At 69.5% G+C, this 57,671-nt stretch carries 35 protein-coding genes, 1 tRNA gene and 5 pseudogenes (2 of these 41 cut by a window edge); 21 read left to right on the forward strand and 20 right to left on the reverse strand.

The annotated features are described in order from the left end of the window. The 4 genes in view from AB0E24_RS36015 to AB0E24_RS36030 are tightly spaced (at most 31 nt apart) and all read left to right on the forward strand, a layout consistent with a single transcriptional unit that may run on beyond the window. Window positions 1–1,487, forward strand: partial view of a hypothetical protein gene (locus AB0E24_RS36015; protein WP_232637239.1) — the 3' portion only. It extends 238 nt beyond the left edge of the window; 1,487 of the gene's 1,725 nt are visible here — the last part of the coding sequence; its start codon lies off the left edge, out of view; it ends in the stop codon at window positions 1,485–1,487. Window positions 1,488–1,518: 31 nt separating this feature from the next. Then, entirely contained in the window at window positions 1,519–2,199 is a 681-nt protein-coding gene (locus AB0E24_RS36020) for a vWA domain-containing protein (protein ID WP_069869086.1), read from the forward strand. Continuing rightward, complete coding sequence (locus tag AB0E24_RS36025) at window positions 2,199–3,542, forward strand: protein phosphatase 2C domain-containing protein (protein ID WP_251772828.1); 1,344 nt, start codon at window positions 2,199–2,201, stop codon at window positions 3,540–3,542. The genes AB0E24_RS36020 and AB0E24_RS36025 overlap by 1 nt, the downstream gene beginning before the upstream one ends. Beyond that, complete coding sequence (locus AB0E24_RS36030; RefSeq protein WP_359383554.1) at window positions 3,539–5,206, forward strand: hypothetical protein; 1,668 nt, start codon at window positions 3,539–3,541, stop codon at window positions 5,204–5,206. Before AB0E24_RS36025 ends, AB0E24_RS36030 begins: the two co-directional genes overlap by 4 nt. Before the next feature lie 189 nt (window positions 5,207–5,395). On the opposite strand, the gene AB0E24_RS36035 is transcribed toward AB0E24_RS36030, so the two are convergent. Further along, window positions 5,396–6,121, reverse strand: a complete 726-nt coding sequence (locus tag AB0E24_RS36035; protein ID WP_347234853.1) for a Crp/Fnr family transcriptional regulator — start codon at window positions 6,119–6,121, stop codon at window positions 5,396–5,398. Between the two features lie 27 nt (window positions 6,122–6,148). Then, window positions 6,149–6,667 (reverse strand): Pycsar system effector family protein, encoded by a 519-nt coding sequence (locus tag AB0E24_RS36040; protein WP_359383558.1) that lies wholly within the window; start codon window positions 6,665–6,667, stop codon window positions 6,149–6,151. Between the two features lie 393 nt (window positions 6,668–7,060). On the opposite strand from AB0E24_RS36040, the gene AB0E24_RS36045 reads away from it, so the two are divergent. The 5 genes and pseudogenes from AB0E24_RS36045 (at window position 7,061) to AB0E24_RS36065 (ending at window position 11,016) form a co-directional block, all read left to right on the forward strand. Continuing rightward, window positions 7,061–7,402: a transposase gene (locus AB0E24_RS36045; RefSeq protein WP_159452411.1), complete on the forward strand. Its 342-nt coding sequence runs from the start codon at window positions 7,061–7,063 to the stop codon at window positions 7,400–7,402. After that, window positions 7,375–8,637, forward strand: coding sequence for a transposase (locus AB0E24_RS36050; protein ID WP_359383562.1), 1,263 nt, complete (start codon window positions 7,375–7,377; stop codon window positions 8,635–8,637). The genes AB0E24_RS36045 and AB0E24_RS36050 overlap by 28 nt, the downstream gene beginning before the upstream one ends. Next, a pseudogene (locus AB0E24_RS36055) lies at window positions 8,615–9,489 on the forward strand (helix-turn-helix domain-containing protein). Before AB0E24_RS36050 ends, AB0E24_RS36055 begins: the two are co-directional and overlap by 23 nt. Before the next feature lie 826 nt (window positions 9,490–10,315). Continuing rightward, window positions 10,316–10,591 carry a hypothetical protein gene (locus tag AB0E24_RS36060; protein ID WP_359383565.1) on the forward strand — a complete coding sequence of 92 codons (276 nt, stop codon included), beginning with the start codon at window positions 10,316–10,318 and terminating at the stop codon, window positions 10,589–10,591. Continuing rightward, a complete protein-coding gene (locus AB0E24_RS36065; protein ID WP_359383568.1) occupies window positions 10,588–11,016 on the forward strand; it encodes a PIN domain-containing protein in 429 nt (142 codons plus the stop codon). Before AB0E24_RS36060 ends, AB0E24_RS36065 begins: the two co-directional genes overlap by 4 nt. An 18-nt stretch (window positions 11,017–11,034) precedes the next feature. On the opposite strand, the gene AB0E24_RS36070 is transcribed toward AB0E24_RS36065, so the two are convergent. Together AB0E24_RS36070 and AB0E24_RS36075 are read right to left on the reverse strand one after the other, a co-directional pair. Continuing rightward, window positions 11,035–11,157 (reverse strand): hypothetical protein, encoded by a 123-nt coding sequence (locus AB0E24_RS36070; protein WP_359383662.1) that lies wholly within the window; start codon window positions 11,155–11,157, stop codon window positions 11,035–11,037. Window positions 11,158–11,329: 172 nt separating this feature from the next. Next, window positions 11,330–11,548, reverse strand: a pseudogene (locus AB0E24_RS36075) (integrase); the annotation flags it as partial. Between the two features lie 62 nt (window positions 11,549–11,610). On the opposite strand from AB0E24_RS36075, the gene AB0E24_RS36080 reads away from it, so the two are divergent. After that, window positions 11,611–12,696, forward strand: a complete 1,086-nt coding sequence (locus AB0E24_RS36080) for an integrase core domain-containing protein (protein ID WP_359383572.1) — start codon at window positions 11,611–11,613, stop codon at window positions 12,694–12,696. A gap of 240 nt (window positions 12,697–12,936) precedes the next feature. Then, window positions 12,937–14,021, forward strand: a pseudogene (locus AB0E24_RS36085) (integrase core domain-containing protein). A gap of 303 nt (window positions 14,022–14,324) precedes the next feature. Here AB0E24_RS36085 and pglZ read toward each other — a convergent pair. Genes pglZ through pglW form a run of 4 tightly spaced genes read right to left on the reverse strand, consistent with a single transcriptional unit; the run spans window position 14,325 to window position 29,121 of the window. Beyond that, entirely contained in the window at window positions 14,325–17,129 is a 2,805-nt protein-coding gene (gene pglZ, locus AB0E24_RS36090; protein WP_359383575.1) for a BREX-2 system phosphatase PglZ, read from the reverse strand. After that, on the reverse strand, window positions 17,129–20,968 hold the full coding sequence (gene pglY, locus AB0E24_RS36095) for a BREX-2 system ATPase PglY (protein WP_359383579.1): 3,840 nt from the start codon (window positions 20,966–20,968) through the stop codon (window positions 17,129–17,131). Before pglY ends, pglZ begins: the two co-directional genes overlap by 1 nt. A 15-nt stretch (window positions 20,969–20,983) precedes the next feature. Beyond that, a complete protein-coding gene (gene pglX, locus AB0E24_RS36100; protein WP_359383582.1) occupies window positions 20,984–24,607 on the reverse strand; it encodes a BREX-2 system adenine-specific DNA-methyltransferase PglX in 3,624 nt (1,207 codons plus the stop codon). After that, on the reverse strand, window positions 24,604–29,121 hold the full coding sequence (gene pglW, locus AB0E24_RS36105; protein WP_359383585.1) for a BREX system serine/threonine kinase PglW: 4,518 nt from the start codon (window positions 29,119–29,121) through the stop codon (window positions 24,604–24,606). The genes pglX and pglW overlap by 4 nt, the downstream gene beginning before the upstream one ends. A 262-nt stretch (window positions 29,122–29,383) precedes the next feature. On the opposite strand from pglW, the gene brxD reads away from it, so the two are divergent. Both brxD and AB0E24_RS36115 read left to right on the forward strand, forming a co-directional pair. Further along, window positions 29,384–30,706, forward strand: coding sequence for a BREX system ATP-binding protein BrxD (gene brxD / locus AB0E24_RS36110; protein ID WP_359383588.1), 1,323 nt, complete (start codon window positions 29,384–29,386; stop codon window positions 30,704–30,706). Further along, the gene (locus AB0E24_RS36115; RefSeq protein ID WP_359383591.1) at window positions 30,706–32,844 is read left to right on the forward strand and encodes a DEAD/DEAH box helicase; all 2,139 of its coding nucleotides are present in this window, start codon (window positions 30,706–30,708) and stop codon (window positions 32,842–32,844) included. The genes brxD and AB0E24_RS36115 overlap by 1 nt, the downstream gene beginning before the upstream one ends. 241 nt (window positions 32,845–33,085) lie before the next feature. Here the strand turns inward: AB0E24_RS36115 and AB0E24_RS36120 are convergent, their stop codons facing one another. The 4 genes from AB0E24_RS36120 to AB0E24_RS36135 form a co-directional block, all read right to left on the reverse strand. Next, on the reverse strand, window positions 33,086–33,559 hold the full coding sequence (locus AB0E24_RS36120; protein ID WP_359383594.1) for a hypothetical protein: 474 nt from the start codon (window positions 33,557–33,559) through the stop codon (window positions 33,086–33,088). 173 nt (window positions 33,560–33,732) lie between these two features. After that, a complete protein-coding gene (locus AB0E24_RS36125; RefSeq protein ID WP_359383597.1) occupies window positions 33,733–34,524 on the reverse strand; it encodes a SpdA protein in 792 nt (263 codons plus the stop codon). Next, window positions 34,517–35,479 carry a tyrosine-type recombinase/integrase gene (locus tag AB0E24_RS36130; RefSeq protein WP_359383600.1) on the reverse strand — a complete coding sequence of 321 codons (963 nt, stop codon included), beginning with the start codon at window positions 35,477–35,479 and terminating at the stop codon, window positions 34,517–34,519. The genes AB0E24_RS36125 and AB0E24_RS36130 overlap by 8 nt, the downstream gene beginning before the upstream one ends. 118 nt (window positions 35,480–35,597) lie before the next feature. Then, a tRNA-Pro gene (locus AB0E24_RS36135) sits at window positions 35,598–35,671 on the reverse strand. A gap of 224 nt (window positions 35,672–35,895) precedes the next feature. Between AB0E24_RS36135 and AB0E24_RS36140 the strand changes: the two genes are divergently transcribed. Both AB0E24_RS36140 and AB0E24_RS36145 read left to right on the forward strand, forming a co-directional pair. Further along, the gene (locus tag AB0E24_RS36140) at window positions 35,896–36,597 is read left to right on the forward strand and encodes a thiamine pyrophosphate-binding protein (RefSeq protein WP_069869059.1); all 702 of its coding nucleotides are present in this window, start codon (window positions 35,896–35,898) and stop codon (window positions 36,595–36,597) included. Between the two features lie 30 nt (window positions 36,598–36,627). Next, a complete protein-coding gene (locus tag AB0E24_RS36145) occupies window positions 36,628–37,623 on the forward strand; it encodes a transketolase family protein (protein WP_359383604.1) in 996 nt (331 codons plus the stop codon). 162 nt (window positions 37,624–37,785) lie between these two features. On the opposite strand, the gene AB0E24_RS36150 is transcribed toward AB0E24_RS36145, so the two are convergent. Further along, window positions 37,786–38,739 carry an alpha/beta fold hydrolase gene (locus AB0E24_RS36150; protein WP_232637247.1) on the reverse strand — a complete coding sequence of 318 codons (954 nt, stop codon included), beginning with the start codon at window positions 38,737–38,739 and terminating at the stop codon, window positions 37,786–37,788. Between the two features lie 377 nt (window positions 38,740–39,116). Here AB0E24_RS36150 and AB0E24_RS36155 point away from each other — a divergent pair, with 377 nt between their 5' ends. Next, window positions 39,117–42,443, forward strand: a complete 3,327-nt coding sequence (locus AB0E24_RS36155) for an amidohydrolase family protein (protein WP_435865362.1) — start codon at window positions 39,117–39,119, stop codon at window positions 42,441–42,443. Window positions 42,444–42,775: 332 nt separating this feature from the next. Here AB0E24_RS36155 and AB0E24_RS36160 read toward each other — a convergent pair whose 3' ends face one another. The 3 genes and pseudogenes from AB0E24_RS36160 to AB0E24_RS36170 all read right to left on the reverse strand — a co-directional run. Then, the gene (locus AB0E24_RS36160) at window positions 42,776–43,453 is read right to left on the reverse strand and encodes a DUF5701 family protein (protein WP_359383611.1); all 678 of its coding nucleotides are present in this window, start codon (window positions 43,451–43,453) and stop codon (window positions 42,776–42,778) included. A gap of 83 nt (window positions 43,454–43,536) precedes the next feature. Then, window positions 43,537–44,448: pseudogene (locus tag AB0E24_RS36165) on the reverse strand (Vgb family protein); the annotation flags it as partial. 171 nt (window positions 44,449–44,619) lie between these two features. Further along, a pseudogene (locus AB0E24_RS36170) lies at window positions 44,620–45,255 on the reverse strand (alpha/beta hydrolase); the annotation flags it as partial. Window positions 45,256–45,523: 268 nt separating this feature from the next. Here AB0E24_RS36170 and AB0E24_RS36175 point away from each other — a divergent pair. Beyond that, the gene (locus AB0E24_RS36175; RefSeq protein WP_069869056.1) at window positions 45,524–46,183 is read left to right on the forward strand and encodes a TetR/AcrR family transcriptional regulator; all 660 of its coding nucleotides are present in this window, start codon (window positions 45,524–45,526) and stop codon (window positions 46,181–46,183) included. Between the two features lie 42 nt (window positions 46,184–46,225). On the opposite strand, the gene AB0E24_RS36180 is transcribed toward AB0E24_RS36175, so the two are convergent. The 4 genes from AB0E24_RS36180 to AB0E24_RS36195 form a co-directional block, all read right to left on the reverse strand. Further along, window positions 46,226–46,963 carry a helical backbone metal receptor gene (locus AB0E24_RS36180; RefSeq protein ID WP_359383615.1) on the reverse strand — a complete coding sequence of 246 codons (738 nt, stop codon included), beginning with the start codon at window positions 46,961–46,963 and terminating at the stop codon, window positions 46,226–46,228. 226 nt (window positions 46,964–47,189) lie between these two features. Continuing rightward, the gene (locus tag AB0E24_RS36185) at window positions 47,190–48,785 is read right to left on the reverse strand and encodes a TROVE domain-containing protein (protein WP_359383618.1); all 1,596 of its coding nucleotides are present in this window, start codon (window positions 48,783–48,785) and stop codon (window positions 47,190–47,192) included. A gap of 436 nt (window positions 48,786–49,221) precedes the next feature. Beyond that, window positions 49,222–51,843, reverse strand: coding sequence for an ABC transporter permease/substrate binding protein (locus AB0E24_RS36190; RefSeq protein WP_069869054.1), 2,622 nt, complete (start codon window positions 51,841–51,843; stop codon window positions 49,222–49,224). Beyond that, window positions 51,836–52,984: a quaternary amine ABC transporter ATP-binding protein gene (locus tag AB0E24_RS36195; protein ID WP_069869053.1), complete on the reverse strand. Its 1,149-nt coding sequence runs from the start codon at window positions 52,982–52,984 to the stop codon at window positions 51,836–51,838. The genes AB0E24_RS36190 and AB0E24_RS36195 overlap by 8 nt, the downstream gene beginning before the upstream one ends. Before the next feature lie 234 nt (window positions 52,985–53,218). Here AB0E24_RS36195 and AB0E24_RS36200 point away from each other — a divergent pair, with 234 nt between their 5' ends. The 4 genes from AB0E24_RS36200 to AB0E24_RS36215 all read left to right on the forward strand — a co-directional run. Continuing rightward, window positions 53,219–54,130 (forward strand): 5'-3' exonuclease, encoded by a 912-nt coding sequence (locus tag AB0E24_RS36200; RefSeq protein WP_079257010.1) that lies wholly within the window; start codon window positions 53,219–53,221, stop codon window positions 54,128–54,130. Between the two features lie 47 nt (window positions 54,131–54,177). Then, on the forward strand, window positions 54,178–55,059 hold the full coding sequence (locus AB0E24_RS36205) for a siderophore-interacting protein (protein ID WP_079257011.1): 882 nt from the start codon (window positions 54,178–54,180) through the stop codon (window positions 55,057–55,059). Between the two features lie 515 nt (window positions 55,060–55,574). Continuing rightward, window positions 55,575–56,357 (forward strand): IPT/TIG domain-containing protein, encoded by a 783-nt coding sequence (locus tag AB0E24_RS36210; protein ID WP_069869050.1) that lies wholly within the window; start codon window positions 55,575–55,577, stop codon window positions 56,355–56,357. A gap of 158 nt (window positions 56,358–56,515) precedes the next feature. Then, window positions 56,516–57,671, forward strand: partial view of an IPT/TIG domain-containing protein gene (locus tag AB0E24_RS36215; RefSeq protein WP_359383626.1) — the 5' portion only. It continues 356 nt past the right edge of the window; the window shows 1,156 of its 1,512 coding nt (coding positions 1–1,156); the start codon lies at window positions 56,516–56,518; its stop codon lies off the right edge, out of view.

Below are 57,671 nucleotides of genomic sequence, written 5' to 3' on the forward strand. Positions count from 1 at the left end.
ACGGCGGACACCGGTTCCAGGCCACGATCGACATCGGCTTCCGGGTGCACGACCCGGTGATGGTGGTGTCCAGGAACGTACGGGACGCGTTGACGGTCGTCTACGGATACCTCACCGACCGCATCCGGCTGCAGGCCGCGCGGTTCGCCATCACCGAGGCTATGGCGGCGCAGCTGGCCGTCAACCAGGAGCTGGACCGGGAGATCCGGCTCCCCGAGGGCATCACCATCTACTACTGCAAGGTCCAGATGGAGCCCGACCAGGCCGCGGCCCGGTACATCCAGGAACTGGAGGAGGCGCGGCGCCGGGCCAGGCTCGGTGTGCACGTTCACGAGGCCAGACGCTCGGAGACCTACTCCGACGAGGGCATCGAAGACATCAGGGCGGCCGGCCGCCGGCGTCGGCAGTCAGAGGAGCGGGCCGCGCTGGGGAACACACGGCTCGACTTCGACAACCTGATCCGCGAGCACCTGGTCCGCCACCCCGAGGAGACCACGCACGCCCTCGAACTGCTGGCGCGGGTGCGTGAGACCGAGGCCACCCAGCATGAGATTCGGGACCAGCGGCACGCCGAGATGGTCAAGTACCTCATCGAGCGGGGTGTCGTACGGGAGGTCGACCTGCCCGGCCTGCGCCAGGGTGTGCTCGGTCCGAGCGCGCCCGGCACCGGAGTCGCGGGTGTACTGGAGCGGCCTGACGCCGGACAGTCGGCCTCCTTCGCCTCCGGTGCGACACCCGGCGGCCCCAACCACTCGGCGTCCGCGCCCGCGGCGGCGCAGGGCGGGCCCGTGCAGTGGGGCGGCAGCACTCCGGCGGCCGCCGTCGCGCCGCCGAGCGGACTGATACCGGTGTACGTCGTCCTGGACACCTCGCAGGCCGCGGCCGGCTGCGTCACCGACCTGGGCAACGCGCTGCGCTCGGTGCAGACGCTGCTGGCCAACAGCCCCGACGTGGCCGCCGCCATCCGGCTCTCGGTGATCACCTACGCCGACGGCGCCGACGTGGTGCTGCCGCTCACCGAGGTCTCCTGGCGCACCGGCGTCCCGGGGCTGAGCACATCGCCGGGCTGCCGTTACCGGCCGGTGCTGCGGCGGCTGCTGGACCTGGTGCCGCTGGAAACGGAACGACTGAAGGAGCAGGTGCCCCGGGTACTGCGGCCCGTCGTGTTCTTCCTGGCCGTCGGCCAGGCCGAGGACGACACCGAATGGCCGGCGGCACACGCCGATCTGATGGCGCACAAGTACTTTCCGCACGTCGTGGCGTGCGGCATCGGAGCGGACCGGGAGCGGGTCGTGCAGCGCCTCGCCTCCCGCCCCGAACTGGGCGTCGTCGCCGTCGAGGGCGCGGATCTCGCGCAGTCGGCGGTGCGGTTCTCCGTCCTGTTGCAGCAGACGCTGCTGCATCTGGGCCGGAGCGCGATCGCGGGCGGTATGGAGTTGAAACTCGACTGCCCGCAGGGCCTTCGGCCCGCCACGCAGGAGCAATAGAGCGGCTGAACAGCAAAGGGGGAGAACTGGGATGGCCGAGACGCTTGGGCAGTTGCTGCCGGTGTACGTCCTCGCCGACGAATCGGGCTCCATGTCGAGCTACGTCGGCGACCTCAATGAAGGAATGAAGTCGTTGCACGTCGCGCTCCTGGGGGAGCCGATGGCCGCCGCCAAGGTGCGTTTCTCCGTGTTGGGCTTCTCCAACAGCGTCGTGGAACACCTGGTGCTGGCCGATCTGAGGAGCGAGAACGAACTGCCACAGCTGTCGGCCGGCGGCGGCACGAACTACGACGCGGCGTTCGCCGCGCTGCTGGAGCGCATCCCGCAGGACGTACAGACGCTCAAGTCCCAGGGGTACAAGGTGCTGCGCCCCGCGGTGTTCTTCCTCAGCGACGGCCAGCCGACCTGCGGCGAGGAGTGGCGCCAGACGCACAGCCGGCTGACCGACCGCAAGGTGACCGGCGCGGCGCCCAACGTCATCGCCTTCGGGATTGGCGGGGCGCGGGCCGAGACGATCCTGGCCGTGGCGACCGAGCAGAAGTTCGCGTTCATATCGATCCCCGGTGCCCAGCTCGGCGACGCGATCGCCAAGTTCTTCACCGCGCTCACCAAGAGCGTGGTCGAGTCGGCCAACGCCCTGGCCGCCGGCCGGCAGGCCGAGCTGGCGGTGGAGAAGCCGGAGGGCTTCCGCCTCGCGATCGACGAGGTCTGATGGTGGACAAGTGGTTGCCCTTCCAGTGGAACAAGAGACGGGAAGACGAGCAGCGGGACACGCCCGAGTCGCCGGACGCCGGCACGGCCGGGGCCGCCGACCAGCGGCTCCCCGACCCGCGCCAGGCCGAGGCCAGGCACACCTCCGCGCCGCGTGAGGGTGGTACGGCACCGCCCCCCGGGCACGTCTCCGAGTACGTGGTGCCCGAGTACCGGGTCGAGCCTTACGTTGTACGTGAATACAACGGGCCGGTCTTGGAGCCCCCGCCTTCCCCCGACCCCGGACAGCGATCGGCTCCGCCCCGGCGGCAGGGCGGCGACCAGGTCCACGGCATGGAACTGCAGGGTGCGCAGGATCCGCGCGTCGCTCCGCCGCAGCACGGCTCGACACCGCGGCACGCGGCACCGGGGAGGCCCGAGCCCGGGGCCGACCGGTCCGCACCGGACTCCCGGCGCGGCACGAACCGGTACCGGCGGGTCGTGCTGGGGAAGCCCGCTGCCCACGTGGAGCCCAAGCCGCCGCCCGGCGATCCCTATCGGCCGGACACCCTCTTCGACGGGTGGTCGACCCCAGAGCTGACCGTGCGGCTGGCCTCCGTACGAGGGGACCAGCACCGTTTCGACGGGCGGCCGCGGCAGGACGACGTGGTCGTCGCCTGGCACGAACCGTCGGCCACGGTCGTCTTCGCCGTGGCCGACGGTGTCTCGGCAGCCGCGCAGTCGCACGTGGGCGCCGCGCTGGTCTGCCGCACGGCGGTCAACGACTTGCTGGTGCAGCTGGGTGAGGACAGGCCGGGCCCCGACTGGACCCGGGTGCTGCAGGCGGCCCGGTATCAGCTGCTCATGCGGGTGGCCCGCGGCCGGGAACCGGACGAGGGCGACCTGGCGGAGGCGAACCGCACCCTGGCGACGACCTTGGTGGCGGGCACGGTCGCACCGGTCGAGGGCGGCGGGATGCACGTCACGCTGGCGCGCGCCGGGGACTCCTCGGCGTGGTGCCTGCACCAGGGACGGTTCAACCCGCTGCTGAGAGACAAGAACAGCGGCCCCGGCGAGATCACCAGCAACGCGGTGGTCGCGCTGCCGCGCCTGTCGACCCGTTCCCGCCCGCTGTCGTACACCCTGCCCGCCGACGGCGTCCTGCTGGTCGGCACCGACGGTTTCGGTGATCCGCTCGGCGACGGCTCCGGCATGGTGGGCGAGCTGTTCGCGGAGCTGGCGGTGCGCCCGCCCGAGCCGCGGGTTCTCGCCCATCTGCTGGACTTCTCCCGGGAGACCTTCGACGACGACCGCACGCTGCTCGCCGTCTGGCCCCGGCACCGGCTCTCCGGCGGGGCACCGTGACCGGGTCCGGGGCGGCGCGGATCGCCCGTTCGGATCTGGTGCTGGGCACGGCGTTGGGGGGCGGTGGGCAGGGCAAGGTCTGGGCGGTCGAGAAGCGGCTGGTCAACAGGAAATGGCCGGTGGCGTACAAGGAGTACAAGCCGGACTCCCAGGGGCAGTTGCGGATCGACGCGCTGGAGCGGATGGTCGCCTTCCTGCCCGAGCAGCCGCTCGCGGTCGGGCAGTGGCTGGCCGAGCACGCCGCCTGGCCCGCGGCGCTGGTGACCGAGGGGTCGCAGGTCCGCGGCTTTCTGATGCGGCAGATCCCGGACGAGTTCTTCATCACCTTGCCATCGGGCGACAGGAAGGCGGCGGGTTTCGAGTTCCTGCTCAACTCGCTATCCTACGTGAACATGATGGTGGGGAACGTGACGCCTCGCCAGGTCTTCGGTCTGTTGCTCTCCTTCGCCGACACCCTGGAACGGCTGCACGGCCTCGGTGTGGTGGCCGGCGACCTCTCCCCGAAGAACCTGCTGTTCTCGCTGTCCGGGCCGCGGCCCAGCTGCTTCCTCATCGACTGCGACGCCATGGGACTGGGCGGCGACTGGGTGCTCAAGCCCGTGCAGACGCCCGGCTGGCAGCTGCCCGACGGCGAGGCGCCGGAGACACCGGAAGGTGACCGTTACAAGTTCGCGCTGCTCGCGGTGCGGCTCTTCCTGCACGAGCAGCACGGCAAGGACGCCGCCGCGCTGCGGCGGATGGACGGTGCCGTGGCCGACCTGGCCGAGCATGGCCTGAGCCGGACGCCCACCGACCGGCCCGCCCTCAGTGACTGGCTCGACCCCCTGCGGCGCGCCTTCGACAGCGCCCCCGAGACCTGGCCGACCGCCGGGCAGGCCGGGCCGCAGACGGCGGGCGCGCCGACGGCCGGTCCGGGCCTGTTCGGTACGGCCACCGGCAGCACGCGTCCCGGGGGTTCGCGTCCCGCCGGCCCGCGAGGGACCACGGTTGGCGGCCAGGTTCCCCCGCAGACCTCCGGCCCGTTCCCCTCCGGCCCCTTCAGCCCTCCCCGCAACACACCCCAGCGCGCGCCCTCGTCGGGACGGGCGGGTGCCGTCGCGTTCTGGATCATGCTGGCGATCATCGCGCTGATCCTCTGGCAGATCGCGACGCACAGTGGCTCCGGGAGCAGCGGTGGCAGCAGCGACAGCACGGGCCAGCCCGGGATCGGGTCCACGGACACGCGCGCGGAGCAGGCGAAGGCGCTGCACACGCTCTTGGCGCAGAACGCCGACCGGCGCCGCGGGGTCTCCGACGCCGTGCAGTCGATGATGAACTGCAGCGACCTCCAGGAGAACCGGCAGGTCTTCGAGAACACGGCCGACGCACGGGCCGGCCTCGTCGAGAAACTGGACGCGCTTACCCTCGACCAGCTGGCCGACGACCTGGCGCAGGGCCTGCACAAGGCCTGGCAGAGCTCGGAGGAGGCCGACCGGGCCTACGTACGGGTGGTCGACGACGTGTCGGGCGACTGCTCGACCTCCGCCGTGACCGGATCGAGCGCCTGGCAGGACGCGGTTTCGGCGAGCGCCGACGCCACGGCGGCGAAGAAGGACTTTGTCGCCGTATGGAATCCCGCCGCGCGGGAGTTCGGGCTGGAGACGTTCGCCTGGTCCGATCTGTGAACCACTGCCCGGCCCCACTCACGAGCCCCCCGAACCGGTCCGCGGATCCCGGCCGGCCCTTTCACCCACGCACCCTGGGCCGGACCGTACCGGCCGCCTGCATCGGGGCGGTCGGGGCGGTGCCGTCCGCGGGCCGCGGTGCCGCGAACTCCGGTCGGTCGCGCCACCTGTTGCCCCGGGCCTGCGCCGTCACCTCCCGGCCGGCCCGCCCTCTCGCACCCGCTTCAACGCATCCGCGTTGTGGACGGTCACATGAGTGCGTCCGGTCGCCACCCACCCCTCGGCCCGCCATTGCTCCAGGACCCGGCTGACGGTTCTGCGGGAACCGAGTACCAGGCCGGCGAAATCGTCCTGGGACAGTGGCAGATCGATGTCCACGACCCCGTCGGAGTTGCGCCGACCGTGGCTGGCAGCGAGGTCGAGCAGCAGGCCGGCCAGGCGAGCGGCGAGCGGATCGGCACCGGCCGAGGTGCGCTGCCGGTCGGCGTCCCGCAGACGCGCGGAGAGCACCTGGCGGACGGCGCCGGTGATGACGGGATGGTCGTGAGCCGCCGCCCGGAACGCCTCGGCGGGTATCACCAGGGCCTGGACCGGTATGAGGGCGGTGAGCGTCGCCGATCTGGGCCCGCCGTCCAGCGCGGCCTGTTCGCCGAGCAGGTCGCCTGGGCCGCGCAGGGCCAGTACCGCCTGGTAGCCGGCGGCGGCAACCGTGGTCACCTTGACACAGCCGTGGCCTAGGACGAGGAGATGGTCGCCGAACTCGTCCTGCCGTAGCAGGTGTTCTCGGGGGGTGAACTCGGTCACCTTGCCTGACTCGCGCAGTGTCTGCCGGGCCGTGGCGTCCACCAGGTTCCAGAACGGAGTCCGGCTGGGCCCGTGTCCGAGCGGGCCGTCCTCTCGGAAATCCGCGGTCATCCCAACCTCTCCCACTTCACCCCGCCGTCAACCGGTGAGGCCCGCGACCGCTATCAGTGCGCAGCCGCCCACCGCGGTGAGCAGTGACTGCCGTACGAGCCCCTGTTTGATCCACACGATGCGGCTCAGGTCGACCAGCTGGCGGGTCAGCGCGGGTAGCGAGACGTGTCGGCCCAGGCGGTCGGCGAGCTCGTCCGGGCTCCAGTGCCGTAGGTGGCCGTAGAAGATGAAGTCGTCGACGTGGTCCGAGCGCATGCGGCCCGCACGGTTGTGGCGGGGCAGAACGGCGAGGATCGCAAGCACGGCGGAGAGCGCGAGCAGTGCCATGCCCGTCCACAGGGCCGTCTTCGGCAGGGCGCCCGAGACGCTGCCGAGCCGGTGTCCGGAGCCGGACAGCGCGGCCACGCCCGCGAGTGCCGCGGACTCCATCGCCAGGGCGACGGAGGCCTTGGCGTCCACGGTGCGGGTCCACTCGGCGAGTACGGAGTGCACTTGCCAGGCGGTCTTGGTCGCTTCCTCGCGGGTCACGGACTCACCCTCGGACACGGGGCGCACTTCTCCTCGTGGTTGGCGGACGTGTGCGCCGGGCCGACGCAGGAGAACGTTACCCATCCGTCTACTTCCGACTCCAGTCCAAAGGTGGTGAAAGTTCCGTCTGGACCACGCTGTGGGCCTGCGGGCGTAGGCGGTGAAGGTTCGTGACGTTTGTACTCGTGGTGCTCTTCGCGGCCGAATCCGCTACAGCACCCGCGTATCGGTCGAAGGCGAGCACTGCGTGGGGGGGGAGGAGCCCAGGTTGTTCGGGCTCCTCCCGTGAGGTGACCGGAACGTTGCCTGAGGGACTCTGTTGGTCGATGTGACGGTTCGCCTGAAATGACCTTCGGGTGCGTTGGACGCTGCTCGTTGTCGGGTCTGTTTCGTGGGGCCGAGGGGGAGATCATGTCGATGCGTTCGTTGCCTGCGCCCGCGGTGCCTGAGTCCACGGCCAGGGTTGCCCGTGCCGCGTTCCCGCGCGGGTGTCTGGCCATGCGGATCAGGGACGAGTTCGGGCCGGTATTTGAAAGCGAGCAGTTCGTGGCGGCGTTCGCGCATCGGGGCGGTCCGTCCGTGTCTCCGGGGATGCTGGCGCTGGTCAGCGTGATGCAGTACGCAGAGCGGCTGACCGACCGGCAGGCCGCTGATGCGGTGCGTGGCCGGATCGACTGGAAATACGCCCTCGGCCTCCAACTCGCTGACCTGGCTTCGATTTCTCAGTGCTCAGCGAGTTCCGCGACCGGCTGATCGCCCACGGCCTGGAACAGCAGATCCTGGACGCCATCCTCGCGCAGTGCAACAAACGGGGACTCCTGCGGGCCGGCGGCCGGGCCCGCACCGACTCCACCTACGTCATCGCCTGCATCCGTGACCTGAACCGGCTGGAGTTCGTCACCGAGACCATGCGCTGTGCCCTGGAGGCCCTGGCGGTGGCCGCCCCCGCCTGGCTGGCCGGCACCGACGCGGTCAACGCGGACTGGCTCGCGCGCTACCGGCAGCGCGCCGACTCCTACCGGCTGCCCAAGGGCGAGGCCGAGCGCACCGCGTTCGCAGAGAACGTCGGGGGCGACGGCTACGAACTCCTCGACACTCTCGACGATCCCACGGCCCCCGCCCATCTCGCCGGCCTTGAGGCGGTCGTGCTTCTGCGCACCGTGTGGGCCCAGGAGTACCAGCGTGACGCCCGCGGGGTGCGCTGGCGCGGAAACAAGCAACGCCCGCCGGGAGCGGCACGCATCGTCCCGCCACACGATCCGGAGGCGCGCTGCGGGGTCAAGCGGGGATCCGCCTGGGACGGCTACAAAACGCATCTCACCGAGAGCTGCGACGACGGCCTCCCCCACCTGATCACGCACGTGGTCACCACACCGGCCACGACGGACGACCACCAGCTCACCAATGCCGTCCACCAGGCCTTGACCGAGCGCGGCCTGAAGCCGGCCGAACACTACGTGGACAGCGGCTACACCAGCGCGAAAATCATCCTCCAGGCCCGTGCACAGGGCATCGAGGTCATCGGGCCGGTGAAGCAAGCCGGCGGCCGACCAGCCCTGCACCGCAGCGGCTACGCCGCCACCGACTTCCGCATCGACTGGCAGGCCCGGCAGGCAACCTTGTGCTTGCCGAGAATTCATCCTCCCTGGTCGGAGGCCTGCACCGGACCTCACAGCCGTCGGCCGCGGTCGCTCGAGCCGGCGCTCTCGCGCAGCTGTCGTCAGCGCGCCATGATGATCGATCGTGCTGCTACGACTGGCCTACCTTGGTGTGACGAATGCGTTCGCGGTGCTGCGTCTGCTGTCGATGAGCGACCAGGACAAAGATGCAGAGATTCTCGCCCTGCGCCATCAGATCGCGGTCCTGGAACGCCAACTCGGCAAGAGAAGGGTCCGGTTCAGCTCAAGCGACCGGGCGTTCCTGGCGGCGCTGTTGCACCGGCTGCCGTTACCCACCCTGCGGCGTGTGCGACTGCTCGTGCGTCCTGACACGGTGCTGCGCTGGCATCGCGACCTCGCCAGGCGCCGTCATGCAGCCTTATCACGGCCCAAGCGACCCGGCCGACCTCGTACGGTGCGCTCTATCCGGATTCTGGTGCTGCGTCTGGCGAGGGAGAATCCGCAGTGGGGGTACAGGCGTCTGCACGGTGAGCTGCTCGCGCTGGGTGTGAAGGTGGCCGCATCGACCGTCTGGAAGATCCTGAAGGATGCCGGCCTCGATCCGGCGCCCGACCGGAGCTCCAGCACGCGGGCCGACTTCCTGCGCTCGCAAGCCGACGCCTTCCTGGCCTGCGACTTCTTTGAGACGGTCGCCTTGTCCGGCGCGCGGATGTACATACTCGTGGTGATCGAACACAGTAGTCGCCGCATCCGGATCCTGGGCGCCACCGCACACCCGACCACCTCCTGGGTAACACAAGCGGCGAAGAACCTGGTCATGGACCTCGAAGACGCCGACTGCCGGGCACGATTCATGATCCGAGACAGGGACGGAAGTTCCCCACCCTGTTCGATGGCGTCCTCGCGGACGCGGGGATCACAGTCGTTCTCAGCGGCATCCAGATGCCGAGAATGAACTCGCTCATCGAACGGTGGGTACAGACCTGCAGACGTGAGCTCCTGGACCGGACCTTGATCTGGAACCAGCGCCACCTCCTGCGCGCCCTGCACAAGTACGGGCAGTTCTACAACGCCCACCGACCCCACCAGGGCATCGCCAACGCCCGACCGCTGCACCCACTGCCCACACCGATCAACGATCCGGACAAGTTGAGCCGCCTGGACATACGCCGCCACGACCACCTCGGCGGCATCCTCCACGAATACCAACATGCAGCATGACCTGCACGGATGAAGTATTCAGCAGGGACAACCACCACGTCGCATGTTGGTGACATATTCTCGTTCGCTTGGCACACTTTTTCTTCCGACCAGGCCCCCGCAATCAGTCTCGCTACGGCGCTCCAGAGCCGGGTACGGCGCTCGCGTCCTGGGAGTGCCCTATCTGCCGGCAGATGCCAAGGGGCTTTACCGCCCCTTGGCGCAGGTCGCCCGAGGCGACCAGGGTGCCCGCACACGGCCTGCCTGCGGAAACCACCCAGGAGAGATCACCGACAGCCTCCACTCCCCAGTCGCATGGGGAGCGCGACTCCGTGCTCCCACCTCGAAAGGGGGTCGGGAGCCGACAAGGGTCCTTATGCCTCTCGATGCACAGAGCATCAGAATCGATGGGGTGACCTCGCGGGCCCGCAGCTGACGACGGCACACAGTGGTGCGGTACGGCACCGCACGTCTACCGGATCGGGTGACAGACAAACCGGGCGGCGTTGACACGTCTGCGAGTTGGGAGCACGAGGGCTCCCAGAGGGCTCCCCATTGCTCCCAGCCCGGAAACGGTTAAGGCCGCTCCCGCTACCCGCGGAAACGGCCTCCGACCTGCGAAAACGCTAGTCGGGACGACAGGATTTGAACCTGCGACCCCTTGACCCCCAGCAATGCCGCCGATCACCGCATCGAGGCTGCTCAGAAGCCCTGCAACGCCGATCACTAGCCGTACTGCGCTATTCAGCGCAGTACCAGACTGTTCAACCACACCAGAGTGTGGGTGCGTGTAGCGGCGAAGTCATCTATATCATTGGGGGGCGCAGCGACCAACTGGGAGGATGCCATGAGCACAGCGCATGATCATCCCGTGGGACCTTCTTCCTCCGAGTCAGCCCATCCACTTCGTACCATCCGTGACATCAGAGAGGCTCTCCCCGCCGACCAGGTCGCCCACTTCGACGCCGAACTGGCCGTGACTGATCTTGACGACCTCCCCGCCATGCTCACCCGCTGGGCCACGACCGCACACGACGGCTTCGTAGACTTCCTCCAGCAGGCCCCCTTCGAAGATCTTGAGTTCGGCACTCGATCGTACGACGAGGCTCAGGGACCCGAATGATCTACCTGCTCGACACCAACGTCGTCGCTGAGCTCACCACCCGTCCCAAGCCAGATCCCCACGTCATCGCATGGTTCCACTCCACGCCCAGCCCGAACCTCTACCTCAGCGTGGTCACTGTGGCCGAGATCGAAGCCGGCGTCGCCGCCACCTCCGATCCACTCCGCCAAGCCCGCTACCGCCAAGCCCTGACCACGCTACGGAGCGAGTATCGCCACCGCATCGCCGCAATCGGCGAACCAGAGGCGACCGCCTACCTCACCCTCCACAAGACCCTGAAGACCACCGGCCAACCCATCGACCCACCCGACGCCCTCATCGCCGCCACAGCCCTGGCCAACCGCTGGACCCTCGCAAGCCGCAACACCAAACACCTGACCCGTACCGGCGTCGAACTGGTTAATCCCTGGCACTATCAGGGATAGGCAGAGGTCTATCAGGAATCAGGTCACCGCGAGTACATACATCCGCGTGCCGGACAGGGTCCGCTCGTGCCGGGGGTTGGTGAGCACCTCGCGCGGGTGCCCGGACTCCACGACCAACGCAGCAGCGTCGCTGAGAGCCACAGAATGCAGCGACGCTTTTCTGAACGGCACACCTCGACCCCGCAGGAAGACACGCACACCTCTGTCCGTAAATCCGGGGACGGAGTCGCCCAGGTTTAACCCTGTGGGTGGAAAGTATGTCCACGCTGGTCAGGCGGCATGTCGGTACTCGTGGAGGGTTCCGCGGAGTCGGTCGCGTCAGCGTACGTGCCCGGCACCTAGCGCCCTCCAGGTCCATGACCAGATTGCGCGCCGCCTGGGCAACCCATGCCGCAGTCGGGTGCGCGGTCGCGCCCAGGACCCTAATGCGACGGCTGGCCTGCTCGATCACCGTCAGCACATATAGCCTCGCGCCGGTGAGGGTGACGGTCTCGAAGAAGTCGCACGCCAGCAGGGCATCGTGTGGGGCTCGGTTATTCATCGCTGCTGGTCAAACGCCCCACCCGGCGTGCAGAGAGCTGCGACCATGGTGAGATGATCGTGTCGCTTCTATACCACGTGACTCGACGCCTTCTCGCCGTCCCGACGGTGCTTCTACGGCGGGACACCTCGAATGAGGCCGAACTTCTCGTCCTGCGCCATGAAAACGCCCTGCTACGACGCCAACTACAAGGGCGAGTACGGTACGGACCCGCGGACCGCCTGTGGTTCGCCTCTCTGTCCTCGCTAATCCCCCGCCGCCGCTGGGCAAAGGTCTTCCCCATCACGCCCGGCACGCTATTGGCTTGGCACCGCAAACTCGTTGCCCACCGCTGGGACTACTCGCGACAACGCCGCGGTCCCGGACGGCCGCCCACGCAGGCCGCCGTCAAGGACCTCGTACTGGGCCTTGCCCGCGAGAACAGCCAATGGGGCCACCGCCGGATTCAAGGTGAACTGGCCCGGCTCGGACACCCGATCGCCGCCTCGACCGTCTGGCAGATCCTCCACACCGCAGGAATCGACCCTGCACCACGCCGCACCGGCCCAACCTGGCGCGAGTTCCTCTCAGCGCAGGCCACCAGCTTGATCGCCTGCGACTTCCTCCACATCGACACCATCAGCCTGCAACGCCTGTACGCCCTGATCTTCCTCGAGCACCACACCCGGCGCCTGCACATCGGCGGCGTCACCGCACACCCGACCGCGGCCTGGACCACCCAGCAAGCCCGCAACCTCGCCACCGACCTCGGCATACGCATGGACTCACTGCGCTTCCTCATCCGAGACCGCGACAGCAAGTACACCGACGCCTTCGACGCCGTATTCCAAGCCGAGGACATCGAGATCATCAAGACGCCGGTCCGCGCGCCGAAAGCCAACGCCCACTGCGAACGAGTGATCGGCACCCTCCGCCGAGAAGCCCTCGACCACATACTCATCCTCGACGAAGCTCACGCCCGCCATGTCCTGGCCGAATACCAGAGGCACTACAACACACACCGCCCCCACCGAGCCCGACACCAACTACCTCCCCAGACCCACCAACAACCACCTCCGGTCCTGAAACCAGCCAGCCGACGAGTCCTGCATACCCGCATCCTCGGCGGCGTGATCAACGAGTACAGCTATGCCGCTTGACCAGGAGCGACGATTATTCGAGCCCCACAGGGGTAATGGTCCACCTGTCGTTCGTGGCAGCCACTGCCTGACCAGTCGGCGGCCGACTCCCGGTATCGCCTTGTTCATACTGGGGCTGCGCTTGCCGAGAATGTCACCCGCCCTGGTCGGAGGGCTGCACCTGGACTGGCGGTCGTCGGCCTCGTCGCTCAAGTAGGCGCTCTCGCGTAGTCGGCGGTCCACGCGTCATGATGATCGACCGTGCTGCTACGACTGGCCTACCTGGCCGTGACCAACGCGTTCGCGCTGCTGCGTCTCCTGCCGATGAGCGACCTGGACAAAGACGCGGAGATCCTGGCCCTGCGCCGTCAGATCACGGTCCTGAAACGCCAACTCGGCAGCAGAAAAGCCCGGTTCAGCCCGAGCGATCGGGCGTTCATGGCGGCGCTGCTGCACCGGCTGCCGTTCTCGGTTCTGCGGCGTGTGCGGCTGCTCGTGCGTCCTGACACGGTCCTGCGCTGGCATCGCGACCTCGCAAGACGCCGGCATGCCGCCGCATCACAGCAGAAGCGACCCGGTCGGCCTCGTACCGTGCACTCCATCCGGACTCTGGTATTGCGCCTGGCGAGGGAGAATCCAAACTGGGACTACCGGCGTCTTCACGGCTGCTCGTGCTGGGAGTAAAGGTGGCCGCCTCGACCGTCTGGAAGATCCTCAAGGACGCCAGCGTCGATCCAGCGCCCGACCGGAGCTCCAGCACCTGGGGCCGACTTCCTGCGCTCCCAAGCCGACGCCCTCCTGCCCTGCGACTTCTTTGAGACGGTCACCCTGTCCGGCGCGCGGATGTACGTACTCGCGGTGATCGAGCACAGCACCCGCCGCATCCGTGTCCTGGGCGCCACCGCACACCCGACCACCTCCTGGGTGACGCAAGCGGCCAAGAACCTGGTCATGGACCTCGAGGACGTAAGCTCCCGGGCACGGTTCATGTGATCAGGGACAGGGACGGAAAGTTCCCCGGAATGTTCGATGGCGTCCTCAAAGACGCGGGGATCGAGGTCATCCAGATGCCACGAATGAACTCGATCACGGAACGGTGGGTACAAACCTGCAGACACGAACTCCTGGACCGGACCTTGATCTGGAACCAGCGCCACCTCCTCCATGCACTCCGGCATTTCGAGCAGTTCTACAACACTCATCGGCCCCACCAGGGCATCGCGAACGCTCGGCCAATGCACCCGCTGCCCTCACCGATCACCGATCCGGACAAGTTAACCCACCTCGACATACGACGACGCGGCCACCTCGGCAGCCTCCTCCACGAATATCACCATGCTGCCTGACCTGTATGGATAAAGTTCTCGGCAAGGACACGAAAGGCGACTGCTCGAGCCACTTGATGGAGCTAACGAAGAACGGCTCCTTGGCAGTCGTGGCCCGGTCCGCACCAACGATGTCGATGTGGACGCCTCGCACGTGAGTTCCACGCCGGCCCGCAAGTGAGCTTCACGCCGGAGCATCGGAGCGCCTCGGGCTGAGCAGCGCACGTGGTCAGGGCACGAAGGCAGTATTCGGTCGGTCGCTCAAGACAGTGGCCAAGGAGCCTTGTACAGCTGGTTCCGTGCAGGGTGAGGCCCGCAACGGACCTACTCCCCAAGCCCGAACTGGGCCTTCAGCCACGTCGGGTTGAGCTTCAGCGTCTTGTTGTCAGGGAGGAGTTCGAGGACCTGGATTCCGTCCATGTTCAGGAGCTGGGTGAGGACGGCGGCGTAGCCGCGAGCCCGGGTCGGTGGCATGCCGGCGGCGGCGGCCACAGCTGTCAGAGGGAGGGTGTTGTTCTCACAGAGCGCTGCGAGGGCCTGGCGCAGTCTCTCCAGATCCTGTTTGCGTGGGAGGAGAGCGAGCTGGTCACTGAAGGCTTGGGAGGCGAAGAGTCCGTCCAGGAGCTGCTCCACCGGCGACTGAGCTTCCACGTCGAGCAGCGTTCCCTCGGTCTCGGCGGGTTTGGGGGACACCGCGATCTCGAACAGACCCGTGTCTTGTGGAGCGGACTTCTTCGGGGTACGCCTGGACTTCGTCGCCTGTGTCGTCCGGGTCTCCGCGGAGGGAGGTGCCGAGGTCGTGCGCAGGCGCGTCGTGTCCAGTTTCCACCAGAGCGGCTCGTACGTGTCCGTGAGTTGCCGCCACCCTGGCGGGAGGTGCTCGGTCGCACCGTCCGGCAGGTACGCGAGCACAGGGATCGTGAACTCGGCCGGGTGCACTCCCCCGTGGTATCCGGCGGCACGGATCGTGTAGCGGGTGTCGGCCGGCCACAGGGCGACGATGGGGCCTCCGACCACTCGTGGGCCGGCGAGCACCGTCTCCGCCTCGCTGACCAGTGGTTCGGCACCATCGTCCGGGACGACGCGGTAGCGGGCGTTGGCGGCCTCGGGGGTGGGGACCTTCACACCCCGGTGCTCCAGTACGTGCCCGTGGTCGCTGGTGATCAGTACGGCCATGCCCCGCCGGCGGGCCTCGTCCAGGAGTGGGGTCATGGCCTCTATGTCGCCGATCGTCCAGTCCCACTCGTCGAGGCGTTCGTCGTTCTTCAGAGCGTCGTCGACGGTGTTGAGAACGACCGCGAGGTGTGACGCGTCGTCGGCCAGCGCCGCCTCCAGGTCGGGCCCGAAGCGTCCACCGGTGCTGGCGGGACGGAGGTCGTCCTTGTGGAAGACAGCCGCCTTGTGCCCCGACCACAGCCGCAGGGACGGGAATTCACGCTTCTCGGTTTTCTGGTCGCCGCGTTGCAGCTTGCCGGTGAGGAGTGTGGTGCGGCTGACGGCGGTGACGGTGGGCAGGGCAGCAGCCATCGCTTGGCGGGTGGGCGACATCCCCTTCTCGCCGGTGGGGTCGTACTCGGTCCAGTTCGCCGCGAGTTCCTCGCCGAGTTGTCCCGCGAGCGCGGCGCTCATACCGTCCACGACGAGCAGCATCAGCCGTCGTTGGGACTTCACCACAGGTTTCGCGACCCGCTCGAGGAAGGTCTCGACCGTCAGCATCGAGCCGGGAGCGGTACCCGCCGCAGTCCACTCGGCAACCTGCTCGGCGAAGGCCCGGTCCATGCGGCGCCGCACCTTACGTACGTCAGCCGCGAGCGCATCGTAGGCACAGGACAGCGCGGGCTCGGTATCGCCGCCCGCCTCCAGGTGCTCCAACGCACGGTCGGCCCAGGAGAGTTCTGCGTTGTAGTGGGCCAGGGCGTCCGCGACGGTGTCTGGTGTCCATACGGGTTCGGTGGCCAGCCACTGCACCAGGCGCACGGCCATCCGGGCGCGGCCGATCCGGGTGCGGGCCGTCTCGGCAAGGTGGTGTGCCTGCACCGCGCGCAGCGCCGTACGGCAGGCGTCGAGATCGCGACCGGCGATCGCCGAACCCACGGCGGCCAGGCGCGCTTCGAGTCCGGCGGGCAGGTAGGGGCTGTGTCGTACGGCCCCGGTCGCACCCAGATGGCCGGCGAGCCGTTCGGCGTCCGGGGTGACCTCGGCGAGGAGCTGTGCGTTGCGTGCGACGAGGTTCTCGGCAGATTCCCCGTAGCGCCGCATGGCCTCGTCGGTGAACTCGCGGCCGAGGATGTTCTCCGCTCGGCCGCGCGCCCGGAAGACCTCGGGGCTGGCCGGGGCGTGCTGCCACAGCGCGGCGGCGACGAGCCCGAACGGCAGAGCGACGGATGGCTCGTCGTGCTCGGTAATCGACAGAAGGGCGTCGGCGGTCGGACCGGCCTGGTCCACCTCAGCGAGGAAGCGCCGCAGCCCGGCCCGCTCCCCGTCGCGCAGCGCGCGGTAGGCACGCGATCCTTCGGAGGAGGTGCGGCTCCACAGCAGCAGAGTGTCGATGTCGAGCTGGGCCTCCGCGTCGAGCAGCAGCCGCCGCCGTGCGAGGGCGGCGAGGGCGTGTGTACGGGACAGGACCTGCCGGTTGAGGCCGGGCCAGCCGCCCGCGGGGGCGGCTTCGAGGAGGGCCTCGGCCACCCCCCAGGTCTCGTCGCTGAGCCGTGGATCGATACCGGAGGCGGTGAAGGTCTCGCGGATGAGGTCCCAGTTGTCGACGTGCTGGATGGCGTATCGGTACGCGCGGACCAGGATGCCGGGGTCGAGTTCGGCGTCCTCCCGGTCGGTGAGCAGGACGAGCAGGGACGGGTCTTCCACCGAACCAGGACCGGGGGCGTTGAGGTGGCTGAGCGCCTCCTGGTAGACGGCGAGCACGGACGGCGCGGTGGCCACCCGTGCGCGCCGGCCGCCGTTCCAGGACAGAATCGGCTGCTCCTCCCACATGGGTGCCGAACGCAGGAGCACGACCTGGCGAGTGTCGCCGTCCGGCTGCTGGGTGCCCTTGAGCAGCGCGCGCTGACCCGCAAGGTATTTCGCGACGGCGGTGGGCGTGAGGCGGGCGAGGCCCCGGCCGGCCTGAGGCATCAGTCGACCACCTTCCACGTGATCTCGATGGCCTTGCCGGGATGCGCGGCCGCCACCTGGTGGAGGGCCTGCTCGACCTCGGCAGCGCTGCCCTGCACGGAGCCCGTACGGGCAGTGGTCTCGACCTTCGGGTGCGAGGTGTCGGTGGTCAGCGGCACCTGGTCGGGGGTGGGCGAGGCCGGGGTGGCAGCCGGTGGTTCGGTCCGCTGCTGCTGTTGCCGCTGGACGGCCAGGGCCTGGGTGATCGCCCGCTGGGCACGGGGCAGGGAGTCCTGCAGCTTCCTGTTGAACTGGTCCTCGCGCGCGTCCTCCTGGAGGGTGGTGAGGGCGTCCATGCCCGTGCCGAGTTCAAGCACGTCCCAGGAGGCGTTCTGCAGGGCGGACGCCACCGCGTCCGCCGTCGTGACGGATGAGCCCAGCCGTTCCGGCGTCAGTTCGCCGAAGCCGAACGCGGCGAGGGCCTCGACGACCCGCTTGGCCCCGCGGCCCTTCTCGGCGAGCAGCTCCTCGAGCAGGGCAAGACCGCGGCGTGCGGTGTGCAGACGCCCTGTGACGGCGGTGTCGTCGAGGCCGAGGAAGTCTGCTCGCCGCTCCAGCTCGGCCACCAGCTCGCGACTGGCCGGCAAGAGCTTGTCGACGTGGGTACGCACCAGATCGGCGAAGGAGTTGACGATCCGCCCGCGCAGCTGCACAGGGGCCTTCTTGCCGAAGATCTTCTCGTAGCGCGCGCGGGCTATCTCCCAGTCCGGCTCGGAGGGCAGGGGCTGGCGGCGCAACGCCCAGCTGTCCTTGATCTCGCCCAGCTTGAGGTCGGCGACGGGAGCCCCGCCGATGACCCACACCCGGTCCTCCATCTCGCCGTACGCGGCCGCGACGAGCTGCTGGATGTGAGTCGCGAGCCCCATCCGCTGCGGTTCGTCCATCCATGCGGTCAGCGAGCCGTAGCCGATGTCCGCGTCCGGGTCGCTCTTCGCGAGCCGGTTGAAGTGCTCGCGCCAGTACCCGCCGAGGGTGAAGTAGCTCTCCCCCATCGTGCCGAGCTTGAGCGGCTGTGCGACCGTCTCCATCAGCCCCTGGTCTCCGCGCGCGATCTCCGCCTTGCCCTCGCGGGCCCCGGCGGCCTCGCTGATGTATCCGAGGACGGTACGCGCCTGGGCGGGCGTGACGGCCTGTGCGCCGAGGTCGGGGTGGGCCGGGTACTGCCAGGCCAACATCTTGCCCGCGATGTCGCGGATCGCATCGCGCGGGGCGGCGCTCAGTCCGAGCGCGGGCGTGGTCGCGCCCGGCTTGGTGGCGATGTGGTCCGAGAAGTCGTCGAGGACGTCCCCCTCCTGCTTCTTCGCCAGGCCGTACGCCTGCTTGAAGGCGGTGAGAACCCGGTCGCGCAGGGTGTCGGCCTGCGTGGTGAGCAGCCCTCGTGCCCGCACCCGGTCGTCGGGGCCGAGGTGGGCGGCGAAACGGCTGTCGAAGTCACTGCCGCTGTTCAGGATCCGCTTGATGATCACGTACCGGTTGAAGTCCGCATACATCGTCGTCGTCATATGCGTGGGCACCCAGGCGAGGGAGTGCTGGACCTCGGGGTGCCGCTCCCAGAAGCTGTTCATCCGGTTCAGGTCCTCGCGCGGCCCGAACTCCCCCTCGTCCCAGGGAAGATCGACGACGAGTCGCCAGGTCTCCGCGTCGGTGGGAGTGAGCGTGGAGTCGGGCGTGTCCTCCCGGTCGGCGATATTGGCAAAGACGACCTCGGTACGGCGCTTGCTGCCCCGCCAGGTGAAGTCGAGGGTGTCGAAGGCGTCGAAGCCGCCCTGCCCCTTGGCCGCGGTCAGCGCGAACTCCGAGCGCAGCAGCTCGACAGCGGCGTCGTGGCGGTAGCGGGGCTTGTCGAAGGCTTCGCGGCCGTTGCGGACGACGGAGTCGATGTCCACACCGGTCAGTTCCAGGCGTACGGTCATCGCCACGCCGTCGCCCGCGAGCTTGATCTCGGGGATCCGGCCCGCCCACTCCTTCAACTTGTTGATCAGGGCGGGGATCTCGCCGCCGGGGAGGAGCGCCTTGATGGTGCCGGCGTTGAGGGCCAGGAGCCGCTTGACCGTCATGTTCTGGAAGGCGGGCGCGGCGGGCGCGAGGGCGGACAGGACAAGGGTCGACATCAGGCGGTCGTCGTCGGTGAACTGCTTGAGCCTGCGGGAGAGGTCACTGTCCTCGATGGCCGCAGGGTCCTGTTGGTACGCCGCGACCTGCTCCTCGGTGACCCGGTACTGGTCGAGGAGGTAGGGGCGCATCCGGTTGCGGTACAGCCGGTCGGCCTCCTCGAACACGGCCCGCAGCTCGTCGGTGAACGGCTTGTCGCCGCCGCCCGAGATCAGCGCCCAGACGTCGCCGAGCGGCACCAGCTCGCCGACGCGCAGCAGATTGCGCCGCGTGGCGAGGAGTTCACCCATCAGTTTGAGGCCGGTGCGCGAGCGCTGAAGGGCCGAGGACAGGTGGACGAGGGTGTCCATGAAGGCCGGCGAGAAGGGGTACGTGAAGCGGAACGCGGTCTCCGTGGCGCCCACGTTGTTCCCGTCGCCGCCCAGGAGTTCGTCCCAGAACTTGGCGTTGGTGGACTTCGCCTTCTTGAAAGCCTCCCCAATCACCGCATTCGCCTCGGTCGACAGCGGCCTGAGGAGGCGCGCGTGGGCGATCTGAGGAAGGTTGCGGTCCTCCAGGCTGATGCGGTCGAACCGGCCCGAGGCGAGCTCCAGGTTGTCGACGATGGCCCGCTGGTAGCGGCCCCCGTCCTCAGCGGATCCGACCAGGTCGCGAAGGTCGCGCTGGCGAGCGATGAACGACACGACGGGGACAGCCCGGCGTTCGTCCCCACCCTCCACCAGATTCGTGATCTTCGCCGTCTCGCGGGATACGAACTCCGAGGAGGAGATACGAGAGGCGAACCACAGGATCAGCTCGTCGAGGAAGAGCACGATCCCGTCGTAGTTCAGACTCTTCGCGTGCTGGGCTATCACCGACAGGCCCCGGTCGAGGCTGATGAAGCCGCCGTCCTGCTCGACGGCGCGCTCCTCGTAGCCCGGCAGCACCTTGACCGTGTCCTGGGCGAGCCGGGCCCGCAGCTCCCCCGGGGTGGACGGGTCAGCGGGGTTGAACTCCTCTCCGACCTCCAGCTCCTCGGCGGCCATGGCCTCATCGAGCAGCTCGGAGGTCCAGCCGAAAGCGGCCCCGAACTCGCCCCACTCGCCCGTGGTTTCGGCAGGCACGGCACCCGCCAGGAACTTGATCACATCCTCATCGCCCAGCCGCTCCCGCATGGACTGCAGGTCGCGGAACATGGCATCGCTGCGGTAGACCCGCGGGGTCGACGCGTCGGGCTCCAGCTCCTTGATCCGCTTGGCGTATCCGCTGAGGATCCGCTGCTCCATCGACTTGGCGTCGAGCATGTGCACCGGCACCATCAGGAACCGCCGGTCGCCGTCCTGCAGCCACCCGTTCTTCGCGAACACCGGGTCGAAATCGGTCTTGTCGCGAGCCGCCGGGGCCTGGTTGAGCAGGGCGTGCAGTACGGCCATGAAGTGCGACTTACCGGCACCGAACGAGGCGTGCAGATACGCGGCCTTCGAGGAGTGGCTGTCCACCGCCGACTTGATGAGGCCGAGGGCCTCGTTGAAGTGCTGCACGAGGTCGTCGGTGACGACGTAATCGGCCAGGGCCTTCTCGGCACCGTCGGGGGTGGTGGCGTCGGCGAGCTGGAGGACGTAGTCGGAGCTGGACACCTCCGGCTTGATGTTGATCAGCTCGCGGAGGAGGGGGGTGCCGAGGTTGCCGTTTGCGGGGTTCGCTGCCATGTCTTAAGTCCCTGCTCACTTCGTCTTCTTAGCGCGACCACCGCGCGCCGCCGCCACGGGCCGCCAGGCCCGGATGTCCTCGTCGGTCAGCCCCAGCTCGCCCTGGAGGGCGAGACGGAAGTCGTGGTACGCCTGCGCCGCCGACTGGCCGAAGTCGGGGAGGTACTCGCCGTGCCACTGGTCCAGCCACGGCTGGAGTTCGAGCAGGGCGGCGAGGTACGGGACGAGTTCGTCCTGCGTCAGCTGGTTCTCGTTGAGGTAGCCGACGACGGCCTGCGCCTGCTGGAGGTGGTCCCAGCCCGCCCAGCCGAGGAGGGTGGGGGTCTGTACGTTCTGCGCACCATAGGAGATGAAGCGTTCCTTGGGTACGTCGAGCTTGCCGCGCTGAGCCCAGAAGCTGGTGCGCAGGAAGTCGGCGGAGGTGTACTTGGGCGGCACGGCGGTCGCCTCACGGATCTTCCGCTTCTCTTCCTCGGAGGTGGCGTCGTCCTCCTCACGCTGCCTCTCCCAGGTCCGCTCCCAGTCGGCGCGCTTCTTGAGGCCGGCGGGCTTGTAGCGCAGGGCGGCGGCGGCCGGGACGTGCTGGTCGCTGAACAACTCGGCGAGGGTCTCCGCGAAGTCGGCGCGGGGCGCGTAGAGGCTGAGGACGGCGGCGAAGTCGTCGTCCTCCTGGAGGCGGTCGGTCAGCCGGGGCAGGGAAATGAGCGTGGGCTGGTCGGCACCGTCGAACCACAGCTCACGTTTGGCCTCGATCCGGTCCAGCAGCCAGGCACGGAGCGCCTGCTTCTGCATGGCGTCCCAGCCGTCGGTGGCCCAGCGCCGCTTGTACTCGGGGCGCTCGACCATGCCGATGGCGGAGTTCGACTCCATCATGGCGATGCGCTGGTTGACGATGTCCTTGTAGGCCTGGGGCCAGTGGGCAGGGATCTCGGTGATGGGTGTGGAGTTGTGCCGCGTGAACCACTCGGAGGATGCCTCGCCGCGCTCGATGGCACGGGCCAGCACGATCTCGAAAGCGCGCTCACCGAGGGCGAGAGGCGGGACGTCGGCCGGGTTGGCGGGGCGCAGGTCGATATCGGTGAGGCCGTAGAGGGAGTAGACCTGCCAGTCCAACTCCTCCTGGAGGGCGATCATTTGGGCGCGAGTGGCTTCGTGCGTGGCGCGGGCTTCGCGGAGGGATGCGGCGGTGGGGGTGGCTGCAGTGGCAACGGCGGTGGGGGTGGTGGCGGCGAGTTGCTGGGCGAGGGCGTCAAGTTCGACAGCTAGAGCAGTGGGGTACACCGGCGGGAGGGGAAAATCGCTAACGTTCACCCCATTGAACTGGTAGTTCCATGACCACGGTTGGTCGGCGATGCCGCTGGAGGCAGTGGCGTTCCCTTTGCAGTAACACACCAGTTTCAGCCACACAGCAGCTGTGGAGCTGTTGAGTACACCGAGCAGCTGAAGGTGTTCTTCCTCGGTTGCTTCTTCACGCAGCTTGACGAGTGGCGCAGTTCGACTGAACACTTCACCACCCCTACCAAGAACGAAGTGGTTGTGTGTCGCCACCTCACCGAAGGCGATTGACCAACTGCTCGCTTCCGAGTCTTTGGGGATCTGGTGCCATTGCCACCATGAACGTCCCTGAGTGAAGTATGTTTTGCCACCACCCATAGAGCGATTTCCCAGTTCGGTGCGCTGCGACCACAGTCTCTTTGCGATGGAAGGCATCTTGCTGATGTCAACCAGCTTGCGTCGATCGCTGTACGGGTGAATGACGAGATCTCCGGTTTTGAATACGTAATCGCGAACCGTCGATCCGGTCACAATGGGCTCGACGAATTCTCCCTCGGCACACCCTTGCAGAGAGTGAGACGGGTACATAAACGCATCGTCTGCATGCGTATCCCCGTAATATCCGATGCGCAGGACTCGAGACGCAAGCTTTGCTGGACTTAGTGCGTACACACCTTCAAATAGCTCCCGTCCACCGTCAACTAGAATCCACGGCGCCTCGGAAAAGTATCGATCGCGCGAGAGGTCTGCTGTCGAAACCCAGTCACTCTTGACTCCAGGGTAATCAATTTGGTCAACAATCGCCCGCCAGACCAATCCCATCTCCGGATTCTCCGGAGTTGAAGGCTCGCCCTGCACCGACCGCACGGTACGGATCGTGTCGCCACGCCCCTGCGTCCAGTCGCGGTCGCGGCCAATGAGAATCACCGTCGGGGTGCTGTGCCCCGGGATGTACGCGCCGGACGAGTCGATGACCTCGGTCAGTTCCACCTTGTCACGGAAGAAAGACTCGATTAGATCCGTACCAAACTCTCGCTTCATGAAAGAGTTGGCCGTGATCTGGCCGACCATGCCGTACCCCTTGCCGTCACCCCCGCCCTTCTTTGCCAGCTCGAAGAAGCGCTGAGCGAAGGGCACCGACAGCGCGTACGTTCCCTGGCAGGCGTCGTACAACTCCCGGTAGAGTTTGTTGAGTTGCTTGTCTTTGACCGTGATGTACGGCGGGTTGCCCACAACCACGTCGTACCGGCCCTCATCCAGAAGGTACGGGCGCTCCTGAATGTCCTCGGTCGCGTACTTGAACTCGGCCAACGGGTCGGCCTCGGCCGTGAACAGCTGGTCCGTCACCTGCCGCGGCTTGATGAGGGAGTCACCCACCGCCAACTGCATGGGCCAGTCATAGCCTGCAGCCTCCCCCAGCGTCCGCACCCCGGCCGCCGCCATCGCCGCAATCAGCAGCCGGAACCGCGCGATCGCCACGGCGAACGGGTTGATGTCCACCCCGTGCACCGACTCCAGCGCCCCGCGCACCCGCGCATGCGCGTCCAGCTCCGGCCGTCGCGCGGCCCACTCCCGCACCAGTCGCCGGAAAGCGCCGAGCACGAAGTGCCCCGACCCACATGTCGGGTCGATCATCTTCAGGCCCTCGACGCCGCCCCGCTCCCGTACCACCGGGTTCATCGTTCGGTCGAGGATGAACTCCTCCACGAACTCCGGGGTCTGCAGCAGCGCGTAATTCTTCCGGGCGGCCTCGCTCAGGTCCTGGTACAGGTCGCCCAGGAACCGGGTGTCCCACCCCTCCGTCCCGTCGCCGTCGTCCGGCAGCGGGTCCGTGAAGTCGTGGACCAGTACCGACGTCCCCGCCTCGTCGTCCCGCGTCCGCTGCCAGAAGTCCCGCAGCGCCCCCGCCCCCTCGTGCGAGAGCGGAATCTGCCGCAGCGGATTGTGGTCCGAGAACAACAGAGCCCCCGCCGGCCCTTCCGCAAGCTCCTCGAAGGAGCGCTCGAACCAGCCCCGGTACGTGGGGTCCTCGGCCTTGTCCACGTACTCGTCGTACCGCGCCTGCGCGACCTCGCGCCGGGCGATGTCGGGCGCGGTGATGTACGGCTCCGGCACCAGGCCGTTGTCCTCGACGAACCGTACGAAGACGGTTCCGAGCACCCACGCCACCGCCACCTGGGTGATGCGCTCGTCGAGCCAGGACTGCCAGGTCGCCGCCGTACGGCCGACCTTCTTCGACGCGTCGTACTCGGCACGGAGCCGGTCGCGTACCGCGTCCTCCCGCTTCACCTGGCCCTCGAGATCCGTCTCCGCCGCCTTGACCTGTGCCTGCAGGTCGGGCAGCAGCGTCTTGCGGTCGATCACGCGGTGGCTCCTTCGAGAGCGTTCGGTTCGTGCATGCGGGTCCAGGACTTGGGAACGGGAATCCACTCCTGCTGGGCCTCGAGGTACGGGACGGGGCGTCCGGCGAGCTTCGGGACGGCGGTCTCGTCGTCCTGGGCGACAAGGACCCACAGGGGGCGACCCCCGCGCCTGGCCAGTGCGGTCAGCCGGTCGAGGACGTGCATGCCGTCGTAACGGGCGAAGACGGCGGCGTCGGTGAGCAGGACGGGGGTCCGGTCGGCGGCGTCAGCCTCGTATCCCGTTGCCAACTCCCCTTCCAACACTCCCTGTATGGCCTGCCACACCGCCGCCACCAGGTTCGTGAACCCCGTCGGCCACTGCCCGGCCGGCAGCGCGTCCGCCTTGACGACGACCTCCCACTTCGGCATCGCGCGCCCCGGCGTGAGGTCGCCCCGCAGCCCCTTCAGGAACAACTCGGTCACCGACACCGCCCGCGCCCCGTACTGGCGGTGCAGCTCCCGTCCCACCACCGGGGCGCTGCGCGCGCGCACGGTCAGCACCCGGAGCCCGTCGCACCGCGCGGCGCCCGCCAGCTGCGCATCGGCCCGAGCTGCGGTCGACTCCCGATCCAGCGGACCTCCGGTCCCGGAACCGCTGCCGCTGAGGGCCGAGGTGTACGACTGGACCGCCTCGAACTTCCGGGGCAGGAACGCCTTCTTGTCGGCTACGTACTTGAGGTCGAACCCCGCCTCGCGCAGCGCCTTGAGCAGCTCCTCGGGCCTGTCCTTCATCTCGGCGAGCGCCGCCAGAGCGGGGAAGCGGTCATTGACCCGTTCGAGAACCTCGCGCAGGGGCAGCCCTGGCTGCTGCTTCTCGGGCAGACCCGGCAGGATGCGGACCAGACCCGCCTGGGTGAGCCGCAGGGCGCGAACGAGGCCCAGGTCGCGCGGGTAGATCTCGAGCCGCGGCGACAGCGCGGCGTTCTGGCTCGCCTGGGCGGCGAGGTTGGCGACGCGCCGGTCGTCCCAGGAGAAGTCACCCTCGGGCAGCCTCACGGCACTCAGCTCGGCGAGGACCGTGCTCGAGCCGGGCAGGGAGTCCCGGCCCGCGAGCCGGTCGGCGGCGTCGCCGAGCCGCTTCACATAGCTCAGCAGCGCGGGCGCGGCCGGGGTGTCGGGGCCGTCGGCTTCGTTGTCCGGGTCGACCTCCAGCGCGAGGAAGCCCGCGCGGCGTACCGGATCGGTCGCCTTGTACGGGGCGAAGTGCAGGAAAGCCCTGTCGTCGCCGGGCAGGTGCTGCTCGCGTTCGATCAGCGCACGCAGCACGGCGAAGGCGGCGGCCCGTCGTGCCTCCGGGTCTCCCAGGGAGTAGCCGCGGGTGCCGAGCAGCCAGCCAGCGAGGGCGTCCACGGAGGCGACCCGGCCGAGCACGCGGAGCTGCTCCAGAACCGCCGCTCGCACCTCCAGCAGGCCCTCGTCCTCCGCCCAGCGCTTGCGGAGTTTCTTCAAGTCGCCCGAGATCGACGCCTGGTTGGCGAATCCGACGGCCTGTGCGGCGTCGTACTGCCGCGGCCACACCGGAAGGTCCGGTGGCGTCCCGTCGGCGCCGGGCGCACGCAGCAGCTGCACGGCCACGTTGTGCAGCCGCTTCGTCCGGCCGGCGGCAGGCGGGACGATCCGGTCCAGGAGATGGTCGATGTCCTGGGTGTCGGAGACCACCCCGACGATGCGCTCGAGATCCACCTCGAGCGGCGTCCTCGCCTCCGGTGACGACGGCTCCGGTTCCGGCTCGGGCCGCGAGCCAAGGCGGGCACGCCATTCCTTCTGCCGGCGCTGGATCTCCGTACGCGTCCGGGCGCCGAGCCCCGGCCGGTTGATGAACGTCTGGCTGGCCCGGTCGAGGAACTCACCGACCGTGGTGAGCTTCATGTCCCGCAGGATCGAATAAGCGGACGGTGTCAGACCCGCACGCACCAGAGGAGTGTCACGGGTGGCGACCTCGGCCAGCTGGTCGCGCAGCTCGGCGGTGTCGGCTCCGCCGTCCGGTGCGGAGCTCTGTCCTTGCCGCCTCAGCGACTCGTGTCCGGCGCTGGCGGCCAGCCGCTGCGCGTCCTGGAACACCCTCTGCCAGGACGTCCGCATGTCCCGCAGGTCCTTGTGGCGCTGCTTCGCATTCCTGTTCAACGCCTTGCGGAAGAACTCGGTGAGCCCGTCGCGCAGTTCGTCCTCGAAGCCCTCCGACGCGATCGTCGGGTACGGCCACTCCTTCGGGTCCGTCATCCGCGGGGTGACGGACCCGTCGCCCCACTGTGGCAGCTCGTTCGACGCCATCTGATGCAGCGTCGTGGCGAGCGCGTACCGCTCCGCGGCGTCGTCGTACAGGTTCCGCATGACCGTGCCGACGAACGGGTCGAGATAGCCGGATGTGCCCGCGCCGGTCTCGCGGGCCGAGACGGCGGCCAGCGAGAAGTCGAGGAGCAGAGCCTGTTTGGTGCCGTTGGGACGGATCCGGATCGCGATGTTGTCCGGCTTGATGTCGCGATGCCAGACGCTCTCGCCTTCCAGGTAGTAGAGGGCGTTGAAGAGGTTGTCGCTGTAGCGCTCCAGATCGTCCATGGTGAGGCGGCCCTGGCGGCCCAGGACGCGCGCCATGGTCTCGTCCCGCGCGGTGCGGTCGTCACGCTTGTCGTCGGCCTCGGCCTTGATGTTGCCGACGTACTCGGTGGCCAGGACCGTACGCCCGCCCACGGTGAACGTGCCGGGCACGAGCAGCCGGATGATGCTCGAGTCCCGCAGTCGGCCGAGGGTTTCCGCCTCGCGCTGCAACGCCTCCGACTTGTTGTCGTCGAGCGCCACCTTCAGCACCGCGAACGCGTCGTTCTTCCCCTGCTGTTCGTCGAGTACGAGGAGGGCGCGCGCCGTCGAGCCGGTGCCGAGGCGGCGGCGTACTCGCCAACGTCCCTGCAACAGCGTGCCGGGCGCGACCTCCAGCGGATCGAGGTCGTCGGCGGGCTCCTCCTGCCGGGGCTGCTCGTCGTCCGGTACGGCGGCGGGCCGGAGGTCCTCGTCGACCGCCGCCAGCATTTCCAGGAAGTCGCCCACCGCGTCCAGCCGCTGGTCCGGCTGCTGGGCGGTGGCGGCATCGATCAGGTCGTCCAGGAACGGCGGGATGCCGTCCTTGACCGCCGACGGGGCGAGCCGCTCGCCCCTCTCCGCGCGAGCCTGCAGCTCCGCGCAGGTCGCGGCGGGAGCGCTGCCGGTGGTGAGCAGATAGGCGAGCGTGCCGATGCCGTACACGTCCATGCGCGCCGGATCGGCCTTCGGAGCGGTCAACTCCGGCGCCAAGTAAGGGTCCGAGGCGTCGTCGACGCTTCCGCCCGACACCGTGGACGGCTCCAGGGTCACTCCACTAGAGGTGACCGTACGCGAGGCCAGCTGCCAGTCGGAGACTTGCACCAAGGGCCGCCGCCAGCGCTCCTCCTCGCTCAGTTCACGCCCTGCCGCGCCCTTGGAGCGGGGGATGACATGGATCGAGCGTGGGGTGAGGGCGCGGTGATAGAGCCGCTTGGCGTGCGCGTACTTGATCGCCTCGGCGATCTGACGGACGAGTGCGAGCCGATCCTCCAGGTCCAGCTTCCCGCCCCACCGGTCGAGGAACTCGTCCAGGTGTAGCCGCTCCGGATGGTGATCGAAGGTGAGCGCCGGGCCCGCTTCATGGTCGGAGGGGTAGTAGTCCCGGATGCGCACCACACCGGGGTGGTGGATCCGCTTCAGTGTGCCGGCCTCCCGCTTCGCCGCCTCGACTAGCGCTTTGCGCGCCTCGCTGCTCGAATTACGGGGCCGCAGATGGACCCGTACCCGCACCGTCTCGGACAGCTGCTCGTGTCTGCCCGCGTAATCGGCCCAGGTGGCACCCGTGTCGAAGGGCCGCTTGTCCAGGATGAACGGGCCGACCTTCGCCTCCCGGACAACCTGCTGGATACCGACCTTGGCGAGCGTCCTGCCGATGTCGACGCTGCCCTGGGACGAGATCCTGAACCGGTCCTCGCGCGGCGGCAGCTGGAGCTCTGCGAGGAGGGCCGGGATGCCGTTGTAGATGTGGGCGTTCAACTCGTGCGGCGGCAGCGCCAGGTCGAGGCCGTCCTCGGTGAAGCACACACCCTCGGTGATGTACACCTTCGCGCCGTACCTGCGCAGCAGGGAAGCCAGTTCCTTGGACTTCTGGTTGGTGAGGCGCAGTGGATCGCCGAGGCCCTTCCCGTACCCGCGTCGGTTCCCCGGCGGGATCTGCACCCACTGGCCGCCACGCCGTTCCACCCGGCCGTGCAGACTCTTCAGCTCGATCATGTGCACGCCACCCGGCGTCACGACCAGGAGATCGACCTCACGAACGTGACCCGTCTGGCTGACGAAGGTGAAGTTGGACCACGCCCGCCACGGACCGTCGTCCCGCAGAGGCGTGAGGATCCTCTCGAGGGCCGCCTGCTCGTGGGGGTACTCGGAAGGAGCGACGGCCGTCCAGCGACCCTTCTTCATCAGCCTGGCTCTCCGATCCCCCGCGCTCTGCCATCAGGGCTGACCCCGGTGGGTGGTGAACGGTTGCACCGAGCAGCTCGTGTCCGCCGTCCCGACAGCCCACCCTGATGGATTGTTAGTTTATTGGATTGTACGGGCGCGATCGCCATCCCCCAGCCCTTTTCCGCTCATCGCGCACAGGGGCCTTTCGGCCCTGCGATCGCGGTACCGAACTCCTCGCGCACACCGACTCCCGGGCAGCAGGAGGGTCAGGTTTGCGAGGATGGTGCCCGTGAATGACGTACGTGGTCAGGTCAGCGCCGTACGGCGACGAGGCGTCGTGGACGCACTGCGGCGGGGAGCCGTGCCCGAGCAGGGGCTCGATCTGCTCGCGACCGGCCTCGACCGGTTCACCCCCGCTTTGGACGAGGAGCTGGAAACCGTCGCAAGCGGCGGCTCCGTCTTCAAAGCGGTGCGCGGCGAGTACGGCTCCGGCAAGACGTTCTTCACCCGGTGGCTCGCCGAGCGCGGCAAGGCCCGCGGGTTCGCCGTCTGCGAGATCCAGGTGTCGGAGAACGAGACGCCGCTGCACAAGCTCGAAACCGTCTACCGACGGCTCATCGAGCGGCTCACCACCGCGGCCTTTCCACCCAGCGCGCTTCAGCAGGTTGTCGACGGCTGGTTCTACGCACTGGAGGAGGACGCCCTTGCCGACGGTGTCGCCGAGGACGCGCTCGCCGACGCCGTGGACCGTTTGATGTCGGCACGGCTCGCCGAGGTCTCCCGGCACGCGCCGGCCTTCGCCGCCGCGCTGCGCGGCTACCGACAGGCGCTCGAAGCCGGCGACGATACATCGGCCGCCGCCGTCCTCGCCTGGCTCGGCGGCCAGCCACACGTGTCCGCCGCGGCGCGCAAGGCGGCCGGGGTGCGTGGTGACCTCGACCACTTCGGAGCCCTCGGCTTCCTCCAAGGACTCCTCACTGTCCTGCGCGACACCGGTCACGCCGGCCTCGTCGTCGTACTCGACGAGGTGGAGACGCTGCAGCGGGTCCGCTCCGACGCCCGCGACAAGGCCCTCAACGCGCTGCGCCAGCTCATCGACGAGGTGCACTCCGGACGGTTCCCCGGCCTCTATCTGGTGATCACCGGCACCCCGGCCTTCTACGACGGGCCGCAGGGTGTGCAGCGACTCGCCCCCCTCGCGCAGCGGCTCGCCACCGACTTCTCGACCGACCCGCGCTTCGACAACCCGCGCGCCGTACAGATCCGGTTGCCGGGCTTCACCGGGGAGCGCCTCGTCCAGCTCGGGCTTAAGGTCCGGGACCTGTACGCCGCCGGAGCAGGCGATCCGGTACGGATCCGGGAGGTGGCCGACGAGGCTTACATCGGCGACCTCGCCAAGGCCGTCGGCGGGCACCTGGGCGGGAAGGTCGGCGTCGCCCCGCGGATCTTCCTGAAGAAGCTCGTCGGGGACGTCCTCGACCGGATCGACCAGTTCGAGGAGTTCGACCCGCGGATCCACTACCAACTCACCGTTTCTCGGAACGAGTTGACCGATGTAGAACGCAACGCGGCGGCCGCCGACGACATCGGCCTGGAGCTGTGATGGCATCGGACCGGGCGGAGCGCCCAGATCCGGTGGATCGCCTGCATCCCGTACTCCTGCACCACATCGTCAACACCCTCGGCTGGCCCGACCTGCGCCCCCTGCAGAAGGCCGCCATCGACCCGCTGATGGACGGCGAGGACACCGTGCTGCTCGCCCCTACCGCGGGCGGCAAGACCGAGGCGGCCTCCTTCCCGCTGCTCGCGGCCATGGAAAACAGCGACTGGCAGGGCACGTCGGTGCTCTACCTCGCTCCCCTCAAAGCTCTCCTCAACAACCTCGAACCGCGCCTCGAGACCTACGCGGGATGGCTGGGCCGTACGGCAGGGCTGTGGCACGGCGACACCAGGGAATCCGCCCGCAAGCGGATGAGGGTCGAAAGCCCCGACATCCTCCTGACCACCCCCGAATCTCTCGAAGCGCAGCTCATCAGCAAGAAGACCGACCACAAGCACATACTCGGCGGGGTGCGGGCCGTGGTCGTCGACGAGGTGCACGCCTTTGCATCGGACGACCGCGGCTGGCACCTGCTCGCCGTGCTCGAACGCCTCGAGCGCCTCGTAGGGCGGCGCATCCAGCGCATCGGTCTGTCCGCCACCGTCGGCAACCCCGAGGACCTGCTGCACTGGCTGCAAGGGGCACAACCACACGAGCGCACGGGCCGCGTCGTCGCACCCGGCGTTCATCTCAAGGCGCCCGAAGGAAACACCCCACCACCCGGCGACATCGAACTCGACTACGTGGGCTCCCTCGACAACGCGGCCAGACTCATCTCCCTCCTCCACGGCGGCGAAAAGCGTCTCGTCTTCTGCGACTCCCGCGCATCGGTCGAGGAACTCGGTGAAAAACTCCGCCTCCGCGGCGTGACGACGCATCTCTCCCACTCCTCCCTCTCCCTCGACGAGCGGCGCCGCTCCGAAGAAGCCTTCGCCGAGGCCCGCGACTGCGTGATCGTCTCCACCTCGACCCTTGAACTCGGCGTCGACGTAGGTGACTTGGACCGGGTCATCCAGATCGGCGCGCCTGACACCGTCGCCGCCTTCCTGCAACGCCTGGGCCGCACGGGACGGCGCACCGGGACCATACGCAATGCCCTCTTCCTCGCCACCGAAGAGGCCGCCCTCCTGAAAGCCGCAGCACTGCTCCTGCTGTGGGGCCGCCACTGGATCGAGCCCGTCGTCCCGCCGCCACAGCCGCGCCACCTCGTCGCCCAGCAGATTCTCGCCGCGGCCCTGCAGCAGCACACACTCGGCGACCGCACCTGGCACGAGGAGTGGAACGGTCTCGCCCCCTTCGACAGGAGCGCGACGCCGATCATGAAGTACCTGGTCGGCGGGGGCTTCCTCGACACCGACGAAGGGCTCCTCTTCATCGGCCCCCAGGCCGAGAAGCACTTCGGCCGCCGCCACTTCATGGCCCTCACCGCGGCCTTCACCGCCCCGCCGCAGTTCACCGTCTACTTCGGCCGCAAGGACCTCGGCACCATCGACCCCCGGCTTCTGCTCGAACAGCGTGAGGGGCCGCGCCTGCTGCTCCTCGGCGGACGCAGCTGGCAGGTCGGCCATGTCGACTTCAACCGCAGACGTGCCTTCGTCGAACCCGCCGAAGGCGGCGGCCGCGCCCGCTGGGACAGCTACGGGCTCAGCGGCCTCTCCTTCCCGCTCACCCGCGCCATGCGCGACGTACTCCTCGGCGCGAACCCGCCCGTCCGCCTCACCCGGCGCGCACAAGCACGCCTCGCCGAACTCCGCGAGAACCGCGCCGCGCACGTCGACGTGCACGGGACACTCCTGCTCCGCGAGGGCGACAAACTCGAGTGGTGGACCTGGGCCGGTTTCCGCGCCAACGCCACCCTCATCGCCTCCCTCGGAGCCCTCGCCGACCCCGTACAACAGCCCGACGACGCCCGGATCCGCCTCAGTGCGGCAACGACACCGCAGAGTTGGCAGGCTGCCCGCGCCGACCTCGCCGACCGCCTGGTCCTACCCGAGGTCAACCCCCGCGCCGTACAGGGCCTGAAGTTCTCGGCCGCCCTGCCCGAGCACCTCGCCGCACGCACCGTCGCCGCCCGTCTGGCGGACTTCGACGGGGCCCGGTTTGTCCTTGACGAGGCGGTGCGCTGGGAGACACGGCAGTGACGGGGCGGCGGCTCAACCGCCGGGCAGGCTCCGCACGACGTACGTCATGTGCTGCAGGTTGCCCGCCTCCCCCCGAGCAGGCGACCCACCTCGGCCGGGCCCTCCTGGTCCTCACTCGAAGCGAGACCCTCCGCGGCCCGCAGACGATCACGGACTGAAGAGCAGCCCCTGACCAGCACGAGCGCCCCTGACGAGACTCACGCCAGCCCCGCCGACCTGCATGAATCAGGATGAAACGAGTTCACTGGCCGCTCTGGTTCTGTGGGCCAGCCGAGTTGGCTGCCTCGCCTGCTGCCGAGCTGAGCCAGGGGGCGATGGAGCGGTCGTTGCTGAGGTCTGTGCGGTCAGCCACGGCAGCAATCACATAACGGTGAGAAATCTGGTTGGACTCGTAACGCAAGCCGTGGCTGATGCCGGGGATACACGGCTTGGCGCCCACCCCGCTCTGGGTGCACCACGTGGTGAGATTCCAGCGTGCGCCGCCGTTGAGGTAGTTGTACATGTCCTCGGCCGTGGCCGCATCTGGGAACGGGAACACCTGGATCGACACCAGGACGGGGTTGTCGGGCGTGGAGTGTGGGCCGGGCTGCTCAAGGTAGACGCCAGTCATCACCCGCTTACCCCCACGGGCCGTCAGCTCCTTGACCACATCGCTGCCTTTGAATGGGCCGTCGCCGGACGCTGCCTGGTCGCAGCGCCGGGCACCGCCGTCCACCCGGGCGAAGGTGATGTCCTTGTCGTCGGTGAACTGCCGGGGCAGTAGGGCGCTCTCGGTGAACTGGTCAGCTTGGCGAGGAGATCGCGAAGGACCAGACAGCCGTATTCTGCGACGTCATGCTCCACTTGTCAGCCAGGCGAGCCGAGAAGTGAAAAGCCGCCCACTGGCGTTCACGCTTCCCGCCGTCCGGGTACTTCCTCGAGGCCATGCGTCTGATCGGCGCGCCTGGATGAGGTGTCGGAGCGGATCATCGCCACCAGCATGCGTGATCGTGCCGCGCCGACGTGGAGCCGCTTGCGGAGTGTTTCCGCGGAGATCGGCCGTTGGTAGGTCTCCCAGTGTCGGGCGTCTTCCTGTCGGGCGCGCTCCAGCAACTCATCGCCGTCACATTGTCGTTCCGTCCCTGCCGCATGCGGGGAAGAGGCGCTGGTGGCTTGGTGATCGTTCTGGGGCACCGCTGTCCGGCCGGGGTCTTGTCCGTGCTGCGGCGTCGCGGATGGGTGTGATGCCGACCTGGGTTGGCTGGTGGCGAGTGCGTGGAGGAGTCCGGGTCCGACCTCGGCCCAGCCGATCAGAAGAACGGGGCCGACCGCGTCGAAGGCGGCCTTGCCCAGGTCTTCCGCGATCAGCGGGTCGGCTGTGTTCAAGGCCAGGGTCATGCCGCTGGAGAGCACCAGCAGCCGCCGGGCCGGACGCAACTGCTCCACCGGTGCACCGTGCAGGGCGAGGTACCGGATACCGAGCAGCAGGCCGAGGATGGACAGGTCGACCGCCGGGGCCACCAGCGGGGCCACCCATGCCGGGACGCCCTGCCGCAGCGCCAGGTTCCAGACGTTGCCGAAGCCGAAGAGGAAGGTCAGGCTGACGACGGCCGCCATCATGCCGGTCACCGCCCGGACCGTGGCCGTGCCGTCCGACGAACCATCAGGCTCCGGCATGGTGCGGGTGAGGGGGTCAGACATTCTCGCCGATTCCCATCCGCTGGTGGGTCTCCTGGGCACGCTCGGCGGCCGCGCTGGCTCCGTAGTGGCGGGGCATGTCCTCCGACACCCAGCCCATCAGCAGCATCAGATCACCCGAGTCCCCGCCCGCCCGCTTCCACTCATGGGCGAAGTTGTGCCGCCACCGGTGCGCATGCACGCCCCTCACCCCGGCGGACAGACCGCGCCGCTTGATCATGATCTTGATGCCGTTGGGCGCCAGCCGCCGCCCGCAGCGAGCGGCCAGCCACAGATCCGGCAGCTCGGCACCCTTGCGCTTCGCCCGTGCCCGCAGATACCGGCTCACCGCACGCGCCGTTTTCGGGCCGAACCGCACGCGGCGGTCGCGGCTGCCCTTGCCGTGGTAATGCACCGAGTCGGTGACCAGGTCAATGTCCTCCAAGGCGAGGTTGCCGACCTCGGACAGGCGGGCGCCGGTGTTGTAGTAGAGCCGGATGATGGCCTCGTCCCGCAGCTGGAGGAACGCCTTGCCCTTACAGGCAGCCAGCACCTTCCTGGTGTCGTCATCCCGGATGACCGGGATCAGCTTCTTCACGGTCTTGGGCTGGCGGACGCGTTCCATCGGGGAGCGGTCGATCTCCTCCTCGTCCAGCATCAGCCACTTGAAGAACTGCTGAAGTCCCTTGTGCTTGTTCAACGCGGTCGACGCCGACCGCGTCTCGATCATCCACCCCTGGAACGCCTCGACGTGGGCGCGGGTGACCTCGGTCGGGTCCTCGGCCGCGTCCTCCGCCTCGAGGTCGGGAGTGGCGTTCTCGTTCAGGTAGCGGGCGAGCTGGGCGGCGGCGAGGAGGTAGTTGTAGCGGGTGGTCTCCGGGTAGTTGCCCGCCCGCAGGGAGCGGTCCCAGTCCCGCAGGAACCCTTCCCAGGTCTTGGAGACGCCTGTGGTGATCTTGTCGAGGTCCAGAAGCGGCATGGAGAGAAACCCTCCGAGCCAAGGTGTCGGTGAGCGGCGTGCTCGACCTCGACGCGGGAAACGGGAGCGCGAAAAGAGGGCCCTCACAGGTGTTGACCTGCGAAGACCCTCTGCACCGTCGGGACGACAGGATTTGAACCTGCGACCCCTTGACCCCCAGTCAAGTGCGCTACCAAGCTGCGCCACGTCCCGGTACTCGTTCGGTTTGGGCTTTCCCTCGCCGACCGCGCATGAAGAACAATACCGCACTTCAAGGGGTGGTCGCTGCCACCCGGGGTGGAGATCGGGAGCCCGGCGGGACCAGCTGGGGTGTTTACCCTGCGGGAGCGCATCGTTGCTCTTCGTTACCCAGGGGGTCGTGGATGGCGGCGGTGTGGGGTTGACTTGAAGCTGGGTTTAAGTTGCACGCTCGGTCTATGACCTTCATCGACGTTCACACCGCATATGGATACGACGATCTTCCGCGGCTGATGAGCCTCATGACCGGGGACGAGAAGCACGGGCCGGCCGCTACCTCGACGCTTGATGTGCTCTGGGTGCTCTACGACCGGGTGCTGCGGGTCTCGCCGGAGGCCGTGGATGATGTGGATCGGGATCGGTTTCTGCTGTCCAAGGGGCACGGGCCGATGGCGTACTACGCCGTGCTCGCCGCCAAGGGGTTCTTTCCCGAATCGCTGCTGGCGGGGTTCGGGGCGTATGACTCGCCGCTGGGGCACCATCCGGATCGGGTGCTCGTGCCGGGCGTGGAGATCAGCAGTGGTTCGCTGGGGCACGGGCTGCCGCTGGGCGTGGGGAGTGCGCTCGGGTTGCGGGCGCGGGGGCTCTCCGGGGCGGCGGTGTGGGTGCTGATCGGCGACGCCGAGCTGGACGAGGGCAGCAATCACGAGGCGATCGCTTACGCGGGGGCCGTAGGGCTGGAGCGGCTGCATACGGTCGTGGTCGACAACGCCTCCGCCAGCCATGTCCGGCCCGGGGGCATCGCCGCGCGCTTCGAGGCCGCGGGGTGGTCCACGGCGACCGTGGACGGGCGTGATCATCAGGCCTTGTACGAGGCGTACACCGCGCCGCACGCGGGGCGGCCGCGTGCCGTTGTGGCCCAGGTCGAGGCCAAGGTCTGATTCGTTTCCAGGGTGAGAGGAACTGTTCTCATGGACACCATGCGTGAGCGTTTCGCCTCTGTCGTTTCCCGGCTTCTGGACGACGACCCCCGGCTCGCCGTCGTGCTGGCGGAGATCGGCAAGGACGGGTTCACGGACGCGGCCCGGGCGCATCCCGATCGGGTGATCAATGTCGGCATCCGCGAGCAGTTGCTGGTCGGCGTCGGCGGTGGACTGGCCCTGACCGGGATGCGGCCGATTCTGCACACCTTCGCCAGCTTTCTGGTCGAGCGGCCGTTTGAGCAGGTCAAGCTGGACTTCGGACATCAGGGCGTGGGCGGGGTGCTGGTGAGCGCGGCCGGTTCGTACGACTGGCCGGCGGGCGGCTACACCCATATGGCCCCCGGCGATGTGGCCCTGCTGGACACGCTCGACGGCTGGACCGTCCATGTGCCCGGCCATCCGGACGAGGCCGAGACCCTGCTGCGGGACGCGGTCGCGGCAGGTGACGACTCGGTGTACGTACGGCTGTCGGCGCACGCCAACTCCGCCCCGCGGGACATCGCCCCCGGCCGCTTCCTGACCGTACGGGAGGGGCGCGGCGGTGTGGTGATCGCGGTCGGGCCGATGCTCGACGGCGCGCTCACGGCCGTCGAGGGGCTGGATGTGACCGTGCTGTACGCCACCACGGTGCGGCCCTTCGACGGACGGACGCTACGTGCGGCGGCCGGGGCAGGGGCGGCGGCCCGGGCGGGGGCGGCGGCCCGGGCGGGGGCGGCGGCCCGGGCGGGGGCGGCGGCCCGGGCGGGGGCGGCGGCCCGGGCGGGGGCGGCGGGCGGCGTCGACGTCGTGCTGGTCGAGCCGTATCTCGCGGGCACCTCGACCGCCGCCGCCAATGACGCGCTCGCCGATCGCCCGCATCGGGTGCTCGGCCTGGGCATCCCCCGGCGCGAGCTGCGCCGCTACGGCACGATCGACGAGCATCTGGCGGGGCAGGGGCTGGACCCGGCGTCGTTGCGTGAGCGCATCTCCGGCTTTCTGCGCTGAGGCGGTGGCTCCCGCCGGGGACCTGGGTTCGCCTGCCGGGGCCCTCGGTCTGTCCGCCGGGCCCCCGGTTCGCCCCCCCGCTTCCGCTCCAGGGCCCTCGGTTCATCCGCCGGGCCTCCGGTTCACCTGCCGGGCCCCGCTTCGTCCGCCGGGGCACTCGGTTCAGAGGTGTTTTCCCAGCCAGGTCAGCAGGTCCTGCTGGACCTCGTCCCGGTTGGTCTCGTTGAGGATCTCGTGCCGGGCCCCCTGGTATCCCTTCCAGCTCAGCTCACGCGTGCCGCCGTAGCGGAAGTCCTCCAGGAGTTCGTGGACGAGCGTCATCCCCTGGTTGCACGGGTCCTCGGTGCCCACCGCCAGGTGCACGGGCAGTGTGGCCGGGATACGGGCCTGGTGGCGCGGGTCGTTGATCTTACGGACGCCGCGGACCCAGTCCAGGGACAGTCCGGCGCTGAACGCGAAGCCGCACCGTTCGTCCGTCGCGTACGCGGCCACCTCCGCCGCGTCGCGCGACAGCCACTCGAAACCCGTCCTGTCCGGAATGGACTCGTACGGGTCGTTGAACGAGGCGAAGAGGGTCGGGGTGAAGGTGGAGGGGCCGGTCCGGCCGCCTTCCGCGATCTCCTGGGCGATGCCCTCCAGCGCCTCCTCGGTCTCGGTGCCCGGCAGTGAGCGGAAGGTTCCGGAGAGGATCAGCCCGGCCAGTTCCTCGCCGTACTCCTGGGCGCAGTCGCGGGCCAGCATCGAGCCCATGCTGTGGCCGAGCAGGACCAGCGGCGCGCCAGGGTGCGCGGCCCGCGCGCGGTCGCCGATGGTGCGCAGGTCCGAGACGATCGCCCGCCAGCCGTCGCCCTCCTCGCCCACGACGCCGAAGCCGCCCGTCGACTCGGCGGTGGCTCCGTGGCCGCGGTGGTCCGAGGCGACCACCGCGTAGCCGTGTGCGGCGAGGAAGCGGGCGAACCGGTCGTAGCGCCGCGCGTGTTCGGCCGCGCCGTGCGCGATCTGGACGATCGCGCGCACGGTATCGCCGTTCTCCGGCAGCCAGCTATAGGTCGCGACCCGCACACCGTCGGGCATGGGCAGATGGTCGGTGCGGTGGGTGATACCGCCGTCGGGCATGCCGTCTCATCTCCTGTCTCCTGGCGCGAATCAGTCGGGTGGGAATCAGTCGCGTGCGAATCGGTCACCGTATTGGTCGGGCGCCTTCGGTCTTCGATGTGTATCGGTCGAGTGCTGATCGGCCGGGCGCGAGATCGGTCGAGTGCGGATCGTTCGAGTACGGATCGGTCGGGTGCGAATTGACGTGGCGCGAAGGGATGTAGACACCCACTCTCCCTTTGCCCGGCCCGCAAGCCAAGGGCATCGACGCGGTCCTGTCCTCCGGGGGCGTGGGTGTGTAACGATCAAGCACTCAGCACCGCGTACCAACTCCTACTCCATGCAACTCCCTTGCTCCAGGAGGACCGTTGGATTCGCACGACGCTTCGCTTCCCACCATCTCAGCAGACGCCTCCGCCCTTTCGCGGCGGCGTTTTCTCCAGGCCGCCGCCGTGGGCACCGCGGCCGCCACCGCGGCCACACTGCCGTTCGAAACGGCCGCCGCAGCGGCTGCCCGGCCGGGTTCGCTCTCCTTCACCGCCGCCACCAACGGCGCCGCGACCCTCTCCCCGTCCGGTGACCGCCTTATAGCCGAGGTCCAGAACGTCCTGTGGTCGGTCGCCCGTAAGGGCGGCGCGGCCGTGGCGCTCACGCCGGCCGATCTGGAGCCCACTCGGCCGGTCTACTCGCCCGATGGAAAGCTGCTGGCCATCTGCGCCTACCGGGGCGGCGGATTCCATATCTGGACACTGCGCCCCGACGGCTCCGATTTGCGGCAGCGAACGGATGGACCGTGGGACGACCGCGGTCCGGCCTGGTCGCCCGACGGCACCCGGATCGCCTTCGCCTCCGAGCGCGGCGGCGACCCCGTGGCGGGCAGCCCGTACCGGATCTGGGTGCTGGAGGTGGCCACCGGTGAGCTCACCCGGCTCTCGGGGGTGGACGGCCAGGACGGGCCGCTCCAGGACGGCGCCTGGGAGGACTTCGACCCCGTCTGGTCCCCGGACGGCGAGCGGGTGCTGTTCGTGCGCGGCGCGCTCTCCGGGACCACGCTGAACGCCCGTACGGTCGCCTCCGTACGGGCCGACGGCGGCGGTCCGGTCACGGCCGAGCACACCGATCCCACCGCCGACGCCCAGGTGATGACGCCATCCGTGTCGGCGGACGGCCGGCTCGCGTATCTGCGCACCACGGCCGCTCCCGCCGCCTCCTGCACGCTGGTCGTGGCCGGGGAGCCGGTGGCCATAACGGGCGATGTGCAGCCCGTGCCGCCCCGCTGGGTTTCGCGGGAGGAGCTGCTGCTCACCGTCGACGGGCGGTTCCGGGTGTTCCAGGTGTCCGCGGCGGCACGCTCCGGCTCGGCCGTCGGCGCCGGTAAGGACGCTGCCGGTAAGAACGTTGTCGGTAAGGACGTTTCCTCCGAGGGTGCCGACCGTAAGGGCCCCGCGTACGAGGAGATCCCCTTCTCCGCCACCCTCCCCGTCGACCGGCCCCGGTATCGCGTCAAGCGGTACGACTTCGACGGCGGCGGGGCGCGCCCGGTGCGCGGGCTGCATATGCCCGCGCTCTCCCCTGACGGCCGTAAGGTCGCCTTCGCCGCCCTCAACTCCCTCTGGGTCGCCGATGCTTCCGGCGGGCGCGCTCCGCGCCGGGTCGTACGGGCGGCCCCCACGCGGTATCTGCTGGCTCCCACGTGGACACCCGACGGGCGCGCCCTGGTGTACGCCGACGACCGCGACGGGCTGCTGGCCGTGCGCCGCCGGGACCTCGCCTCGGGCGAGGAGACCGTGCTGGCCTCCGGCGGCAGGGTGCATCCGGCACTCTCCCCGGACGGCAAGCGGCTCGTCAGTGTCGACATGTCGGGAAACCTGGTCCTGCGCGATCTCGACGCCGGTACGGAACGGGTGCTCGCCGCCCCGATGGGCGCCGGAGGGCTGCCCGGCCGGCCGAGCTGGTCGCCCGACGGCCGCTATGTCGCCCTGTGCGATCGCAACCGGCTGAACCAGCGGTTCCGCGAGGGCTACAACCTGATCCGGGTGATCGACACCGACAGTGGTACGGCCAGACAGCACGCCGTCGCACCGCACACCTCCCTCTCCGACCGCTATGACTCCGGGCCGGTCTGGTCCCCCGATGGCCGCCATATGGCGCTCATCGTCGAGTCCGCCCTGTGGCTGTTGCCCGTAAGGGCGGACGGCACCCCCGACGGCGGGCCGCGCCGGCTGACCGACGAGGCCGCCGACCACCCCTCCTGGTCCGGGGACTCGCGCCACGTCCTCTATCTCTCGGCGGGCCGGCTGCGGCTGCTGGACGTCGAGAGCGGCACCGCCCGCACGGTCCGCGTCCCTCTGGACCACCGGCGGCCGCGCCCCGCGGACACCGTCGTCCACGCCGGGCGGTTCTGGGACGGCACCGGGGGCGAGGGCGGCGCCGGTCATAACGGCCGTAAGGGCGGCACGGTCCGCGAGGACGTGGACATCGTGGTACGCGGCGGACGCATCGCCGCCGTGGAGGCGCACCGGGCCGGGCGGCCCGCGAAGCGGCGCGTGGACGCCTCCGGCCACACCGTCGTGCCGGGGCTCTGGGACGCCCATACCCACCCGTGGCAGTACACCTATGGCGGCCGTCAGACCGCCTTGCAGCTCGCCTACGGCATCACCACCGCGGTCTCCCTCGGCGGCTTCGCCTATGAGCAGGCGCGCCTCAGGGAGGCCGTCGCGGCGGGCGCCCTGGCCGGGCCACGGCTGCTGGCCACCGGCGAGCTGCTGGACGGACCGCGCGTCGCGTACAGCATGGGCCGGGCGCACCGCACCCGGGACGGTCTGCGGCGCTCTCTGGAGCGCGGCGCCGCGCTCGACTGGGACTTCGTCAAGACGTATGTGCGGGCGCCGGGATGGATCATGGAGGAGGCGGCCCGGTTCGCGCATGAGCGGCTCGGCGTGCGCACCGGCAGCCATCTGTGCTCCCCGGGCATACAGCTCGGACAGGACCTGACGACGCATCTACAGGCCACCCAGCGGCTGGAGTACGGCCACGCGACGACGGCGACCGGGCACTCCTACCAGGACCTGACGGAGATCTACACCGCGACCTCCGACTTCCGGCTCATCGCCACGCCGTTCACGGCCTCGCCCCTGGTGGGGGCGGACCCCTCGCTCGCGGAGGACGAGCGGGTCACCCGGCTGATGCCGCCGTGGGACACCGCGCTCGTACGGCAACTCGCCGGGACGCCCCCGACGCCCGGCCAACTGACCACGCTGCGCACCGAGGTCGGGGTCTATCAGCGGATTCTCGCCGGGGGTGGGGTGGTGGCCCTGGGGACGGACCAGCCGCTGGTGCCGGTGGGCCTCCATCTGCATCTGGCGCTGCGCGCCCTGCACCGGTTCGGGCTGTCGCCGGAGGAGGCGCTGCGCACGGCGACCGTCCTGCCCGCGCGGGCCTTCGGCGCCGACCGCGACCTCGGGACCCTGGAGGTCGGCAAGCTGGCGGATCTGACGGTTGTGGACGGCGATCCCTTCACGGACTTCGACACGCTGATACGGACGGTGTCGGTGCTGCGGGGCGGGTTGCCGTACGAGCAGCGCGAGCTGGTCGAATCCTTCCCGGGGACCGCTGCCGCGGCGGCACCGCACGGGGAGAACTGGGCGCACGGGCGGTCGGCGGAGGAGTGGCTGGAGGTGGGGCGGCAGCTGCGGCGGGACTCGTGCTGCGCGGTGGACGGCTGAGGGCGCTGGGGGACGGCCAAGGGCACTCAGGGGCGGCTGAAGGCGCTGAGGGTGGCTGAGGGCGCTGGGGACGGCTGAGGGGTGGGCGGGGCTCCGGTCCCCGGTCCACCCGGTCCCTGGCTTGCTGAGGTCCCGGCTCACTGGGGTCCCGTACCGGTCCCCGCCGCGCGCCGGTCCCGGCCTGGCTCCGGTCCTTGTCTGGCTGGCTCCGGTCGGCGCCCGGCCCGCCCCGGTCAGGGAGCCCTGGCCCTGTCCCTGAGCCCTGGCTCAAGGGCGCGGCCCGCGAACGGCCAAGACGCCCTCGGCCCTCGCCTCAGCCCAAGGGGGCGCCTTTACGCCACTCCCCCGGTCCGCGTCCCCGCGGAGGCCATGCCGAGCCAGGTGTGCGGGTTGCCCTCCCAGCACCAGCCCAGCTTTGGTGCCTTCTGGCTGATCCAGATCGCCGGGACCCGGCGGTCACCGCACCGTGAACCGCCCAGCGAGAAGCACTTGTTCTTGACCAGCACCTGCGGGAAGTGGGTGATGAGCGCGATTCCCTCCTCGATGGTGAGCAGGGAGCGGTCCCGTCCGGCGATGGCCTTCATGGCGTCGTGGGGCACCACGCCGCAGAACTCCTCTCCGCGTTCGATGTCGAACAGCAGATAGGCGTCCGGGTCGGGAAGCGGTGTCTCCTCGGTGGCGACGAATCGTTCAAGGGAGCCGGGTTCAAAGGTCCGGTCCACGAAACCGGGCAGACGCCCGCCGTGCAGGACGGTACGCGGCATCGTCTCCTCAATGGGCGCCACGTTCCGGGTGACGACCAGCAGGAACGGCACACGGCCCTCGTCCCCCGCCCCGGTCCCGGGCTCGTATCGGCTCTCCTGGGCCGCCACCGCGCGGCCCCGCAGCGGGGCGACCAGCGCACCGAACCGCTCAGGGCCGAGGCCGGACAGCTCCGGGTAGCCCAGGTCGGTCAGGACGCGCACCTGGCGGTCGAATTCGGCTCCCGCGTCGAAGGGGGTCCGGGCCAAGGGGATTCCTCTCGTCGGGGTTTCAGATGGGGGATCTCAGATGGATTCGGGGAACGGATTCGCGGCAAGCGGGATCGTGACGGTCATCGGGGCACCTCGATCCTGGCCAGGGAGCCCGTTTCCAGGGCGCACCACAGGGCGCCGTCGTACGCGGCGATGCCGTGCGGTTCGCAGTCGGCGCGGGGCAGGTCGTACGCCGTGATCCGGCCGTCCGTGGTGATGCGTCCGACCCCGCCGCGCCCCCATTCGGTGAACCACAGCGCCCCGTCGGGGCCGCCCGTGACCGCGTGCGGGCGGGCCTGGCGGTCGGGCAGCGGGTACTCGGTCACGGTGCCGTCCACCGTGATGCGGCCGATCTGCCCCGCGCCGATCTCGGTGAACCACAGGGCGCCGTCCGGCCCTTGGGCGATGCCCACCGGCGCGGCGGCCTCGGTCGGCAGGGGGTGGGCGGTCGTCAGGCCGTCCATGGTGATCCGGCCGATGGCGTTGCCCTGGTTGAGGGTGAACCACATCGCGCCGTCCGGCCCCGCCGCCATGGCGGACGGGAAGGCCCCGGGCGCGGGGTGCTGGGTGGCGCCTGGCACGGGGGGCTCGGTGACCCCGGACGCGGGGTACTCGGTGATGTCGCCGTCCATGGTGATCCGCCCGATGCGGTCGGCGGCCGACAGCGTGAACCACATGGCCCCGTCCGGGCCCGCCGCGATCCCGTACGGACCGCCCCCGGCGGTCGGCGGTACGAAGGAGGAGACCGCGCCGTCGACGGTGATCCTGCCGATGCGGTGTGTGCCGTACTCGGTGAACCACAGGGCGCCATCGGGCCCTTGGGCGATCATCATCGGCTTGGCTCCGACGGAATGGACGGTGATCCGGCCGTCCGCGCCCCTGCGGCCGATCGCGCCCTGGTGGACCAGAGTGAACCACAGGGCGCCGTCAGGGCCTTCGGTGAGCGCATAGGGTCCGGCCTCCGGGTCGCTGACGGTGAAATCACTGACGCTGACATCGCAGCCCGTGACGTCACGGCCCCTGACATCGCAGCCCCTGACATCGCAGCCCCTGACATCACTGACGCCGACATCGCCGACCCCGACCTCGCGGACCTGCTCGGCGAGCCACCGGCCGATCCGGTCCAGCAGCACCTCGCCCCGCTCGGACAGGTGGAAGGCGTGCGGCATATCCGCGTACTCCTCCAGGCGCACGCTCACCCCGGCGGCACCGGCCGCCTCGGCGAAGCGGCGGGCGTCGTCCAGGAGGATCTCGTGCGCACCGACGGCGATCAGCAGCGGCGGCAGCCCGCGAAGGTCCCCGTACAGCGGCGACTGCGGAGCTCGGTCGGCGGGCGCGCTGGCCAGGTACCGGGCGCGCAGGGAGTCGAGGGCGGCCCGGTTCATCACATCCTTACCGTCGTTGGCGGAGAGCGACGCGCCGGTAAGGGCGAAGTCGGTGACGGGTGAGACCGCGACCGCGGCACCCGGCTGGGGACCGCCGGTCCGCCGGATCTCCAGCAGCGCGGAGAGCACCAGCGTGGCGCCGGCCGACTCGCCGGCGAGCACGACCTCGGCGGCGGGGACGCCCGCGTCCAGCACGCTCCGCCAGGCGGCCAGGACGTCTTCGAGCGCCGCGGGATACGGGTGTCGGGGCGCCAGCCGGTAGTCCACCCGCAGGGCGGGGCGGCCGGTCGCCTTCGACAGCCGATAGGCCATCACCCGCTCGGCCTCGGGCATGGTGTGGGCGAACCCGCCGCCGTGCACATAGATCACCGCGCCGCCCCGGGCGCCCGGCGCGCGGACCCAGTCGCCGCGCACCTTGGCATCGTCCGGAAGCGGGACGGCGATCAGCGCGTCGGGGCGGTCGCGGACCGCTCGGGCCGCCTCGGGCGCCGTGGGAACGGCGATGACGTTCAGCAAACGGTCCTCCGTCGTGGGTGGTCGGGACTCGCCGGGGGGGGCAGCGGGCTCATCGCGGAGGCGGGCCCATCTCCCTCGCGAAGCAAAAGTTACGACGGAGGTAAAGTTAGGTCCGTCCTCTATTGCCCGTCAACGTAAATATGCTACGAGGGTAAGATTCGTCCTCATGGACATCGAGTCGAGCACCACGACCGACTCCGCGGCCACCGGCCTGCGCGAGGCCAAGAAGCGTGAGACGCGGCAGCTGATCTCCGACCGGGCCACCGAGCTCTTCATGGCGCAGGGGTTCGAACGCACCACCATTGCCGAGATCGCCGACGCCGCGCGCGTGGCGAAGAAGACGGTGACCAACTACTTCCCGCGCAAAGAGGATCTGGCCCTCGACCACCAGGACGAGTTCGTCACCGGCCTGGCCCGCGCCGTCGCCGCCCGGGAGCCCGGCGAATCCGCCTTCGCCGCGCTGCGGCGCGCCCTGCTCTCCGCCGTCGCCGCACAGGATCCGGTCGCCGGTTTCGCCGGACCGGAGTTCACCCGCATGATCGTGGAGAGCCCCACCCTCTCGGCCTGTCTGCGCGGACTGCACGACCAGCGCGAGGAGGCCCTGGCCGCCGCTCTGGCCGCGGCGACCGGCACCTCCCCGGCCGACATCACCCCGCGCACGGCCGCGTCCCTGCTCGCCGGGGTGCACCGCGTGCTGTTCCACCGGATTCTGGACCTCACGCTCGCGCGGCACGGCGGCAAGGAGATCGCCGCGATCCTCGAAGCCGAGGCCACCCGGGCGTTCGCCCTGCTGGAACCGGCCCTCGCCGACTACGCGCGGGCCTGAGGCCGCCCTCGAACGTCACCCAGGGACCGTCGCCCCCGGCCGTCAGCGCGCCGCCGACAGCGCATCCGTGAGGACGGCGGGCGCCTCGGCCAGTGAGGGGCCGTACCAGGTGAGGTGACGGCCGCTGACCAGGGCCGCCGGAAGGCCGGGAAACGCCTCGGGGCCGTCGTCGGCCGTAAAGCGGTACGGCTCGTCGGGCAGCACCACCAGATCCGCGCCCCGCGCCGTCAACTCCTGGATCGGGACGCGGGGATAGCGCTCGGGATGCGCGCTGTAGAGGTGCTTCACGCCGAGCCGGGCCAGGACGTCACCGGCGAAGGTGTCCCGGCCCAGCACCATCCATGGACGCCGCCACACCGGTACGACGGCGTGCCGCGCCGGGCCGGTGGCCCGTACGTCCGCCCAGGCGGCCTCGGCCGCGTCCAGCCAGCCGGGCCTGACCAGTCCGCAGCCGCGCACCAGGACCCGCTCCAACTCGCTGAACGCCTGCTCCAGGGTGCGCACTTCGGTCACCAGGACCTCCAGACCGGCGGCGCGCAGCGCGGCGAGGTCGGAGGGGCGGTTCTCCTCCTCGTTGGCGATCACGAGATCCGGTGCGAGGGCGGCGATCCGGGCGGTGTCTGGGTTCTTGGTGCCGCCGTACCGCTCCACGGCGAGGCCGGGCGGATGCGTGCACCAGTCGGTCGCACCGGCCAGCAACTCGGGCTCGGTGGCGGCGACGGCCTCGGTGAGCGAGGGCACGAGGGACACCACGCGCCGTACGGGGGTGCGAGGGCTCATCGCTCCACCGTACGGCGCGACCGGCCCCGCGGTTCCGCACATGCCCGCGGTCCCGCGGTTCCGCACACCCCCGCGGTCCCGCGGTGCCGGATACGAGCCGTGCGGTACGAGCCGTGCGAACCGTAAGGCGCCCATCGCAGCCTTACGGCCCGCGCGCCCGTACGAGCCTCACACCCGTACAAGCCCCACGACCGTACGAGCCGTAAGAACGGCACGGCCCACGCCGCTACGCCGCCTCGGCCGGCGACTCCCATGGCCAGGCGGCCCGCCCGACGCGGTCGCCCCGCGACAGGAGCCCGACCATCGTGAACAGCTTGTCGCTGAAACCGCCGATCTCATACCGGTTCGGGCGGCCGGTGTCGATGGACGTGGGCGCGTAGCCGGTGGTGTTGACGCCGAACACCGGCACCCGCGCCGGGACGGCCTCCGAGGCCGGAACGGACCGGCGGCCGCGCATATGCGGAAACGCCTGCATATCCGAGACGATCACAACCCGGTCGTGGCCGTTATAGGCGGCCCGCAGCGCCGCGCCCGTCTCCGTGCCGTGCCCGACCTCGCCGATCCGCGCGCAGAACCCCTCGATATCGCGGAGCACCGAACCGCCCGGGGTCAGCCGGTGGCCGAAGTGCCCGGAGGCGAAGCCGACCAGGTCCACCCGGCAGCCGCGGTGCGCGAGCGCGACCCCGAAGAGCGCGCCGACGTCGACATGACGCACCTGGGAGCGGCCCGAGACCGGCGCCTGCATCGAGCCGGAGGTGTCGACGAGCACCAGAGTGCGCCCCGGCAGCGCCGGGACGGCCGCCGTGGCGGCGGTCAGCGCCCGGTCTAGGGCGTGGCCCCAGCGTAGCGACGGCGCGGCCCGGTAGGCGGACAGGAAGCGGTACGGGAACTGACGGGAGCGGGCCACCTCGGCCGGATCGGCCAGCCGCGCCGCGACCCGCTCGGCGGCCTCGTCCGGCAGCCCGGCCTCATCGAGGTTGCGCAGATTGCGGAGCAGCGCCATATAGCCCATCGAGGGCAGTACGGCCTGCCAGGCCGTCGCGTCCATCGGCCCCTGGAGCCAGCCCGCGAGCGCCTCCCAGGTCATCCCGGCGGTACGGAGCGCGTCGGCGGCGTCCGGCCGCTCCAGCACGGCACGGCGCTCCCACTGCGGCAGGGCCGTGAGCCGGGCGCGGGCGCGCAGGGTGCGCAGCGAGACCGGGGGCGCGGCCTCCCGGTGGTGGCGGCGGTCGATGGCATGCCGGAACAGCTCGCCCTGCCACGGCTTGTCGGGGTCCGGGGCGGCGTGCACCAGCTCCAGGACGTCGGCGAAGCGGAAGCCGTGGCTCTCGGTGTCGTGCTTGAGCAGCGAGCGTTCGGTGTAGAGGCGGCGGGCGGCGTCGGCGAGGCCGCGCTTGACCGGCTTGGGCAGGGCGCGGCCGTGGTGGGCGGTCCAGTGGGCGAGGAACTCGCCGGGCTCGTCGGCGCGCAGACACGCGGCGTCGACGATACGGCGGTTGTCGCCGTGCAGCCCGGCCGCGAGACGTGCCGCGACGGCCTCGGCGGCGGCGACCAGCGACGCGGTGCGCATCTGGGCGTCGGCGCGCAGCCAGGTGATGAAGCGCGCGGTCCAGTCGCCGTCCTCGACGGCGACCGTACGGACGAGGGTGCGGAAGCGGTCGTCGCGGTCGCCGGAGGGCTCGTAGAAGGTCTGCTCGCCGACCATGTTCACCACGGCCAGCAGCACCAGGTCGGACTTGCTGTCGCGGGTGACGGCGGCGCCGCCCTCATGGGTGGTCGCGGTGGCCATGGCGCGCCGGAGGGTGCGATTGAACTTCGTCATGCGGTCATGCCTCTCCCCCGAGTGGGCACAGGAGGAGGCGTGCGCGCCGGTGCGTCGGCAGCGCCTGAGGTCAGGAGTGGGCGGCGGACTGTTCTGGAAAGGAAGTAACCGCGGCCCGCGCACCAGGCGCCCCGATGCCGTGCGCGCGCCTCCCGAGATCAAAGTCGACGACGGTACGTTTCCCACCCCGCGTCGGCGGGGTGTTTCAGGAATCGAACCCAAATCGACCGAAGTAACCGTCGTCTTCGCACCGGGAGGTGCGTTCACGGATACGACAGTAGGGGGCCGTCTCCTCGGCCGTCATCCGGTTTTCTCCGCACCCGGCGGCACGGCACGGCGCTGCGCCCAGAGGCACGGCGCAGCGCATGGCCACAGCACAGCACCGCGGCCCGGAGCGGGTGCTCCGGGCCGCGGTGTGCGTGGTGCCTACGGGGTGTCAGGGAGCCACCGGCGCCATCTTGTCGACGATGCCGGGGTTGGCGTCCATCCACTTCTGGACGCCCTTCTCCTCGTTGCCCTTACCGGCGTCCTGGATGGCCTGCTCCAGGCTCGCCAGCTCCTTCTCCGTCATGTGCCACTTCTTCAGCCACCCGTTGAACTCGGGGAACTTCTTCGGGAAGGACTTGTTGGCGAGGGTGTGGAGCTGGTTGCTGGCCCCGAACGCCTGCTTCGGGTCGGCGAGCTTGGTCAGCTTGTACTTGCTGTAGGCCCAGTGCGGGGTCCACAGGACCACGGCCACCGGCTCCTTCTTGGCGTACGACCGCTCCAGCTCGGCCAGCATCGCTGGCGAGGAGCCGTCGCTGACCTTGTACTCCTTGTCCAGGCCGTACTCCTTGAGCACCTTGCCCTTCAGGAGCTTCATCTCGCCGGTCCCGGGCTCGATACCGACGATCTTGCCGCCGAAGGTGCTGGCCTTGCCCTTGAGATCGGCGAGCGACTTCACGTCCTTGACGTAGGACGGCACCGCGATCTCCAGCGAGGTCTTGTCGTACCACGACCCGACATCGACCAGGTTCTTCTTGTATTTGTCCCAGTACTGTTTCTGGGCGACCGGTAGCCAGCCGTCGAACTCGACATCGACCTGTCCGGTGCTCATCCCGGTGAACATCGAGCCGACGTCGTACTGCTTGATCTCCGGCTTGTAGCCACGCCGTTCGAGGACGTTCTTCCACAGGTAGGTGGTGGCGATGTCCTCGTCCCACGGGAAGTACCCGATCATCGGCGCGGCGCCCGCGTCCTTGCCCTTCTGGTCGCCGCCGCCGGGCACCGGGGCCAGCTTGTTGGCCATGCCCGGGTTCTGCTTCAGCCAGGCGCGCACGCCCTGCTGCTCCTTGCCCTTACCGGCGTCCTGGATCGCCGACTCCAGGCTGGTGAGCTGCTTCTCGGTCAGCTTGAAGTTCTTGATCCACTTGGCGACCTGGGGGTTGTCCTTGGAGAAGCCCTTGCGCGCGAGGGAGTCGATGCGGTCGCCCTTGCCGAAGGCGCCCTTGGGGTCCTTCAGCTTGGTGAGCTCGTACTTGTCATACGCCCAGTGCGGGGACCACAGGGTGACGGCGATCGGCTCCTTCTTGGCGTAGGAGCGGTCCAGTTGGGAGAGCATGGCCGCGGTGGAGCCCTTGACCAGGGTGAAGTTCTTGTTCAGGCCATAGCCGGGCATGACCTCGTCCTGCATCAACTTCATCTCACCGGCGCCGGGCTCGATGCCGACGATCTTCTTCTTGAAGGTGCCGGCCTTCTTCTCGAGGTCGTCCAGGGTCTTGACGCCCTTGACGTACGACGGCACCGCGACCTCCAGCGAGGTGGGGCCGTACCAGGAGCCGAGGTTCTCCAGCTTGCTCTTGTACTTCGACCAGTACGAGGCGTGGGTGGTGGGCAGCCAGGAGTCGGTCTCGAAGTCGATGTTGCCCGCGGCCATACCGGTGTACAGCGCGCCGACGTCGTACGACTGCACCTTCGGCTTGAAGCCGCGCTGCTCCAGGAGCTCCTTCCACAGGAAGGTGGAGGCGACGCCCTCGTCCCAGTTGATGTAGCCGATGTTGACCGACTGGCCCTTGCCGACGTTGGCGGAGACCGTGGGTCCCTCGTCGTCGTCGCCGAAGATGCTCATACCGCCGGCGACCAGCGCCAGGACGACGACGCCGACCATGGCGACGGAGGTGGCGGGGCGCCAGTGCAGCACCTTGAGGCCGCTGAGCGCCTTGGCCCTCTGCTTGGCCAGCGCGCGGCGGGCCAGCGGGGAGACGCGCTGATTGAGCGCGCTGGTCATCCGGTCCAGGTACATGGCCAGGATGACGACCGCGATACCGCCCTCGAAGCCCATCGCGACGTCGACGGAGCTGATCGCCTGGAAAACGGTGGAGCCCAGGCCCTCGGCGCCGACCATACCGGCGATGACGACCATGGACAGCGCCAGCATGATCACCTGGTTGACGCCCGCCATGATGGTGGGCAGGGCCAGCGGGAACTGGACGCGCAGCAGGGTGCGGCGCGGATGGGTACCGAAGGCGTCGGCCGCCTCGACCAGCTCCGCATCCACCTGCCGGATACCCAGTTCCGTCATGCGGACGCCCGGGGGCATCGAGAAGATGACGGTGGCGACGACGCCGGGGACCACCCCGAGGCCGAAGAAGAAGATGCCGGGGATCAGGTAGACGAAGGCGGGCATCGTCTGCATGAAGTCCAGCACCGGGCGGATCGTGGCGCTCACCGCGCGGTTGCGCGAGGCCCAGATGCCCAGCGGCACCGCGAACACCACGGTGATCACACCGGCGACCAGCACCAGTGCGAGGGTGTTCATCGCCTCGCCCCATAGCTCGATCGAGTCGATGAGGGCGAATCCCAGGAAGGCGAGCACGGCGGGCAGCAGCCCGCGCAGCCACCAGGCGAGCAGCGCCAGGATGCCCGCGAGCAGCAGCGGCTCGGGGCCGCTGAGCACGGTGTTCAGCCCGTCGTACATGCCCTGCACGACGCTGGAGATGAAGTCGAAGAGCCAGCTCAGATTGTCTCGGAGCCAGTTGACGCCGGAGTTGATCCAGTCGCCGAGCTGAAGCCTAGGCACCGGTGATCACCTTCTTGGTGGCCTCGGGCGCGTCCGGCGCGCCGCCGGCCGGTGGTTCGGCCCCGTCGGGTCCGGTGTCCGGCTCGCCGAGGACGGCGAGCAGCCGGGCGCGGCTGACGACACCGGTGAGCGCACCGTCGTCGCCGGTGACGGCGACCGCGACCCCGCTGCGCGAACAGGGCCGGAACAGCTCGATGATCGGAGTGCTCTCGGTGACGGTGGCGGGGGCTGCCGCGAGCACGTCCTGCGCGGTACGGAGTGTGGTGCCGTCGTCGGTCGTGGTGCCCAGCACCTCGCTCGGCTCGGCCATGATCGCGCCGGCGGTGAGCACCCGGCTGCGGTCGACGTCCTGGGTGAAGGAGGCGACGTAGTCGTTGGCCGGGGTGACCAGGATGTCCTCGGCGGTGCCGATCTGGACGATGCGGCCGTCGCGCATCACGGCGATGCGGTCGCCGAGCCGCATGGCCTCGTTCAGGTCGTGGGTGATGAAGACGATGGTCTTCTTGAGCCGCTTCTGGAGCTGGAGCAGCTGGTCCTGCATATCGCGGCGGATCAGCGGGTCGAGGGCGCTGAAGGACTCGTCCATCAGCAGCATGTCGGCGTCGGTGGCCAGGGCGCGGGCGAGGCCGACGCGCTGCTGCATACCGCCGGAGAGCTCATCGGGCCAGGACTTCTCCCAGCCGGCCAGGCCCACCAGCTCCAGCGCCTCGGTGGCGCGGCGGATGCGCTCCTCGCGCGGCACGCCCTGCACCTCGAGGCCGTACGCGGCGTTCTCCAGGACGCTGCGGTGCGGAAAGAGGGCGAAGTGCTGGAAGACCATGCTGATCTTGCGGGACCGGACCTCGCGCAGACCCTTGGGGCTGAGCGCGGTCAGATCGTCGTCGTCGAAGAGCACACGCCCCGCGGTCGGCTCCAGCAGTCCGTTCAGCATGCGCAGCAGGGTGGACTTACCGGATCCGGACAGACCCATGACGACGAAGATCTGGCCCGCCTCGACGGCGAAGGAGGCATCGATGACCGCTGCTGTCGTACCGTTCGCACGGAGCTCCTCGCGGTCCGCGCCGCCCTCGAGCTGCGCCACCGCCTCATCGGGTCGTCTGCCGAACACCTTGTACAGGTGTTCGGCTCGCAAATTGGCCACATGTACCTCTCAGATCGCACCAAAAAACGACCCGCCACCCCCGCCGGCGGGTCGTGGAGCGGTACGGCATCGGACCGCTGACCGCCGCAATAGTTGAATCACTGAACGGGTTCGCTCCGGGGGCGCGCCTGCCCCGATCGATGTGACGCAAACCAAACGGTGATCCACTTCACATTATCCCCGCGGTAGTTGTCAGTGGGGTAGTGCATAGTCGAGATCGTGACGCGACGCCTGATGCTCCTCGACACCGCCTCTCTGTACTTCCGCGCCTATTTCGGGGTGCCGGATTCGGTCCGGGCCCCCGACGGCACTCCGGTGAACGCCGTGCGCGGCCTGCTCGACTTCATCGCCCGGCTCGTCCAGGACCACCGCCCGGACGACCTGGTGGCCTGCATGGACTTCGACTGGCGCCCGGCCTGGCGGGTCGAGCTGATCCCCACCTACAAGGCCCACCGGGTGGCCGAGGAGGCCCCGGAGGGGGCCGGGGTGGACCAGGAGGAGGTGCCGGACACCCTCTCCCCGCAGGTCCCGGTGATCGACGAGGTGCTCGACGCGATCGGCATCGCCCGGGTGGGCGCCGCGCACTATGAGGCCGACGATGTGATCGGCACGCTCACGGGCCGGGCGACCGGCCCGGTCGACATCGTCACCGGCGACCGCGATCTGTTCCAGCTGGTGGACGACGAGCGCGGGGTGCGGGTGCTCTACCCCGTCAAGGGCGTGGGCACCCTCCAGCTGGTCGACGAGTCCTATGTACGCGAGAAGTACGGAGTGAGCGGCCGGGGGTACGCGGAGCTGGCGCTGCTGCGCGGCGACCCCAGCGATGGGCTGCCGGGGGTGCCAGGCGTCGGCGAGAAGACCGCCGCCAAGCTGCTGGCCGCCCATGGCGACCTGGCCGGGATCATGGCCGCCGTGGACGACCCCGCCGCCAAGCTGACCCCCACCCAGCGCAAGCGGCTGGCCGAGGCGCGGCCGTATGTCGAGGTCGCCCCGAAGGTGGTCCAGGTCGCCTCGGATGTGGCGCTGCCCGCCTTCGACCCGGCGCTGCCGCGGTCGCCGCGCGATCCTGGGGGTGTGGAAGCCCTGGCCGAGCGCTGGGGATTGGGCGGATCTTTGCGCAGACTGCTGTCCACTCTTGAGGGGTGAGCTGTTAGGTTAGGTAAACCTAACTCTTGTTGATCAGGGAGGTCGCCATGGCGGACCGTCCGGCCCGTAAGACGCGCACGCCGTATCGCGCCCAGGTGCTGCGCACCGATCGGCTCACCCCGCATATGGTGCGGGTGGTCCTGGGCGGCGACGGCCTCGCGGATTTCCACGCGGGCGAGTGCACCGACCACTACATCAAGATCCTCTTCCCCACCGGGGGCGCCACCTACCCCGAGCCGTTCGACCTGGAGCGGATCCGCGCCGACTTCCCGCGCGAGCAGTGGCCGGTCACCCGGACGTACACGGTGCGGGCGTGGGACCCGGCGGCCCGCGAGCTGACGGTGGACTTCGTCACCCATGGTGACGAGGGGCTGGCCGGGCCGTGGGCCACCCGGGTCCAGCCGGGCGAGGAGATCCACTTCATGGGGCCGGGCGGCGCGTACGCCCCCAGCCCCGAGGCCGGCTGGCATCTGCTCGCGGGCGACGAGAGCGCGCTGCCCGCGATCGCCGCCGCGCTGGAGCGCCTCACCGACAGCCGGGCGGGCGGCGCGGCCGAGGTGCCGGTGCGGGTGTTCATCGAGGTGGCGGGCGAGGCGGACGAGGTCAAGCTCACCGTGCCCGAGGGGGCCGAGGTGAGCTGGCTGCACCGGGGCGCCGCGCCGGTCGGCGAGGCGCTGGTGGCGGCCGTGCGGGGGCTGGAGTTCCCGTCCGGGCAGCTGCACGCCTTTGTGCACGGCGAGGCGGGCTTCGTGAAGGAGATCCGCCGCCATCTGCGCCTCGAGCACCAGATCCCGCGCGAATGGCTGTCCATCTCCGGCTACTGGCGGCGCGGCCATGACGAGGACGGCTGGCAGGCGTCGAAGCGGGAGTGGAACCAGCAGGTCGAGGCGGAGCAGGAGGGGGCCGGGCCCCAGGAGGCCGCGGCGTAGGGAATCGCCGCACGTACGACCGTCAGGCCCCGGCCGGGAGCATCCGGCCGGGGCCGATTGCGTGCTCCGGCCTCAGCGGGCACGGCAGAGTACCGGCGTCGATCCGGCGGCGGAGAGCGCACTCCGGCTCACAGGAGTCCGTACCAATGACTTGACATATCGTCATAAGAGCTCCGTACGCGCCTTTTTAGCACCTTCCGCACCTACCGCTCTTTTGGTTCACTCACATCGAGCGAGAGTTTCGGCACGACAGTGATCTCGGCGCCGGCCCGTTTCATGCACGACTCGCCCTACCGCGGTCGGCACCCAGGCACGAGTCCCCCTCAAGTCGCCATCACCGGTCATGCGGTCTCCGCTGAAGGCCGTGGCGTCCCGGGCCCGCGGGGTCCATCTCCTTCCCACCCCTCTTCCCCTCGCGCGGCGGAATCCGGTGCGGTCGACGGCCGCGTCGCCCACCCCTCCCGCTCTCGGCACACCCCCACACCAGAGCAAGACGATCGAAGAGGAGAAAGCTCATGCCCATCACCTCCCTCACCCCCAGCCAGGGCACGATCGGCACTGCCGTCAGCATCAACGGCACATCGCTGGGCACCACCGTCTCGGTGAACTTCGGCGGCGCCGTCGTCAGCCCGGCGACGGTCTCCAACACCCTGGTCACCTTCGTGGTCCCCTCCTCCGCGCCGTGCTCGGGCCAAGTCTCGGTCAGCGCCAACCTGTCGAACGGAACCAGGACCAATGCGGTGCCGTTCTTCGTCATCGCGCGGCCGACGACCACGGGGTTGAACGAGACATGCCTGCCGGCCGCCGGTGGGGCGATCACGGTCTTCGGCACCGGCTTCGCGTCCGGGGGCACTGTCAACGTGGGCGCTCTCACCCCAGTCGCGTTCGCCGCCGGCGGCAACAACACCCAGGTCACCGTCACCGCTCCGGCTCACACCCCGGCCGGCTGCTTCGACACCCAGCAGGTCACGGTCACCACGGCCGGCGGCACAGGGACCGCGGGCGTCACCCTGATCGACTACTACAACGCGCCGAGCCTGACTGGCGCCACACTGACGCCTGCCACGGGCCCGGCGGGGACCGAGACCACCATCTCCGGCGCCACCTGTCTCGTCGGCATCAGCGACGTGACGTTCACCGACTCGGCGGCCACCGCCTTCACGGGCCTGGCCTTCACTCCCATCGACGAGACCTCCATCGTCACCGCGGTGCCCGCCGCGGCGGCCGCGGGCGCCGGAGCCTTCACGATCACCACATGTGGTGGCACATCAGGCCCCGCCGCCTTCACCGTCACCTGATCCACCGGCCGCGGGCGGGCACGAACGTCTCCGCACGGTCATCCCGCTGGGTCAGCGCCCCGCATGGCACACGGTGAATCCCGATCCCCCGTGCCCTGGCCGACTCTCCGCCGGTCAGGGCACGGCCGTCCGTACGGCACAAGAAGGAGAAGAGCATCATGGCCCCCGTAGTGACCAGCGTCAGCCCCACGCAAGGCAATCCGGCCGGGGGCACTCCTGTCACGATCAATGGTTCCGGCTTCACCGGGGCCAGCGCGGTCAGGTTCGGCCCCAACCTGGCCACCAATGTGGTCATCGTGAGCGATACGCAGATCACGGCCAGAACGCCCCCGGGGAGCGGCACGGTGAGGATCACGGTCACCGGCCCGATGGGCACCAGCACCCAGAACGTGTTCTTCAGCTACACGACGGTCGCGGCTCCGGTGCTCACCGCGCTCAGCCCGTCCTCGGGGCCCACCGGCGGCGGCAACACCGTCACCATCACCGGCACCAACCTCACCAGCGCCACCCAAGTCCTCTTCGGCCCCACCCCCGCCACCATCCTCACCAACACCCCCACCCAAATCACCGCCACCGCACCCCCCGGCACCGGCACCGTGAACGTCACCGTCACCACACCAGGAGGCACCAGCAACCCCCTCTCCTACACCTACGTCACCACCCCCGCACCCACCATCACCGCCCTCAGCCCATCCTCGGGCCCCACCACCGGCGGCAACACCGTCACCATCACCGGCACCAACCTCACCGGCGCCACCCAAGTCCTCTTCGGCCCCACCCCCGCCACCATCCTCACCAACACCCCCACCCAAATCACCGCCACCGCACCCCCGGGCACCGGCACCGTGAACGTCACCGTCACCACACCCGCCGGTACCAGCAACTCCGTCCCCTACACCTACGCCGCGGTCCCGGCCCCCACCATCGCCAGCCTCAGCCCGACCAACGGCCCCACCACCGGCGGCAATACGGTCACCATCACCGGCACCAACCTCACGGGTGCCACCCAAGTCCTCTTCGGCGCCACCCCCGCCGCCATCCTCACCAACACCCCCACCCAGATCACCGTCACCGCTCCGGCGGGGCCGCCGTCGGTGGTGAACGTGACCGTGACCACGGCGGGGGGTATCAGCAACCCGCTGTCGTACATCTATGTCGCCGCGCCGATCGTCATCGGTGTGAGCCCGCAGTTCGGTCCGGACACCGGCGGCAACTCCGTCACCATCACCGGCAGCAACCTGGCCCTGGCGAGCGCCGTCAACTTCGGCCCCAACCCCGCCACCGGACTCACCGTGATCTCCGACAATCAGCTGA

Source organism: Streptomyces malaysiensis subsp. malaysiensis, assembly GCF_040653035.1.
Lineage (GTDB): Bacteria > Actinomycetota > Actinomycetes > Streptomycetales > Streptomycetaceae > Streptomyces > Streptomyces malaysiensis.

Excerpts from the sequence above, each read along its gene's own strand:
- AB0E24_RS36020 (WP_069869086.1), top strand. The coding sequence starts at position 1,519 with ATGGCCGAGACGCTTGGGCAGTTGCTGCCGGTGTACGTCCTCGCCGAC.
- AB0E24_RS36025 (WP_251772828.1), top strand. The coding sequence starts at position 2,199 with ATGGTGGACAAGTGGTTGCCCTTCCAGTGGAACAAGAGACGGGAAGAC.
- AB0E24_RS36035 (WP_347234853.1), bottom strand. The coding sequence starts at position 6,121 with ATGACCGCGGATTTCCGAGAGGACGGCCCGCTCGGACACGGGCCCAGC.
- AB0E24_RS36045 (WP_159452411.1), top strand. The coding sequence starts at position 7,061 with ATGTCGATGCGTTCGTTGCCTGCGCCCGCGGTGCCTGAGTCCACGGCC.
- AB0E24_RS36060 (WP_359383565.1), top strand. The coding sequence starts at position 10,316 with ATGAGCACAGCGCATGATCATCCCGTGGGACCTTCTTCCTCCGAGTCA.
- AB0E24_RS36065 (WP_359383568.1), top strand. The coding sequence starts at position 10,588 with ATGATCTACCTGCTCGACACCAACGTCGTCGCTGAGCTCACCACCCGT.
- AB0E24_RS36080 (WP_359383572.1), top strand. The coding sequence starts at position 11,611 with ATGATCGTGTCGCTTCTATACCACGTGACTCGACGCCTTCTCGCCGTC.
- pglZ (WP_359383575.1), bottom strand. The coding sequence starts at position 17,129 with ATGCCTCAGGCCGGCCGGGGCCTCGCCCGCCTCACGCCCACCGCCGTC.
- pglY (WP_359383579.1), bottom strand. The coding sequence starts at position 20,968 with ATGGCAGCGAACCCCGCAAACGGCAACCTCGGCACCCCCCTCCTCCGC.
- pglW (WP_359383585.1), bottom strand. The coding sequence starts at position 29,121 with ATGAAGAAGGGTCGCTGGACGGCCGTCGCTCCTTCCGAGTACCCCCAC.
- brxD (WP_359383588.1), top strand. The coding sequence starts at position 29,384 with ATGGTGCCCGTGAATGACGTACGTGGTCAGGTCAGCGCCGTACGGCGA.
- AB0E24_RS36115 (WP_359383591.1), top strand. The coding sequence starts at position 30,706 with ATGGCATCGGACCGGGCGGAGCGCCCAGATCCGGTGGATCGCCTGCAT.
- AB0E24_RS36125 (WP_359383597.1), bottom strand. The coding sequence starts at position 34,524 with ATGTCTGACCCCCTCACCCGCACCATGCCGGAGCCTGATGGTTCGTCG.
- AB0E24_RS36130 (WP_359383600.1), bottom strand. The coding sequence starts at position 35,479 with ATGCCGCTTCTGGACCTCGACAAGATCACCACAGGCGTCTCCAAGACC.
- AB0E24_RS36140 (WP_069869059.1), top strand. The coding sequence starts at position 35,896 with ATGACCTTCATCGACGTTCACACCGCATATGGATACGACGATCTTCCG.
- AB0E24_RS36145 (WP_359383604.1), top strand. The coding sequence starts at position 36,628 with ATGGACACCATGCGTGAGCGTTTCGCCTCTGTCGTTTCCCGGCTTCTG.
- AB0E24_RS36150 (WP_232637247.1), bottom strand. The coding sequence starts at position 38,739 with ATGCCCGACGGCGGTATCACCCACCGCACCGACCATCTGCCCATGCCC.
- AB0E24_RS36175 (WP_069869056.1), top strand. The coding sequence starts at position 45,524 with ATGGACATCGAGTCGAGCACCACGACCGACTCCGCGGCCACCGGCCTG.
- AB0E24_RS36180 (WP_359383615.1), bottom strand. The coding sequence starts at position 46,963 with ATGAGCCCTCGCACCCCCGTACGGCGCGTGGTGTCCCTCGTGCCCTCG.
- AB0E24_RS36185 (WP_359383618.1), bottom strand. The coding sequence starts at position 48,785 with ATGACGAAGTTCAATCGCACCCTCCGGCGCGCCATGGCCACCGCGACC.
- AB0E24_RS36200 (WP_079257010.1), top strand. The coding sequence starts at position 53,219 with ATGCTCCTCGACACCGCCTCTCTGTACTTCCGCGCCTATTTCGGGGTG.
- AB0E24_RS36205 (WP_079257011.1), top strand. The coding sequence starts at position 54,178 with ATGGCGGACCGTCCGGCCCGTAAGACGCGCACGCCGTATCGCGCCCAG.
- AB0E24_RS36210 (WP_069869050.1), top strand. The coding sequence starts at position 55,575 with ATGCCCATCACCTCCCTCACCCCCAGCCAGGGCACGATCGGCACTGCC.